Raw genomic sequence first — 57,671 nt, forward strand, 5'->3', positions numbered from 1 at the left:
CAGATGAATTGATTGAAAAAATAGAAGAATATATAGAATACTACAACACCAAACGGATTAAAGCCAAATTAAAAGGCCTGACTCCAGTTGAATATCGAAATCAGGCCTTACAAGCCGCTTAATAAAAGTGTCCAACTTTATGGGGTCACTTCAATTTAAGATTTTTAAATATAAATTAATTTTTTGAAACCAAAATAGTTTTGTCTAGAAGCGGAATAAATGTGGGCTGATCACAGTACTTACCCAGATGGATTAATCTTAAATTTATTAGTGATTCTTTTGGAAAAATGATGCAATAATACATTCAAGCGTTGTTATTATTTCATCTTTATTGATAGATTCAATTTGGGTTGAAGCTGAAGCCGAGTCATTAGAATAAAATTAAATAATTTGTTAATTCTATTATATTCCCTGACATCAGGAACTGAGCTCATTATCTAAACTTCTTGTTCATTGACAAAAAACAAGATCCATTTATGAGGAAAGTCCTTTTAGATACAAGTTGTTTTCAATTGATTGCCATGTGATAGATCTATCATTCGAAAATAGCAACAATTGGCTCTATTATCAATATAAATAAAGCCAATTAAAATCATTCATTAATCAACAATAACTCTACCATTCAATGGCTGAACAGGTCGGTTGTTGTCATGATGCATGGTTGAATGGAATTTTTGAATTTGTTCATCTGAAGCAGTTACTGCTTGTTCTAATACAATCCATCTAACACCTTCAGTACACGGTGGAGTTGTAAGTGAACCACTAAAGCGGTAATAATCTAATTTTTTAGGAAATAATGTGTTGATATCAACAGTTTTGTCTAAAATTATTTTATTATTCACTTCTGCTGGCATTTGTTGCCAAGCCTTCGCAATTTCAGGATTTGCTTCGCCGTTATTAAACATTAAGGCAACAACAGTAAGTTCTCCATCTTTATTTTTGTAAACAAAGTGGGCCTCCATTGGATAATGTTTACCTTTAATAGTATTTTCACTTGGTGTATGAAAATGAAATTGTTGTAACGTAAAAATCTGCTCATCTAATATTAACTGATTATTACCAGTAACATTAACCTGAATAGTATGTCCGTTGTTAACAATTTCTTGTTTACCTTTTTCAAAAGAAAACGTTAAATTCTCATGCTGAGTTTTTAAAACATTGTCAATGTTAATAGGTGACTGATTCTTACCGTTTTCGCATGTAGAAAATTCAGGTGATAATTTGCCCCAATTTTCTGGTTTTTCTTGACCTTCATAACCCCAATGCGAAGTATGATCTGCTGCACAAGATAGACTCGTTAACATGAGTGCTGCAATTACTATATTTCGTTTCATTTTAAATTTACATTAAAATATTAAATAAAAGAGAGTTAAATTATACGCCACAAAAAATAACCTTACCACAAACAATTAACATAATTTTTTCTTTTTTTTATTAATTATTTTATTGTTGAGCAAAGTAATTTCAAATCAATAAATCATCCAATCTAACTATTTTGTTTACAGCTATAGTTTATAATATTAATTATAAATCAATAATTTGACTTTTATAATGATGAAAAAGAGGATTATAATTCAAGGAGGAAAATTCATCTGGTATTATAAAAAATAATGATCGGTTACTAAAGATATAAATAATGAGTTTGTAGTATAATTTGCATTAAGTTTGGAAAAAACTGACAGAAAAAATAAAAAAGGGCAAAAAAGCCCTTTGTTGTTTAAATAAAATACTAGAAAGCGTAACGAATACCTGCTAATAAATCAATTGAACTTAGTTTAGCACTACCTTTTACATTAAAACCTTGAATATTTGTTTTTATAGAAGTTTTACCAGCATTAACATAACGAGCAGTAAAATCCACATCTAAATTTTCATCAATATTATAAGTCACACCAGCGGCTAAATTCCATGCAAATTTTGTTTTTGTATCTGACATGCCAACTGAACCAGATCCATCATAATAAACGCTTTCATATTGTGCTGAATATGTCTGATCCAATTTAGTGAAAGCAACACCTAATCCTGCACCAACAAAAGGAGTAACTGAACGATTAGTTTCAATATCATAGTATGCATTTACCATTAAAGTATGCATGCGAACTTTGTGACTGTCACTTGTTTTAAGATGATCGTCAGGCAAGACAACATCGCTATAGCCGTGACCATATTTCTTACTTGAATTACCGCGCATCGTATAAGATAACTCAGCACGTAGAGGAAGGTCATAATCATATTTGAAGTTATAACCAATATTTAATGCTCCTGCGATTTTGCCTTTCTTAAAAGATCCTATTTTAAAATCTTCAGAGTAATTATAATAAGATACCGTATCTTTAATACTGTTTGCTTTTAAAATACTCGCACCTAATTGACCGCCTAAATAAAGTCCTGTGGTATCAGTTTGAGCAAAAGCTGGAAAACAGGCGATAGTTGCCAAAGCAACAAGTGTTTTTTTCATATTTTATTTCCTTTCCTTTCCTTTTAAATTACTTTTATGTCATTCAATCGACTTAGCAAGTGTAAACCAGCAAATATCAGAAATCAATAAAAAAACCACTTATATCTTTTTATTAACTTATTGATATTAAGCAGATAATTATATAATAACTATTTTTAAATGAATTTTTACTCGATATCGAAAACGAAATATTTACAAAAGTCAAAGATAGCAGTTGATATTATTATATAAAGATATTCTAAAGTTAAATGATAAAAGGAAGGAATTTAGTAGAAAATTGGCTCCTCCAACAGGACTTGAACCTGTGACATACGGATTAACAGTCCGCCGTTCTACCGACTGAACTATGGAGGAACACTTGGGTTAAGATAGTAACGATCTATAACGATTATGTCAACGTGAAAAACATTAATTAAACTTAATTGCTCAGCTTGTAATCAAATTCAATCATAACATGTTAGAATAGATAAAATTATATAGTTAAGGTAAATAAAATAGTTATGAAAAAAAATATTTGTGTTTTTTGTGGAGCCAGTGAAGGTAATCGCCCAGAATATCACCTAGCTGCAGAACAATTAGGCATGTTAATTGCGAACCAAAATAGACGATTAATTTATGGTGGTGGAAATAAAGGTTTAATGGGTATTATCGCTAATTCTGTTTTAGATCATGGTGGTGAAGTTATTGGAATTATTCCTGAGCGGCTAGTCAAAGCCGAAACAGCACACCATAACATTACTCGTTTAGAAGTTGTTGAAAATATGCATCAACGTAAAGCGCGACTTTCTGAATTAGCAGATGGCTTTATTGCTATGCCAGGAGGAACAGGCACTTTAGAAGAAATCTTTGAAGTTTGGACTAGTATGCAAATTGGTTATCATGAAAAACCGGTTGCATTGTATAATCCAGCCAAATTTTGGCAACCTATGCTGGATTTTTTACAACATACTGTTGATGAAGGATTTGTTAGAGACAGTTTTTATAAAACTTTAATTGTGTCTGATGAGCCACAATCGATTCTACAAAAAATGGATGATTTTATTCCTAAAGATTTGCAACGTTGGGTAAAAAAATAATTCAAAAATAAAAAATGCCATCAATTGATGGCATTTTGCATTTAAATAAGTGATTTTAATTAGAAGCCATTTCTGCAGTTGATTCTGGCTGTTTTAGAACTGCATAACCAACACCAGCCACAAGAGAACCAATTAAAATGGATAATAAATAACCACCAACAGGTTTAACAACGCCTGGGATAGCTAAAGCGAATAATCCACCATGTGGAGTCATAAGTTGTGAACCAAATGCTAACGCTAAACCACCTGTAATTGCCCCACCAATAATACAACAAGGGATAACACGTAATGGATCTCGAGCAGCGAAAGGAATAGCCCCTTCAGAGATAAAGCATAAACCTAATACTAATGAAGCCTTACCACTTTCTTGTTCAGCTTTAGCAAATTTTTTACGAGCAATTAATGTAGCAATACCCATAGCCAAAGGAGGAACCATTCCGCCAGCCATAACCGCTGCCATCGGTGCGTATACTTGGGCCGAAATTAAGCCTGTACCAAATGCATAAGCAACTTTATTGATTGGTCCCCCCATATCAGTGCACATCATACCACCTAAAACTGCACCTAACAGAACTGCATTGGCTGTTCCCATTGATTTCAACCACTCAGTTAAAGCGCCCATTAGCCATGCGATCGGCGTACCAACAATAAACTGCATAACTAAGCCTGTAGCTAATGTCGCAAGTAATGGCACAATAAGAATTGGTTTTAATGCTTCAAGTGTTTTCGGTAATGGTAAATACTTAGCAATTAACATTGCTAAATAACCAGCAAAATAACCAATGACAATACCACCTAAGAAGCCCGCACCAGTAGAAACAGCAAGTAAACCACCTACAAGCCCTGGGGCTAAACCGGGTCTATCAGCAATAGAATAAGCAATATAACCAGCAAGTAAAGGTACCATCAGTGAGAATGCAAGCCCACCAATTTCTGCTAAATGAGATTCACCTACCAGTTTTTGTACGCCATCAACCATTTCAAATGAACCAAAAGCAAATGATAAAGCGATAATTAATCCACCTGCAACAACCATTGGTAACATGTAAGAGACACCAGTTAATAGATGCTGATAGAAACCTTTCTTCTCATTACTTGATTTTGCTGTTGAAGCAGAACTTGTTGGTTGATAGATTGTAGCTTCTTCAAAAGCTCTATCTAATTCTTGTGCAGTCTTTTTAAGAGCTGGACCGGTTTTAGTTCGGTACATCTTTTTACCTGCAAACTTACTTAAATTGACATCTATATCACATGCTACAATCACTACATCAGCAGAAGCCACCTCTTCTGGTGTTAATTCATTACCAACACCAACCGAACCACGCGTTTCAACTTTACACCACCACCCACGTTTTTTCGCTTCTTCTTCAATCGCTTCGGCTGCCATAAATGTATGAGCAACACCCGTTGGACAAGCGGTAACCGCAACAATACGTTTTACATCATTGCCTGATACAGAGCTTGTATTACTTTGTGTCGATTGTTCGAAAATAGAAGCTTTACTTTGTGCATCAATGAGTACTTGTTTAGGATCAGCAAAAATATCATTAAGATCACTAATAACATAAACCTTTTTACCGATAACTGTTTTATCACTGACATCACCTGAGCCAATAGCAACAGTTACGTCTGCAGATGCCACACTATCGACTATGTTTAAATTTAATGAATTAGCAGCTAAAACCAATTCGGCTTTAGCCAAACGTCCATTAACAGGGCCTGCATTACTACCCTCAATTATGTAAATATTCATGAATACTCCTATCCAGCAATGATTTCAATTTTATCCAACATATTGGTTACAGCCTGACGATCAGCAATACCAACTCCGGCTTGTCCAACAGATAACGCAGCAACACTTGAGGCGAAAACTAAAGTGTCTTTAATTGATTGATTGGTCATAAGTCCATACATTAATCCACCAACCATTGAATCACCTGCACCAACAGTACTTACTACCTGACATTTTGGTGGTTTTGCTAACCATGCTTCATGTTTAGTTACCCACAAAGCGCCTTTGCTACCGAGTGAAATGACAACGTTTTCTATACCTTCATTAATAAGTTCCATAGCCGCCGCTTTTATTTCAGCTAACGTTGATAATTTGCGTCCTACAAACATTTCAAGCTCTTTATCATTAGGTTTTATTAACCATGGCTTAGCTTTCAATCCTGCAACTAATGCATCGCGACTACTATCAAAGACAACTTTTGGACAAATTGTTTTAACTTGCTCCATCCACTTGGTGAATTTGTCGAGTGACACTCCTGCTGGTAAACTACCACTAATGGCGATCATATCAAAATCTTTTAACCATTCGAGAGAATCTGTAACAAAACGTTGCCAATCTTGTTCAGTAATAGTAAAACCAGAAAAATTTAGATCCGTTACTTCGCTATTTTCCTCAGTTAATTTAACATTAATGCGAGTACGACCCTCTACAGTTTGAAATTTATCTTCAACATTAAGTGAATTAAATAATAAATTAAAACCATCACGGTTTTCTTTACCTAAAAATCCTCCTAGTGTTAATTTAACATCTAAATCTGATAATACTTTGGCGACATTAATTCCTTTGCCAGCAGGTAGTAAAGCATTAGTTTGAACTAAGTTAACATCACCAAGCTCTACTTTGGGACAAAATCCTAAAAGGTCATAAGCAGGATTCAAAGTAATGGTTGCAACGCGATAATTCATTATTCAGTTCCCTCACCTAAGCCACTTTCAATCGCTTTTCCAATTGCATCTAGTGCTTGAGCAGCATCATCACCGACTGCTGTAAACTGTAATCGACTGCCTTTTTTAGCACCAAGGGCAACAATTTTCATTAAGCTTGTCGCACTAACTGGCTCTGCTTTACCATCAAGATTTGCAACAGTGACTTTACTTTTAAATTCTTTCACTAATTTAACTAATACCGATGATGGGCGAGTATGTAGACCATTTGCATTCGGAACAATAAATTCACGAGTTAATACTTGATTATTTGTATCTGAAGTTTGATTTGTAGCGGACAATTCAGTCTCAGGCTGATTTGAATCTGTAGATGGATGATTAGAAACCAATAAATCAATAATTTTATCGATATTGGCTGACAATAAAAGATCTAATTTTTTATTAAATGCTAAAGAGGCCAAATTATTTACAACGTCGGCAATAGCATCATTAATCATCGACATGGTGATAAGCAATTTAACTGGTTTACCATCTTCATTTAAATCACTTATTGTACGACTGATCGCTATCGCGTTTTTTAAATTACCTTCTTTACTATCATTAAACCAAACTCCACAACCCAAATAGTTTGGTTTATTCTCCAGCACACAAGTAATAAAATTAGTATTTACTGCATTTTGTTGTTTTAAACGTGAAGCATTTAACGCTTGTAATGTTCCTAAACTATCAGCTGGAATATCCAATAATAATGAAGATTCATTTACACTAAATTGGCTATCTTCTACGCTTGGTTTACCAGTTAAAATAGCAATTGCTTCATCTGCTGATTTAATGTTTTTAATGCGTTCTTCAACACCATCAGCGCTAAGCACATGTGTTAATTGACGAAGTAACTCCAAATGCTCATCAGAGCTAGCTGCAATACCGATGGCTAGATAAGCCTTTTCGCCATCATCACCCCATTCAACTCCGTTAGGAAAGCAAAAAACTTGCACACCTGTTTTTTTAACTAAATGACGAGTTTTAGTTGTACCATGAGGGATAGCAAGACCAATACCCAGATAAGTTGCTGCTTGATCTTCGCGTTCGAGCATTCCATCTACATATCCTTCCTCAACAAATCCTGCACTGGTTAAAGCAGCAGCTACTTTTTTTATCGCCTCAGTTTTGTTAGGGGCTTGTTCATTTAAATGGATATCTTCTTTAACTAAATGAAACATATAATAAATACCTCTGGGTTGCTATATTAAATCATCTAACATAATTCATATTATTTGCTTAAATAACGTTATTGAATCGTTTCAGCAATAATGACGAGAATTATATTAATTATCAAATAAATTATCTCTATTAATAGAAAATATGTGATCTGGATCTTCTTTTTGTATAAAAATTAACTAAATATTTTGTTAAAAAAACAATATGTTTTTTATAAAGTTCGATTCCGACTTAAACTACCACGGTAAATGAGTCGTCTTGGAATAACTGTGATTCCTGGTTGATAACTTTCATTTTGCAAACAATTTAATAACATTTTTATTGTCATTTTAGCAACTTCTTTATGATCTTGACAAAGAGATATAACTTTACAAGGTAAAAAATCCAATAATTCATTATCACCAAAAGTAGCAATAGTTAATGTTTCAGGTAAATGACCGAACTTTCTTAAGATTGCATCAATAGCCCCTTGAAGCAAAGAAAAAGACGTAGTAAAAATGCCGTCAGGCAATTCATGATTTTCTAACCATTGACTAAAAGCGATATCAGCGTCATGACGACTATAATTAGTTGCATATAAAAAATCAACTTTATTACTATTATCATGGTGATAACTATCAAATCTAATTTCGTTAAATCCATCTAGACGAAGTTGGCTAACTGATAAATTAGGTGAGGCACCAAGATAAACCATAGTACCCTGAACAACATCATTAAATGCTTGAGCCAAGGTTTTAGAATCTTGTTTATCCGCACCCACTATATTTCTAAATTTAGAAATGGGTAAAATTCTATCAAGAGCAAATAATGGAATTTTGGAGTTTTGCCAATCATCATAAAAAACATAGTCCTCGACAGAAACAAATGACGAGGAAATCACTAATGCATCAACTCGCCGTTGTTGAAGATGCTTAACGCACTCTTTTTCGATTTGGGGATCATCTTCTGAACATGAAAGTAGCACTTGATAACCTTCTTTTCTTATCAATTGCTCTAAATAATTGGCAATCCGAGTATAACTAATATTTTCTAAATCAGGAATAATAATGCCAATAGTATGGGTTTTACCCGCTCTTAATCCTGCAGCAACCGCATTGGGCTGATAATCATGCTCTTTAACAACTGACATTACTTTTTCAATTGTTTGATCACTAACGCGATATTTTTTTGCTTTTCCATTTATAACATAACTAGCCGTTGTTTTTGAAACGCCAGCTATCAGTGCGATTTCCTCTAATTTCATTATTATTATCTCGGCAAAAGTATTGTCATTTATTTAACATGAATCAGAGAAAATAGTAAACAATCGTTTCTCTATTTGATTGAACATATTTAATATTTTTATTACTCACAGTTAAATATCTATTAATAATAGATTGCAATATTTTGATCATGAACTTTTTCTATCTGAATAGGAGTATCGAAAATATCTTCTAAAATAGTAGAGTCCATTATCTGATCTGGATTTCCTTGATAAATTAATTCTCCATTTTTCATTGCTAGAATATAGTTGGAATAGACCGAAGCAAAATTAATATCGTGAATGACAATAACAATCGTTTTACCCAATTCATCAGCAGCTCGACGTAACTGTTTCATCATTGCAACAGCATGCTTCATATCAAGGTTATTTAATGGTTCATCAAGTAATACATATTCTGTGTCTTGACAAAGTACCATTGCAACATAAGCACGTTGACGTTGCCCACCAGAAAGCTCATCTAAAAATCGATCTTTATATTCAGTCAAATTCAAAAATTCAAGAGCCCGATTAATATGTACTAAATCATCTTTATTTAATCGCCCTTTGCTATAAGGATAACGGCCAAATCCAACTAACTCAAAAACAGTAAGTCTGCTGGTAAAACGATTTTCTTGCCTTAATACTGAAAGATAGGTTGCAAGTTTATCGCTTGGCGTATTAACAACATCCATATTTTGAATTTTTACTAGCCCCTCATCAGCAAGCAATAAACGACTAATAATTGATAATAGTGTTGATTTACCTGCACCATTTGGACCAATAATCGCTGTAATACCACCTTGTGATATTGTTGCACTCACATTTTTTAATACCTGTATAGTTTGATATTTTTTACTAATATTATCAATTTCTATCACATTGGAACCTTTTTCAATAATAAGAAGATAAACAATGAACCACCAATAAATTCAATTACAATAGATAATGCACCTACCATGTTTAAGACATGTTCTAAAAACATCTGTCCACCAACAAGAAAAATTACACCTAATAAAAAAGCTGTTGGTAATAAAAAACGATGCTGGCTTGAACCACTAATGCTATAAGCTAAATTGGCAATAAGCAGGCCAAGAAAAGTAAAAGGACCAACTAGTGCCGTTGATATTGCAACTAATACCGAAACAAGTAATAAAATAATGGTGACACTTTTTTGATAATCGACGCCCAAATTGATGGCATTATCACGCCCTAACGCTAATACATCGAACCTAAACCGCATCCGCCATAAAAAAAGCCCTATAACTGTGGCAATAATTAATGAAAAGATAATTAACATAGGTTCAGCTCGAGTAAATGTTGCAAAAATTCGGCTTTGCAATACAGCAAATTCAGTTGGTGTCATTAACCTCTGTAACAAATTAGAAAAACTACGAAATAGCGTGCCTAAAATGATCCCAATTAATAAAACTAAATGAAGATTCTGTTTGAGCTTGGTAAATAATCCTCGATACAAAAATAGAGAAAATAAAATTAATAACAATGATTCAAAAATAAATTTACCAATAATTCCAATATAAGGAATACCTTGAGCATCAATAAAAAAGACGACCACCGTTTGAATCAATACAAACAAAGATTCAAATCCCATTATAGAGGGTGTCAAAATTCGATTATTAGTAACAGTTTGGAAAAGCAGAGTCGAAGTTGCTGCAGAAAAAGCCACTAAAATCATGGTTAAGACAATCCAAGCCCGATGACTTAAAATATAACTAATATTACCTTTTAAATTAAATGTCATAAAAAAAACAATACAAAAAACGGCAATACCTAGTAATAATAATATTGTTTTTCGACTTGAAATAAGGCGTTTTTGATTAACTAGCATGACGTTTTTTACTCAACAACACTAAAAAAATAATAGCCCCTACCACACCAAGAATAACACTAACGGGAATTTCAAACGGATAGCGAATAACTCGCCCGATAATATCGCAAAATAAAACCAATCCACTTCCGAATAAACATATCCAAGGTATGGTTTTACGAACGTTATCACCAAATATCAAACTGACAATGTTAGGTACAATTAATCCTAAAAATGGCAATACTCCAACAACGACAACGACGATGCCACCAATAAGAGCTATAACAATAAGTCCAGTTAGCATGACTTGGTTATAATTAAGCCCGACATTGACAGAAAAATCACGCCCTAATCCCGCAACGGTAAAACGATCTGCGCTCCAACATGCAAGTAAGGTAATGCCCCCAACTAGCCACAATAGCTCGTAACGACCTTGTAAAATACCTGAAAAATCACCTGATTCCCAGCCTCCAAGTGATTGCAGTAAATCAAAATACATAGCAAAAAAAGTACAAATTGCACTAATCACTGCACCAAGCATTATCCCAACAAGAGGTACCATAAGTGCAGATTTAAAAATAATTTTGCGAGAAATAAACATGAATAATACAGTGCCGGCCATAGCAAATAAACTTGCTACCACCATTTTCATCATAACACTTGCGCCCGGAGCAAGTACCATCATCACTAATAACCCTAAACTAGCTGATTGAGTAGTACCTACTAGAGACGGTTCGACAAATCGATTTTGGGTAAGTAGTTGCATAATTAAACCGGCAACACTCATCGCGCTACCAGCTAAGAGTAAAGCCACCGTTCTAGGAACGCGGCTAACAAAAAAGATTTGTCGCATATTACCGTCAGACCAAAGATCGACTAACGTTACATGCCCTGCACCAATAAACAAACTTAATGCAGTCATTGCTAATAAAAAAACAATGCCTGCAATAAAATAAACTGTTTTAGTCATGGTTTATTTAGTTTGCTGATGTTTTTTCTAAAACATCACTTATTTGGTCCATTAAACGACTATAAGTTTGGATACCGCCAGAAATATACATTGATGTAGAATCTAAATAAACAATATGGTTTTGTTGCCATGCATCCGTTTTCTGAATTAATTCATTATCTAAAACTTGCTGGGCTGATTGAGCTTCTTTATTACCAATTGCATTGTCTCTATCTAGAACAAATAACCATTGAGGATTAACGCTTAATACAAACTCAGAAGTTACTGCATTACCATGACGTCCCGCTTCTTGGAATATTGTTGCAGGTTTAAAACCTAGTACATCGAAAATAAAACCAAAACGCGATTTTGGTCCATAAGCAGACATTTTGCCACCATTAATCATAATAACTAAAGCGGTTCCTGCTGTGCTTGCTTTTGGATTTAACTGTTCAATTTTTTGGTTAAAATCGGCAAGTAATTTTTTTGCTTCTTCTTGTTTACCAAAAATGTTACCTAACTGTTCAGTACGCTCTGTTAAGCAAGCTAAGAAATTATTAGGATCTAGATCAAGTGAGATTGTTGGTGCAATATCACTTAATTTTTTATAGACATCATTTGCACGTCCACCAGCAATAATCACATCGGGTTGAAGTGTGCTTAGTACTTCATAATTTGGCTCAAATAAAGTACCAACATTAGTATACGTTTTATCTGCATATTTTGATAAAAAATCTGGGAAATGTACATCTGATTGAGGAACTGCCGTGACAGGAATATTTAATGCATCGATAATATCTAATGTTGCGGTATTAAATACTACCACTTTTTTTGGATTTTCAGGTACCTCAGTTTTACCTTGGGAATGTTCAACAACGATTGATGTTTTATTAGCGGCTGGCGCATCTTTTTTATCGTCACAACCAACCAATGCAAATAAAGCGGCTAGTAATACTAAAAATTTAACTTTGATAGATGAATACATTGTAACTCCTAATTATTAGCTTAGTTCAAAAGCACATAAATGATAAATAAAATAAAAATAATTATCATTTGCACCAAATTGTAACTAAAAATAAATAAGTGTTCAATGAACTTTAAACAAACAGCAAAATAATACCAAAAAAATTGATAAAAACAGTAATTTTTAAAGTTGAAACAATGAGTTTTTATAAAAACCGCATATATTATTAATAATTACTTATCATCAGATAACTCTTTAAGCTTTCTCGTCAACGTATTACGTCCCCAACCTAATAAATGTGCAGCATCTTGTTTATGTCCACGAGTAAAATTCAAAGCACAATTTAATAAAATACGCTCAACATCAGTAACTGCCTCTGTTAAAATGCCAACCTTGCCAGCAAGTAAGGCTTCTTTAGCCCAATGTTCGAGCTGATATTGCCAATCAATATTTTTTTGTACTTGATTACTCTGTTGAATGCTAACTTCCTGACTTGTGACGTTTTTAGGTACAGTTAATTGCAATAACTCTGGCGGTAAATCTTGTACAAGTATTTCTTTACTTGAAGACATAACTGTAACCCAACGGCAAGTGTTCTCAAGTTGGCGAACATTACCTGGCCAATTAAACTGACATAATACATCTAAGGCTTCAACACTAAATACTTTACTTTCTACCCCTAATTCTTTTGCTGTAGTATTTAAAAAATGTGCTGCCAGTTTTGGAATATCTTGAGCCCTATCGCGTAGTGGGGGTAATAAAATACGAATTACATTTAGACGATGAAACAGATCATCTCTAAATTTTCCTTCTCTGACTCTTGCTTCTAAATCTTGGTGAGTTGCAGCGATAATACGTACATCGACTTTGACGGGTGAATATCCCCCAATACGATAAAACTGCCCATCAGCTAACACTCTTAATAATCTGGTTTGCACATCAAGAGGCATATCACCAATTTCATCTAAAAATAACGTTCCACCATTAGCTTGTTCAAATCGTCCATGACGAATTTGTGCTGCCCCAGTAAAGGCACCTTTTTCATGCCCAAATAGTTCTGATTCAATGAGGTCTTTAGGGATAGCAGCCATATTAAGTGCAATAAATGGCGATTGTGATCGAGGACTATGAGTATGCAGAGCTTTGGCGACCAGTTCTTTACCCGTTCCAGACTCTCCATTAATCAAAACACTTATTGATGATTTAGATAAACGACCAATAATACGAAACACTTCTTGCATAGAAGGCGCTTCACCAATAATACCAGTGGACGCTTTAGCGGTGGTATTACTACTGTTTTTTTTACTTTGAGTTTGTAGTATAGCTCGCTCTACGAGTTGAATAACTTCATCAACATCAAAGGGTTTAGGAATATAATCATAAGCTCCTCTTTGATATGCATTCACTGCTGCATCAAGATCTGAATGAGCTGTCATAATAATAACAGGTAAGTCAGGATATTGTTCTTTAACATGGTGAAGTAATGTAAAGCCATCCAGCCCTGGCATTTTAATATCTGAGATTAAAACTGCAGGTTTTTGTGGATTAGTAACTAAAGCATCTATCGCTTCTTGACCACTTGAAAAAGTAATACAGTTAAAATGAGCATTGGTTAATGCTTTTTCTAATACCCAACGAATAGAACTATCATCATCAACTATCCAAACATTCATTTTAATTTACCTCACTGCTTAATTGGCAGATAGACAGAAAATTCTGTATGCCCCGGCCAACTATTAAATTCAATTTTACCGTGATGTTGATCGACAATATTATGTGCAATCGAAAGTCCAATTCCAGTACCACCTTCATAACCACTTACCATTGGATAAAACAGTGTATCTTGTATATGAACAGGAACACCTGGTCCATTGTCTTCAATATCTATACGCGCGCATAGACGATAACGCTGCCCATGTAAAGTAACTTGAAACGCTGTTCTTGTTCTAATTGTTATCGTTCCGCTTTTAGTACCAATAGCTTGTAAAGCATTACGAGCAATATTTAAAATCACTTGCTCAATCTGCTCTGAATCATGAATGAATTCGGGCAAACTGGGATCATAATCACGTAAAATTACAACATTGATTGGCTTTTCCAGACAAAGCAGTGCATATATTCGTTCAATTGCTTTATGAATATTCTGTTCTTTTTGCTGCAATCGCTGTTGGGGGCCAAGTAACCTATCAACAAGATTCCTTAATCTATCTGCTTGTTCAATAATTACTTGCGTATAATCTTGCAATTCATTTTTAGGTAGTTCGCGTGATAATAACTGAGCGGCACCTCTAAGACCTCCAAGTGGATTTTTAATTTCATGAGCAAGCCCCCTAACTAATTCACGAGCTGCACTTTGTTGGGCTTGTTGTAATTGCTCTTGGCTTAACCGCTTATGATTATTTAACGGCGCCATTTCGATCAATACATGACCGTTTGTTAGTAATTGTGCCGTTAACGATAAGATATGTAATTCATTGTTAACAACTAAGTTAACTTCGTTATCCGTAAAACCTTGATTTTTTTCTAATGCACTCAGCATTAATTCAATATCTAAAGAAAAATAGCTCAATAAATCTGGGAAACAACTTTCTAATAATTTTTTGGAACTTTGCGCCAATAATTGTTGCGCAGCAGTATTAGCATAAAGAATATTGAGTTTTTTATCTAATAACAAAATACTTGTGATCATCGAATCGAGAACAAGATTAGCATCAGATTCATTATCAAATGTCATCGTTGGATTTCCGTCCCCTTTGGAAACCACCACTAACTAAATAGTGGTGATTAAGGAATAAAATGTTTACTTATAGACTATAGTACAATTCAAATTCAACTGGATGTGGCGTCATGCGAACACGATCAACATCTTGACGTTTTAAATCGATATAGGCATCAATAGTATCATTAGTAAATACGTTGCCACGAGTTAAGAATTCACGATCTGAATTTAATGCTTCTAATGCCTCTTCAAGTGAGCCTGCTACTTGTGGAATTAATTTAGATTCTTCTGGCGGTAAATCATATAAGTTCTTATCCATTGCATCACCTGGGTGAATTTTATTGATAATACCATCTAAACCAGCCATTAGCTGCGCTGCAAATGCTAAGTATGGATTCGCTGCCGGATCTGGGAAACGAACTTCAATACGACGAGCTTTAGGGCTTGTAACAACAGGAATACGAATTGATGCAGAACGGTTACGTGCTGAATAAGCAAGCATAACAGGCGCTTCATAACCTGGTACTAAACGTTTATAAGAGTTAGTGGCTGGGTTAGTAAATGCATTGATCGCTTTAGCATGTTTAATAATTCCACCAATATAAAACAGTGCCATTTCAGATAGACCCGCATATTTATCACCCGCAAAAAGATTTACGCCGTCTTTAGCAAGTGATTGGTGACAGTGCATACCTGAACCATTATCACCAAATATTGGTTTTGGCATAAACGTTGCTGTTTTACCATAGGCATGAGCAACATTTTGAACTACATATTTATAAATTTGAACTTCATCAGCTTTTTTAGTTAATGTGTTAAAACGGCAAGCAATTTCGTTCTGACCAGCTGTAGCTACTTCATGGTGATGAGCTTCAACAACTAAACCAAGTTGTTCCATAATTAAGCACATTTCAGAGCGAATATCTTGTGATGAATCAACTGGTGGAAGTGGAAAATAACCACCTTTTACACCAGGACGATGCCCTTTGTTACCTTCTTCATATTTAGTACCCGAATTCCAAGCTGCTTCAATATCATCGATATGAACAAAACTGCCTGACATCGGCGAACCAAAACGTACATCATCAAATAAAAAGAACTCTGGTTCTGGTCCAAAAATAACGGTGTCAGCAATACCAGATGATTTTAAGAAGTCTTCTGCACGTTTAGCTATTGAACGAGGATCACGATCATAGCCTTGCAATGTAGCTGGTTCTAAGACATCACAACGTATATTTAATGTCGTGTCTTCAAAAAATGGGTCAATAACAGCGCTTGATGCATCTGGCATTAATACCATATCTGATTCATTAATACCTTTCCAACCTGCAATTGATGAGCCATCAAACATCTTACCATCTTCAAAAAAATCAGTATCAATTTGACTAACAGGAATAGTAACGTGTTGTTCTTTACCTTTAGTATCAGTAAAACGTAAATCAACAAATTTCACATCATTATCTTTAATTAGCGTTAAAACTCTTTGTATAGACATGTATCTTCTCCATTGAGGACAAATAATTGTTCAGTTTAAAAGGCATTCTTGCCGAGTTGTATTCTATTATGCAAATATGATGCCATTTTTCGACCATACTATTTTAGTGGATTTATCTTCAATAATAGTAACATAAATATACAAATTGCACTAAATTAAAGCAACAAGCACCAAATCAACGCACCAAAATTAATCATCGACCTAAAATGATCGTTTTCAATGCCCTAAAATAGAAAAATTTTACTATATTAATCATTATTCAAAATTTATTTCTGATTTTTAAATTGACGTTTTTCTTGGTTTATTTAGTTTATAGCCATCTAATCACCAAACATCATGAATTATAAAAATAATACGGAAATTAGATTTTAGATCAAATTACACAAATAAAATGGCCTCATAAAAAACATAAAATTAAAATAACCTATTTAAATTATGTATCACTCTAATCGAAAAATTAAATTAACATGGTTGCATGTAAATTAAGTTTTCTCTTTTAAGCACTGTATTTCAATGCATAATACCGTTATAATCTTGTCTTATTATTAAAAAATTAGGTAATTATATAAGTATGGACTTTATAACACTCGAAATTCTACCTTTTGTAAAAAATCATCTTTTGCTTTCATTAGGTTGGATTGCGCTATTTATCACAATTATCGTATTAACGATTAAAGGTAAATTATCAAAGGTTAAAATTATTGATAATGCTCAAGCGATCCATATGATTAACAGAGAAAATGCAGTTATTATTGATATTAGAACTGCAGATAGTTTTAAAAAGGGGCATATCACTGACGCTCATAATATTTTGCCTATCGATATTAAAAATTCCAGTTCAAAATTAATTGAAAAATTTAAAGAAAACACCATAATTTTGGTTGACGAAAATGGTTTATCATCTGCTAGCATTGGTGAAACACTTATCAAACAAGGCTTTTTAAATGTGTCTGTGTTAAAAGATGGCATTGCTGGCTGGAATGGCGAAAATTTACCACTTGTAAAAAAATAATATTATTCAAAAATAAGGTTTTATCATGACAGAACAAAATAATACCCAACAACCTGAAACACAATTCGCAATTCAACGTATTTACACTAAAGATGTTTCATTTGAAACTAATAATGTACCTGAAATTTTTACTAAACAGTGGCAACCAGATATGAATTTAGAATTAAATTCATCTTCGCAAACCTTAAATGAAGGCGTTTATGAAGTTGCACTACGTGTTACTGTAACGGTAAAACAGCAAGAAGAAATTGTATATATTTGTGAAGTGACTCAAGCAGGTATTTTTTCACTTATCGGATTTGATGAAAGCCAAGTTCAACATTGTGTTGGCTCTTATTGTCCAAATATTTTGTTCCCTTACGCACGTGAAGTGATTTCAAGTTTAGTAAATAAAGGTTCATTCCCACAAGTGAATTTAGAACCCGTAAATTTTGAAGCGTTGTATATGAATTATATTCAGCAACAAGCTGAAGCTGAATCTACTGAAACATTGCAATAGTTATATTATTTGAATTAATAAAAAGTTTTGGATTATTATGAAAAAAAATGCTGCTGTGACAGTTATTGGAGCGGGTTCTTATGGAACGTCTTTGGCTATCTTACTAGCACGAAATGGTCATCCTACGTTATTGTGGGGACATAACCCAGATAAAATGACTGTTTTGCAGCATGACAGGCAAAATAAGCAGTTTTTGCCAGATATACCTTTTCCTGATCTGTTACAAATTGAAAGAAATTTAAAAACCGCCGTATTAGCTGCACCTATTTTACTAATTGTCGTACCAAGTCATGCTTTTGCCAGCATCCTAAAACAAATTAAACCTTTCTTACGTAAAGATAGCAAAATTGTTTGGGCAACAAAAGGGCTTGAAGTTGATACAGGCAGATTGTTACAAGATGTAGCTAAAGAAATTCTAGGTGATAAAATTCCATTAGCGGTTATTTCTGGACCAACGTTTGCTAAAGAGGTAGCTTCTGGTTCACCAACAGCAGTAACTGTCGCATCAACCAATGAGCAATTTTTAACCGAATTACAAAATCTATTTCACTGTAGTAAAAGTTTTCGTGTTTACAGCAGTAAAGACTTTATTGGAGTACAACTTGGCGGGGCAATAAAAAATGTTATTGCTATTGGTGCAGGTCTGTCAGACGGTTTAGGCTTTGGTGCTAATGCCAGAACAGCGTTAATCACCCGGGGTCTTGCCGAAATGATGCGTTTAGGTGCAGTATTAGGTGCTGATCCTGCAACTTTTATGGGAATGGCAGGACTTGGTGATTTAGTTTTAACTTGTACAGATAATCAATCTCGTAACCGTCGCTTTGGAATATTACTTGGTCAGAATAAATCTATTCAAGAGGCTCAAGATATTATTGCCCAAGTTGTCGAAGGTTGTAAAAATACCAAAGAAGTTTGGTCACTTGCACAAAAATACCATGTTGATATGCCTATCACTGAACAGATTTATAAAATTTTATATGAACATAAAGATCCTAAACAAGCAGCAATGGCATTGCTTGGACGTTCTCAAAAAGAAGAGTTAAAAAGTTAGTTTTTTACTTAAACGTATAGTTAACCTGAAACTTTTTTACAAATTTCAGGTTGTTACTTTATTAGATATTTATGCCAATACCTTTTTCTTTTGCTTTAAGGTAAATATCATAACCAACATAAACATCAAGTACTGCTGTTCCAACTGTTTTAAATAAAGTAATTTGCTGCTCATTTTGGCGGCAAAGCTGTGGATTTAAAACTAAATCACCTAATTCTAAAAAATCATCTTTTGATATGAGTTTTTGTTCAATAGGATCAATGATATCACCCGCTTCGGCAAATACACCGTCTTTCGTATCAAGCACTCGAATATCGGATTTTTCTACAATATTACTTGGGATCTCGTGCATCTCTGGCATATATGCCCCTACTCCATTGATATGAGTTCCAGGCTTAACTAGATCACCATTAAAAGTCACTTCTTTTGATGTAGTGACAGAGGTAATGATATCCGCTTGATGAATATCTTCATCAAAATTTTCAGAAAAATACAGATTAGCAGAAAAACGTTCAAATCGTTTCTTCATTAACTCGGTAAATTGCTTACCTTTATTAGCATCCAGCCCAAAGATTGCCACATCGGTTAATGGACGAACGGTTAACATAGCCTCTAATTGTGAAGCCGCTTGCCCACCTGTGCCTATCAACACGGCTCGCTTAGAATCTTTACGAGCTAAAAGATCAGTTGCAGCACCTTGCACTGCGCCTGTTCTAAGTTGAGTGACAAAAGTACCATCCAAAATGGCGCAAACTTCACCTGTTTGTGGGTCTATCATCATGACTTGAGCCGGTACAGATGGTTTGCCTAATTTAGGATTATCTGGAAATACCGAAACTATTTTAATTCCTACAATATCGTTACCTTTTATATGAGCAGGCATAAACAAGCATTGTCCTTTTTGCATATCGAAATTGATACGTAATGGCACATCACTATTTCCTTGAGTATAAATTTTTAAGGCTTGTTTATCTGCAGCTATTGCCTCTGGCATGGTGTAGAATTTTTCAATATCTTTAGCTGTTAAAATTAGCATTTTGATTCCTTATTGATCTTTTCTATTTATTTACCTTTTTAGTATCTATAATCTATTTTTAAAATCAAGCAACGTTATCTTAACATATAACAATTTGTTTTATTTTATTTATTTTTTAGTTTTTACATTTCTTGTATATTTTAATTATTTTCACTATTATTACATGGTGTAATTTTACACGATACTTGAGAAATCAGATGTTATTTAAAATATTAAAATTTTTTTTAAAGATGTTATTCCATGTAAAAGTTCATGGGAATCTTAACAATTTAAAACAAGACAGATTGCTTATCACACCGAATCACGTTTCTTTTCTTGATGGTATTCTAATCGGCGTTTTTTTACCAGTAAGACCTGTTTTTGCTATCTACGCAGGTTATATCAACCATTGGTTAGTATGCCTAGCCAAACATTATGTAGATTTTGTGCCAATGGATCCAATTAGTCCTATGGCCATTAAACGTTTAGTTCGTGAAATTGAAAAAGGTCGTCCAATTGTTATTTTTCCAGAAGGAAGAATTACAGTAACAGGTTCCTTAATGAAAGTTTATGATGGCGCTGCTTTTGTCGCAGCTCGATCACAAGCAACCATTGTACCTGTCTGGATTGAAGGCGCTGAGTTTACCATAACCAGTCGCTTGAAAGGATTATTTAAACGTCACTTATTCCCTAAAATAACGATTCATGTGCTTGAGCCAACATCCATTCCTATGCCGGATGCACCTAAAGCTAGTGAAAGACGCTATATTGCCGGTGAAAAACTTCACCAAATAATGATGAATGCTCGCATGGGAAGTCGTCCTAAATTAACCCTTTTTGAAGCACTGCTTGAAGCTCAAGTACGCTACGGCGTAAAATCACGGATGGTACAAGATCCCACAACTAATGAAGCAACTTATCGCAATTTAATTAAACAAATTATTGGTATTAGCTGCATTCTTTCTAAATTTACTCAGAAAAAAGAACGTGTTGGAGTTCTACTACCTAATGCAACGATTACCGTTGCTACTATTTTTGGTTTATCGGTTAAAAACCGCATTCCAGCAATGCTCAACTATACCGCAGGAACAAAAGGTTTAACCTGCGCAATTACAGCTGCTGAAATCAAAACCATTATCACTTCACGTAAATTTATTCAAAAAGGAAAACTCGACTATTTACTTGAAGAAATCAAAGATGTTAAATGGTGTTTCTTAGAAGATTTACGCAGTAGTTTAACATTTACTGACAAACTTTACATTGCCGTTCACCAGTTTATACCACGTTTAGTTAAACAAGCTCAAACCAGTGATGACGAGGCGTTGGTATTATTTACATCCGGTTCTGAAGGTAATCCTAAAGGTGTTGTGCATAGCCATGCTAGCTTACTTGCCAATGTCGAGCAAATTCGAACCGTTATTGACCCAACACCCGCTGACCGCTTTATGTCTGCATTACCGCTATTCCACGCTTTTGGTATCACCGCTGGGCTATTTTTACCAATATTTTCCGGTAGCCGTACTTTCTTATATCCAAATCCTTTACATTATCGTATGGTGCCTGAAATAATTTATGACCAAAACTGTACCGTTTTATTTGGTACACCTACTTTCTTAGCCAATTATGCTCGTTATGCCCACCCTTATGATTTCATGCGCCTACGTTATGTGGTCGCTGGTGCGGAAAAACTATCTGACGCAGTACGTGAGCAATGGAAAGATAAATATGGTATTCGTATTCTAGAGGGTTATGGTGTTACAGAATGCGGACCGGTTGTGTCACTGAATGTTCCAATGGCATTTAAAGCTGGCACGGTAGGTCGATTATTACCGGGTATGACCTCAAAATTAATTCCAATTCCAGGTATTTCTGATGGTGGAGAATTACTCGTTAAGGGACCTAATGTTATGAAAGGGTACTTACGAGTAGAAAACCCAGGTAAATTGGAAGAACCAATCGCAACCAATGAACAAGGTCAACCCGAAAAAGGTTGGTATGATACCGGCGACATTGTTTCTATTGATAAGCAAGGTTTTTTAACAATCAAAGGACGGTTAAAACGATTTGCTAAAATTGCTGGTGAAATGGTTTCATTAGAAAGTGTTGAAGCTCTTGCTAAAAAAGTCGATTCTGAAGCTATGCACGGTGCAACAGTAAAAAGTGATGCAGCAAAAGGGGAAGCAATTGTATTATTTACTACATCGTCTGAGTTAAATCGCGAACAACTTAATCAAGCAGCTCAAGAACTGGGCATTCCAGCATTAGCTATACCGCGTGATATTCGTGTTGTTAAAGAGTTACCACTTCTTGGTACAGGTAAAATTGATTTTATTACCTTGAGAAAAATGGCTGACCAATAACTTAAGGATATCATATGAAACAACTGTCACTATTAAGCAAAGGCATGGTTGCGACCATGCTAGCGCAGTTTTTTTCAGCTTTTGCTGATAATGCAATCTTCTTTGCCATATTGGCATTCATAAAAAATTTACATTATCCAGAATGGAGCCAGTCAGCATTACAGATTGGTTTTGTTGTGCCTTTTATTATACTTTCCCCTTTTGTCGGTCAATTTGCTGATAGCATGTCCAAAGGAAAAGTTATGATGATTTCAAACGGTATAAAATTATTAGGTGCCGGTTGTATCTGTTTAAACTTAAGTCCATTTGTAGGCTATTTTTTAGTTGGTATTGGTGCTGCAGCATATTCTCCAGCAAAATATGGAATTTTGGGAGAACTTACCAGTGGTGATAATTTAGTAAAAGCTAATGGATTAATTGAAGCATCAACGATTGCTGCTATTCTGCTTGGGTCATTAGCAGGCGGACATATTGCCGATCTTAATGTAACTGCGGCGTTATTTGCGTGTGTATTTATGTATGGACTTGCTGTAATTGCTAACATTTTTATTCCTAAATTACCTGCTGCAAGACAAAATATTCAATGGCAATTTTTAAGTATGGTCAAAGATTTTGCCAATACGGTTAAAATAATATTTACCAACAGGCAAGTACTGTTTACATTATTAGGCACAAGTTTATTTTGGGGCGCAGGTATTACTTTACGTTTTCTGTTGATCAGTTGGGTTCCTGTCGTTTTAGATATTCACGATAATGCCACACCAACCAACCTTAATGCTATTGTTGCTATTGGTATTGTAATTGGTGCTGGACTGGCTAGTACATTTATCTCAATAAATAACACATTACGTTGTATTCCAGCAGGAATTATGATGGGAATTATGGTAATTGCTTTTACATTACAAGGTAATATTATTTCATCTTATATTTTGTTAGTTGTCATTGGGGCTTTAGGTGGCTTCTTTTTAGTACCTTTAAATGCTTTTATTCAAAAAATAGGTAAAGATTTAGTTGGTGCGGGCAGTGTGATTTCGGTACAAAACTTAAGTGAATACACTGCTATGATGGTAATGTTAGGACTTTACACTTTAGCTGTTGCTATGGATTTACCTGTTATAGCAATCGGTGTTGGTTTTGGCAGTTTATTTGCTGTTGTAATTTTATTGTTATGGTTAGGATTAAAAAAACATGCAAAAAATTAATCTTTCAGAGATGATAACCGAAAGTCGCAATCCTAATAGCGAACATATTGATAACTGTTCAACATTAGAGATACTTAACATTATCAATAATGAAGATAAACAAGTGGCGTTAGCTGTTGAAAAGGAACTTTGTAATATAGCTCAAGCAGTTGATGCTATCAGCCAAGCTTTTTTAAAACAAGGTCGATTAATTTATCTTGGTGCCGGTACCTCTGGTCGATTGGGTATTTTAGATGCCAGTGAGTGCCCACCTACTTATGGCTCACCACCGCAGCAGGTCATCGGCTTAATAGCTGGCGGAACACCAGCTATTTTTAAAGCAGTTGAAAACGCTGAAGATAATCCTAATCAAGCTATCAATGATTTAGCCAATATTGATTTTGGCACTAACGATATTTTAGTCGGTATTGCAGCTAGTGGGCGCACACCTTATGTAATAGGTGGTATGCAATATGCTAAATCACTGGGAGCAACAGTTATTAGTTTATGTTGTAATCCTAAGGCACCAATGATTAAATTAGCAGACATCGCTATTACCCCAATTGTTGGAGCCGAAGTGATCACGGGTTCATCAAGAATGAAAGCTGGCACTGCACAAAAGTTAGTACTCAATATGCTAACTACCGCAAGCATGATCAAAATTGGCAAAGTTTACGGCAATTTAATGGTTGATGTTGAAGCAACGAATGCCAAGCTCATTGAACGACAAATATCAATCGTTATGCAAGCTACCGATTGCAGTCGTGAAACAGCAATAGCTGCATTAAATAAATGCAATAAACATTGTAAAACAGCAATATTAATGATTCTTGCGGATATTGATGAGTTACAAGCAAAAAAAATATTGTTACAAAATAATGATTCTATTCGCAAAGCAATAAATAACCACCCTGCATAAATTGCTAAATAACACAAATTGGTATACCCAATTTGTGACTCAAGTCTAATTTTTCATTCACAGCATTTGAAATAACCATTTATAAAAACAATAATTTTGCTCTAATTTCAAATGTAACTATATTCATTAATTGATGGATTTTTTGAAAAACTAATTCAAATTTTATTTAAGTTTTATTTTATAAAAGGAAAATCTATGAAAAAATCATTACTAAAACTTAATATTGCCACGGTCTTAATTAGTCTATTAACTCTATCCCTCCCAACATTTGCGAGTAATCAAAATAATTTACATAACGTTGATAATCATCAAGCCAATATCAACCAAATTGCTGATGCCACTTTGGTTCAAACCCAATATGGTATGGTAAAAGGTCAATTTGATAAAATAAATAACGTTATTGTTTGGACGGGTATACCTTATGCCAAATCACCAACTGGTCAACTCCGATGGAAAAAATCCATTGATCCTGAACCGTGGGAAGGCGTATTAGATGCAACCCAAGCCAGCAAAGTCGCATTTCAAATTAAAGAAAATAAAGTTATTGGCTCAGATGACAGTCTAAATCTCAATATATATCGACCTAATAATAAATCGAATAATTTACCAGTACTGGTTTATATTCACGGCGGAAATAATCAAAATGGTAGAGCGGAGGAAATGACAGGAAATACCATGGTAAATGACATTGACGGTATTTTTGTCTCAATTAATTATCGTTTAGGACCATTGGGATTCAATCCACTTCCAGCCTTACAAACTGGAGATAAACTTGAAGATTCTGGAAATTATGCTCTACTTGATATTGCAAAATCCTTAGATTGGATAAAAGATAATATAACTAATTTTGGTGGAGACGCTAATAATATAACCGTATCTGGTTTTTCTGCGGGTGGGCGAGATGTAATGGCAATGTTAATCTCACCTATTTTCAAAGACAAATTCCAAAAGGCAATATCTTTTAGTGGTGGCATGACTATTGCGGATAAACAAGATAGCATAAAAGTATTTGCTAAGGCTATCGCTCCTCTTGTTGTTGAAGATAAAATAAAACCAACCCAAGAAGAAGCTTATAATTGGCTATTAACTAATCACTCTGATGTAAGAAATTATCTTTATAGTTTATCTTCACAACGACTAGTATCACTTATGGGAAATGCTGGAATAAGAATGAGCGTATTTCCACATTTATACAATGATGGATATGTCATTCCTAAAGACGGTTTTAATACTCATGAATATAATTCTGTGCCATTGATCATGTTAACTGGCACCGGCGAATTTTCATTATTCGCCCAAACATCCTCTTATTTTAGTGATGCTTTCAACAATGGTTTACCAACAGGCAAGAAACTTAAAGAATTTAATTTTACCAATAAATATGGGGGGCGTTTATATGACCTATTTAATGTAGCAGATTCTGCGCAGAAAATGGCTCCCTTTTATAAAGCCAAAATTTATGGGGTAGAAATAGAATTTGGTCAAGACACCAATAGTGTTGGTTCCCAAATGGCATTATTTGGTGCTTTTCATGGAGTTTTCTTACCATTATTGGATGCTAATTCACAAAATTATGATGGTTTCATTGGTAATGCGTACAAAACTCAAGGCGCCAAACAATTAAGTATGACATTCAAAAAATACCTTAATAATTTTATTCATTCAGGTGATCCTAATGGAACTAATTTGGTTTATTGGAATAATTGGACCGCTGACCATAGTAAGGCAAATAATGCCTATTTATACATGAACGCAGATAAAGTAAAAGCCATTGCGTATATGGGAGGCAAAAAGTTTACCTACAGTGATGTACTTAATGAAATGGATGTTGATCAATCAATTAATCAAGAAACGAAAAATATCATCATTTCTGAAGTTTTAAACGGTCGCTGGTTTAGTGCTGAACTTGATCAAAGGTATAAAAATAAATCATTATGGATTAAATAAGTTAAGTAATCTTATGCACAATATATTCTGTATTATCATTTGATAACCATATATTGTGCCTAATAAAGATCATAAAAAAGTTTACAAATCGATAAAATAAAATTGAGTAACCAATAATCTAAATATTTTTTCAAAAAAATTATAGCAATTATCCAAACATCAAGAAATTCTTAATTTTAGGGAAAAAATAAATTATTTATTTTTGACTATTGTGATTTTTTTCGATTATAACGAGATGTTTTTTAATAACATAATCTATTATCTATGTCACAACTTTTAACAAATGCAATGATTTAATAATAAAATTTATAATATAATAAATATATTCTTTGATGGAATAAATATGCAGTCAGATTTACACTAAAAAACCTTTGCTTTTTTTGCGTGGTAAAAGAGTGACATTTTTTTATTGTAGCAAATAACTGAATTAGTAATAATTTTTTAGAGTAATTTTATAACACATTTATATTATTCAATAATATAAAAATCCGGAGGAAATCATATGGTAGGAATTATCCTAGCTACTCATGGGGAGTTTGCTGAAGGTATTCTACAATCAGGATCGATGATCTTTGGAGAGCAAGAAAATGTTAAAGCCATTACCTTGCATCCTAGTGACAGTCCAGAAAGTTTAAAAGAACGAATGCAGGAAGCAATCGCAACATTTGACAATCAAGATGAAGTATTATTTTTAGTAGATTTATGGGGCGGCACACCTTTTAATCAGGCTAATAATTTGTGTGGCGAACACAGTAATTGGGCGATCGTTGCAGGTTTAAATCTTCCAATGCTTATTGAAGCTTACTCTTCACGTTTTTCAATGGAGACCGCCAAAGAAATTGCTGCTGCAATTATTGAACCAGCAAGAGAAGGGGTCAAAGCAACTGTTGATGCACCAAATCAAAATGCACCTGTAACCCAAGTATCTAACACAATTCCAGAAGGAACGGTACTTGGTGATGGCAAAATGAAAATTGTATTAGCGCGAGTTGATTCACGATTATTACATGGACAAGTCGCAACTGCTTGGACTAAATCAACCAATCCTAATCGTATAATTGTGGTTTCTGATTCCGTCGCTAAAGATGAATTAAGAAAAAAACTTATTCAAGAAGCCGCACCTCCTGGAGTTAAAGCAAACGTTGTACCAATTAAAAAAATTATTGAAGTATCGCGCGACCCTCGATTTGGCAATACTAAAGCCTTGCTCTTATTTGAAAACCCTCAAGATGTTTTACGCGCGATAGAAGGTGGTGTCGATATTGATGTTCTTAATATTGGCTCAATGGCACATTCTGTTGGTAAAGTCATGGTTAACAAAGTACTTTCAATGAATGCTGATGATGTTGATGCATTTGAAAAATTGAAAGCCAAAAACGTTAAATTTGATGTTCGCAAAGTACCAAATGATTCCAATAGTAATATGGATGATTTATTGAAAAAAGCGAAAGAAGAATTAGCTGAACAAAAAAATTAGTTTTATTTAAGGGGTTATATATTATGACATTATCAATTGTTGCTATCATATTAGTGATAGCTATTGCCTTTCTAGCCGGTATGGAAGGTATTTTAGATCAATTTCAATTTCACCAGCCACTTGTTGCATGTTCATTAATTGGACTTGTGACTGGCAATTTAGACGCGGGTGTAGTATTAGGTGGATCGTTACAAATGATTGCTTTAGGTTGGGCAAATATTGGGGCAGCCGTAGCACCTGATGCCGCACTCGCCGCCGTTGCATCATCGATTATTTTAGTTTTAGGTGGTCAAGGCGTTGCAGGCGTATCAACAGCTATTGCAGTAGCTATTCCACTTGCGGTTGCTGGATTATTTTTAACTATGATTGTGCGAACTATCGCCGTTCCATTAGTTCATATGATGGATGCCGCAGCAGAAGAAGGTAATATTCGTAAAATCGAATGGTTGCAAATTTTAGGTATCTGCTTGCAAGGTCTACGTATTGCCATTCCAGCAGCTGCGTTACTTTTCATTCCTGCAGAAACGGTAAGAGAAGCCTTAAATGCAATGCCTGAATGGTTAACAACCGGTATGGCTATTGGTGGTGGTATGGTTGTTGCAGTTGGTTATGCAATGGTAATAAACATGATGGCAAACCGTGAAGTATGGCCATTTTTCATTATTGGCTTCGTGGTTGCCGCTATATCACAATTAACATTAATTGCCCTTGGTGCGTTAGGAATTGCATTAGCACTGATATATCTCAATCTTTCAGAACGCGGCAATTCATCAAATGGCGGTAGTAAAGGTGATCCGCTTGATGATATTTTGAATGATTACTAAGAACTTGGAGAAGAAAATGACAGATAGAATTCAATTAAGCAAAAAAGATCGTTTAGCTGTTGCTTGGCGTTCAACTTTCCTTCAAGGTTCTTGGAACTATGAACGTATGCAAAATGGTGGTTGGGTTTATTCTATGATCCCTGCTATCAAAAAATTATATACCACGAAAGAAGACCGCTCAGCAGCGCTAAAACGTCATTTAGAGTTTTTTAATACGCATCCATATTTAGCATCACCTGTTTTAGGTGTAACGCTTGCTTTAGAAGAAGAGCGCGCCAACGGTGCCGCTGTTGATGATGTTGCCATTCAAGGGGTAAAAGTTGGGATGATGGGACCTTTAGCTGGGGTTGGTGATCCAGTGTTTTGGTTTACGGTACGACCAATGCTTGGTGCTCTTGGTGCTTCATTAGCGCTTAGTGGTAATATTATGGGTCCTATTTTATTCTTTGTATTATGGAATATTATTCGTTGGGGCTTTATGTGGTACACCCAAGAATTTGGTTATCGTACTGGATCGAAAATTACAGATAACCTATCAGGCGGTTTACTACAAAAAATTACTAAAGGTGCATCTATACTAGGGATGTTTGTACTTGCTGCTTTAGTACAAAGGTGGGTATCAATAAAATTCCAGCCCATTGTATCAACAGTCAAACTAGACAATGGTGCATTTATTGACTGGAATTCACTACCTGCGGGGGCTCAAGGTATCCAACAAGCATTACAACAAATGCAAAGTGGATTATCTCTTACTCAAGAAAAAGTCACCACATTACAAAATAACTTAGATCAATTGATACCTGGCCTTGTTCCGTTACTCTTAACATTCTTCTGTATGTGGTTATTACGTAAAAAAGTATCACCAATCATTATCATTGTTGGATTATTTTTAGTAGGTATCGCTGGTCATTTGATTGGTCTTTTATAAACTACTATTTTTGTAAAAATGTTTCAGGAAAGCATAACGTTTCAGTATAAAATTATGCTTTCTGTTAAACAGTCATTATCCTTTTCATCACACAATGTGACGAAAACACGGTGTGTATGAAAAGGATAGTGTTATCAATTCAACCTTAGTTATGGATAGGTAATAGATGGTTCAATCATTGAACACAAAAATTGATTTGACCGTGAAAGCAACCGCTTTTACTGGTTTATCTGAATATGGCAATATAATGATTGGTGATAAAGCATTTGAATTTTATCATCGGCGCGACCCTCGTAAATATATCCAAATTCCTTGGGATGAAGTAGATTATGTTATTGCATCCGTATTATTTGGTGGCAGATGGATTCCTCGTTATTCAATCCAAACAAAAAAAGACGGTACTTTCACCTTTGCCTCTGAAGATCCCAAAAAAACATTAAAAGCAATTCGTGTTTATATTGAGGGACAAAAAATGGTAAGGTCATTAGGTTTTTTTGATGTTTTAAAACGGGCTTTTATTCGTAAAAAAAAGAAAACACAATAGACCAGAAAATAAAACATCGTCAGTATTATTTTTATCCATTTATGACTAAATAAATTCAAAGCAAGCAATATCACGCCTAGCTTCAACAAACAGACATTGCACTTTTTTCTAGAAAGAGTATAATTTCGGGGCTTTGATTTTGTCCATGTTGGGCAAAAGAAAGATTATTTTTTAATTTAAGAGGATGTTATGGTAACTATTCGTTTAGCTCGTGGTGGCTCTAAAAAGCGCCCTTTTTATCAAGTAGTTGTCACTGATAGCCGTAACCCACGTGATGGTCGTTTTATTGAGCGCGTTGGCTTTTTTAATCCAATTGCACAAGGTAAAGCAGAAGAATTACGTTTAGATCTTGATCGCGTAAATCATTGGGTAGGTTTAGGTGCAACAGTTTCTGATCGTGTGAATGCATTGATCAAACAAGCACGAAAAGCTGCTTAATTGAGTAATAAATAGTAACTGTAATGATGAATACTGAGAATCTAATCGTTGTAGGTAAACTTGGTTCTAGCTATGGCATTCGTGGTTGGCTCAGGATTTTTTCGTTTACAGAATTTTCAGATAGCATTTTCGATTACACACCTTGGTATATCCAGCGCGCTGGCAAATGGCAAGAGGTAATCGTAGAAAGCTTCAAACCCCATAATCAGGATATGATTGTAAAACTCAAAGGCGTTGATGATCGTGATCAGGCCAATGCATTAACTAATTTTGAAGTGTATGTTGATGCTGAAAAATTTCCAGAACTTAACAATGGAGATTTTTATTGGAAAGATTTGATTGGCTGTCGAGTAAAAACAGTTAACGGTTATGATTTGGGTCAGGTTACTGACTTAATGGAAACTGGCTCGAATGATGTATTGGTGGTAAAAGCAAATCTAAAAGATGCATTTGGAGCAACAGAACGTTTAATTCCGTTTGTTGATGATCAATTTATAAAACAAGTTGATTTAACAGCAAAAACAATTGTGGTCGATTGGGATCCCGCTTTTTAATTGGTAAGGTAAGAATATGTGGATTGGCGTTATTAGCCTTTTTCCCGAAATGTTCCAAGCAATTACCTGTTATGGTGTGACTGGTCGAGCCGTAAAAAACGGACTGTTAACAGTAGAATATTGGAACCCGCGCGATTTTGCGCATGATAAACATAAGACTGTCGATGATAGGCCTTATGGCGGTGGTCCCGGCATGTTAATGATGGTACAACCACTACGCGATGCAATTCATGCAGCAAAAACAGTAGCAGGTAACGATACAAAAGTAATCTATCTTTCCCCACAAGGGCGCAAATTAAACCAACAAGGTGTTTGCGAGTTATCACAATATCAAAAATTGATTTTGATTTGTGGTCGATACGAAGGTATAGATGAACGCGTTATCCAAACTGAAATTGATGAAGAATGGTCAATTGGGGATTACGTGTTGAGTGGCGGTGAATTACCGGCGATGACGATGATTGATGCATTAGCAAGGTTTATTCCTGGCGTATTAAATCATGAATCATCAGCAGAAGAAGACTCTTTTGCTAACGGGTTACTTGATTGTCCACACTATACTCGACCTGAGGTGTTAGATGGAATGGCGGTGCCTGACGTATTAATGTCTGGTCACCATGAAGCGATTCGTCGCTGGCGATTAAAACAATCCCTAGGACGAACTTGGTTGAGAAGAGAAGATCTTCTTGAAAATCTAGCTCTGACTGATGAAGAGCAATGTTTACTTACTGAATTCCAACGTGAATATCGTGATGAACAGAGCCATTAATATTTCAGTATAACTAGTAAGAGACAAAATTATGAAAAATGCAATTATTCAGCAATTAGAACAAGAACAAATGAAAAAAGACATCCCGTCTTTTCGTCCGGGTGATACGGTTGAAGTAAAAGTATGGGTTGTTGAAGGTAACAAAAAACGTCTTCAAGCTTATGAAGGTGTAGTTGTAGCAATTCGTAATCGTGGTTTACATTCTGCATTTACAGTACGTAAAATTTCGAATGGCGAAGGTGTTGAACGAGTATTCCAAACTCACTCACCAATTGTTGATTCAATTACTGTGAAACGTCGTGGTCAAGTACGTCAAGCTAAACTTTACTACTTACGCGAACTTCGTGGTAAAGCAGCGCGTATCAAAGAACGCCTTAACTAATTCAAATTGGTTAATATTTAATAAACTGATTAAATATATCCAATTAAATATGGTCACCTTTATGGTGACCGTTTTTATGTATGTAGTAAAAGTTCATTCCCGCCAACAATCGTTGACAAAATTCAAGCAATATCTAGATCAAATAAAGGTAACATTATGGATAACTATCTTGTTGCGATTCTTGCCACTACAACCAAGTTATTCGCATTAATGACACCACCAGCAGTGCTAAGTGCATTCTTAAGTGGTACTAAACAAAATGATGAACCACAGCGTCGAAAAATTGCACTTAAAACATCGTGTGCGGTGTTCATTATTGGCATTGTGTTGTTCTTTTTTGGTAATACTATGTTTAGTGTTTTCGGTTTTACCCTAGATGCATTCCGTATCGGTTCTGGCGCGTTACTGTTTATCACTGCAGTAGCACTGATGAATGACTCTCCAGATAAAAATAAAATTAGTAGTGATGAGGATATTAGTGTTGTACCGCTTGCAATTCCTCTTTGCATGGGTCCTGCTTCTATCGGTACAATTATTGTTATGGGAACAAGTTCAGTGGGTTTTGCTGCCAATATGGTTGGTGCAGTTTCATTGTTTATTGCTTCTTCGGGCATTTATGCCATGCTTTTATGTGCAAAAAGTATTGCAAAAGTATTAAAAAATACCGGTATTGCTATTTTATCAAAACTAACTGGACTACTAATATCGGCAATTGCTGCACAAGTAGTTTTCACTGGCATATCGGCTTTTCTAAAATAGCCAACCTTTATTGACAAATTTTTGTTACGTTATTATGTAAAATAGCGTAACAATTGAATTTGATACCTTATTTAAGATTAATTTATGAGTATTTATCCATTAATTGAATATAAATAATCTTAGTTATTGAGAATTAAATTGCGTTTTTTATTGTAGTAATAAGAAGCTAGAATAATGATAATTAAGACAACTTCTGACAATAAAATAAAATGACCCGACTCACCAAACCATACACCAACAATAATCACAATATTAACCATAATTGAAATCGCTGCTAACCATGGAAATAATGGTGATTTAAATTTAATCATCTCTTTAGGATACTTACCACTATTAACGCCTTTACGAAATTGATACTGACACCAAGCGATAATAATCCACGCAAAACAACCTACTTGTCCTGTACCTGCAACTAAATAGAGATAGAGCTTTTCAGCAGCAATATATTTAGAAAATAATGAAACTAAAGCAATAATTGCAATGAATAAGATGCCTTTAGTGGGGACTCCTCGTTTATTGACATCTGAAAAATATTTAGGCGCTAAATTATCCTGTGCCATTGACCATAACATACGTGAACTGGCATAAATAGCTGAGTTGGCCGCCGATATCGCAGCACAAAAAATAACAAACAACATCATGTAAGAAGCAAAAGTAATACCCGCTTTATTAAATACCCAAACAAAAGGGCTAATTTCATCATGTACGGTTCCATATGGATAAACTAATGCTAAAACCGCAATGGCTAATACATAGAACAGAATAATTCTAAATGCGACACCTGTAATAATTTTAGGTAATACTGTTTGGGGTGACTCAGCTTCACCTGCTGCACTACCAATTAATTCAACGCCTTGAAACGAATACGTCACAATGGTCATACATACAAAAATCGATAAAAAACCGTTAGGAAACCAGCCATGTTCTGTCTTAAAAGTAGGTAATATATGAGTTTGAGTATATTGCTGATACAGAAGATAAATGCCAATACCAATAAAGGCTATAATTGCCAGCACTTTAATGGTTGAAAACCAATACTCACTTTCACCAAAAGCACGCACAGAAGTTAGATGAACTGAGGTTATAACAACTAAAATCAATAAGCTAAAAAGATAAATAGGAATAGCAGGAAAAAATTGGTGGGCAATCATAGAAGCGGCTGTTAAATCTGCTGCCATAGACAGAACCCAACTAAGCCAATATAACCAACCAATGGTATAACTCCAAATCGGATTTGGAATAAACATTAATGCATAATGTTGAAAAGAGCCAGCATGTGGAAATGCACAAGAAAGCTCACCTAAACATAACATTGTTGCTAACATTATGCTACCAGCCATTAAATAAGCGATGATAGTCCCCAATGGCCCTACCGTTGTTAATGGTGCAGCGATACCAATAAATAAACCGGTACCAATCGATCCCCCTAACGAAATCATTAGCAGATGACGATTTTTAAGATTCTTTTTTAAATTACTGGGATTTTGGCTTTGTTGTGATGCTGATGTTGCCATGTATAAACCGCCTAATCATTGATAAAAACTGCTGGTTACCCAGCAGTTAACACAAATTAATAGATAAACCGTTTTTCTACACCACTAGTTTGACAAGCCATTAGCAAGGCAGTGTAATCAAGCTCAAATCCAATCATATCACCGACTTTAAGAGTTTGAGTCACATCTTCAATATCGACTAATGTATGATCACTGGTTTGACCAAGTACAGTAATGTTATCATCGATCGGCACACAGCTTTCAGCCGGTACATCTTGACGTCCAAAAGCAAGCAGCGCTCGTTTACGTACGCCATGATCGACAAACGTTTTACTATTTAGAAAAGCATCTACCCCTAACTCACCAACTGGAACGGTTGGTTTACTATTAAGCTCAATAATTTGTGCATATAATTTATACATATCACTACAAGCTTTTTCTACAGGTTTATTTGAGTGATGAAATTCATCAAGATATTTCATATCTACATACTCAATACCAAACTCATGTAAACCACCAATCCGGATGTGATTTAGTCCTTCAGGCCAGATACCCTTATCTAATAAATGATAACTAGTACAATTACCGGCTGATAAATATTGTATTTTAATATTGCAAGCTTTTTCTACTTTACGCGCAATTTCTAAAAAGTCTACTCCATTTTTAACTGTCGGTAGCACAGTACCGTAACAGTTAAAATTGGTGCCAAGCCCATAAAGCTCAACACCCGGTAAAGATAAAATGAGTTTGACCGTATCAATAATTTCATCAATATGTTCAAACCAAATACCTTCGCGTAAATCACCCATATCAACCATTAATAAAACTTGGTGAACCTTTTGTTGCTTGACGGCTTCGTCTGAAAGTGCTTGAATCACCGTTTTTTCACTGTTTAAGCTAATATCTGCATATTTAACTACTTCACTAATTTCGCTTAAACAAGGACTACGTAACAGGCAGGTTTTACACCCTAAAGCATCTTTTAATTTTTTCAAATTATAGGTTCTTGATTCAGCAATAACATCAATACCGCCATCTAGAACTGCTTTTGCAGTTTCAACACAACCATCAAACACTTTATTAACTGCCATTACTTCAATGCCGTGTTTAGCAAGTAACTCTTTTTCAACACGTGCATTGTCCTTTAATTTTCCTAAATCAATTTCCAATACAGGTTTGTACATAATTTACTCCTCTATATCTTATTGCTGTTGCAAGCGATTACGTTTTTGTGCGCGATGATATATCCATTCAGCTAACACAATTGCAAGCACTGCACCACCAACAATTTTCGCGATATACTCAACATAACCACCCATATCGATTTGTGCTGGTGGAATAAACACTAAGATCACCGCAAATAGCGTAGATAAGAAGCCTAAACCAGGTAAAACAATTGGTAATACTTTACCAGGGATCTTAAAGCTACGTGGTACATCTGGTTGAGTAATACGTAAGCGATAGTACGCAATAAACATCACTAAATAAGGAATAAAGTAACAAATGGTTGTTAATGCGGTTAACATCCAATAGGCAGCAGCAATACTTGGTGATACGAACGTTGAGAAACAAAGTACGGTCACAATGATTGCTTGGATAACTAAAGCAAATGCTGGTGTTTGATACACAGGATGTAAACGACCAATGCGTTCACCAAGCAAATTATCTTCTTTAGATGCTTCTTGTAACATATAGATAGGACCAACTAACCATGAGTTAATTTGACCTAATGCACCAAAGAATAAACAGATTGCCATTACTGGTAATAACCAAGGCATATGTAGCTCTTTAGCAGCAGCCTCCATTGCTTGCATTACACCGGCAACAATATCAGTATCGGCAGCAGGTAATAAGGTATTAATTGCCCAAGTACCAATCATATAGATACCAACGATAACAATTGCAGATACAGCCATCGCTTTAGGGAAGTCACGTTGTGGATCACGAGTACGACCAGCAATCATTGGTGCAACTTCAAGTCCAGCAAAAGCAAACATCATGCTTGATAAAAAGACAATTGTATCCCAGCTACTTAAATCTGGAATCCAATCACTAACATGACTATAGTCAGTTGCCATTGGGTGACCTGTCATCAACCAGACAATTGCTAATAATACAATGATAGCAGCAGGAATAAATACCCCTAACCATGCACTAACACTGTTTATGATTTTAGTCCATTTCATACCTTTGATATTCATTAATGTTAAAATCCAAAATACCACCATGGAACCAACACCAATAAACACCTGATTTTGGGCTAACTCGGCACTAAACATGTAACCAATTGCAGTAAATCCAAATTGTAACATTAATGGGAAGAATAGAACGCATGAGAATAAGAAACAAACGACCACTATCCAGCCAACTCGTTTACCAAACGCCTCTTTTACCCAAACAAAAATCCCCCCATCTTTTGGCCAACCAGTAGAAAGTTCACCACAAACCATCGCTAAAGGGAAAAACAAACAAAATGCAGCAAGAAGCCAAAGCACCATTGCTGACGCTCCGTAAGGAGCAACATTAGGAATTTGACGTAAACTTAGTATGGCTATGACATTCATAAATACAATGTCTTTAATACCAAGTAAACTTGAATCTTTAGAATCACTCATAATAACCTCACATTATAATATCTGGGGCGAGAAGTGCCCCAGATAACTCATGATTAATACACGTCGTATCCAACCATATCCTCGTAAGTGTCCTCACGGCGAATCAATCGATCTTTACCTTTTTTATCAATCATAACAACGGCAGTACGCGGTCGATTGTTATATACTGTTTGACTTTCGATGGTATAAGCTCCTGCATCAAGGAATGCAATGATATCCCCAACTTGAGTGTCTTTTGGTAATAAGAACTCTTCACCTTTTACACCTACATGGAAATAGTCACCACCATCACATAAAGGTCCAGCAAGTTTAATGTATTGATCATGCTCTTCGGTAATTCTTGACGCATCATACACATAGAAGAACCAATCAAAATGCTGACTATCAGATAACACGCTATAACCTGCGTCAACAAATTTCCACTCAACATGTTCTTCAATGTTACCGTCTAAATCGTAATTTGTTTTACGTTTCTCACAAGCAACTTCGGTTAATAATACAGCAGCAGATCCTGTTACTTTACGACCTGGTTCAATACAGATTTCAACATCGGTACGCCATTTATGTACTTCTCTAATCACTGCATCAGCAAAATCTTGTGCAGTAATACCAGCATACATATTATCCTGTAATGGATTACCATTTTCTTCGTCATATTTATATGGAACTGGAATACCGCCACCAACGTTAATTAAATCCAATTTAATACCAAGGACTTCTTCTAAACGGCGTGACTCATCGACTAATACTTTCGTTGCTTTAGCAAATGGTTCTGATTCTGGTACTTGATCCCCTACGTGCATATGTAAACCACGTAAATGTACATAAGGCATTTCAAGAATACGACGACAGGTTTCTTCCGCTTGTTCTAAGTCAATACCTGATTTAGCATGATATGCCGTAACAAGTTCCGCATGAGTTGCTGATGGTACATTTGGTTCAACTCGCACACAAACATTCGCTACTTTCTTCAATCGACGTGAAATTTCATCAATGATATCGAGTTCATATAAGCTATCAACATTGATAATATAAAGATCATTTTGAATAGCAAATTCTAAATCAACCGGTTTTTTAACCACGCCATTGAAAACGATTTGACTACCTGGAAAACCGATCTCTAGACATTTACGCACTTCAAACATTGAATTTGCTTCAGCATAAATACCTGCATCTTTAATTGCTTTTAGCACACCCATTACAGAACATGTTTTTGACGCATAGAAAATCTTAGTATTTGGATGAGCTTTAAACGAATCTTTGATTTCTTGAATATTACGGTCAATTTCTTTTTCAGAAAATACGTAAAAAGGTGTTGGATATTTCTTTGCTAATTCTTCTAAATTTACGCCATCAAAACATAATTTACCGTTTTGAGCACTGAAACGACGATCTTTGGTTATAAGATCTGAGCGTAATTTGTTATAATTTGACATAATTTTGTCGGACATAAGACCTCCAGTTAATTAGTACATAAAAAGTACATAAGAAAACAAGCAAAATGGCTTTTCACTTGCAATGCAATCAGCATGCCAACTTATAAATCATTAAAAATCAATTTATTATAAAAATAATTACAAAAACAATATTGGTCATATTGTTTAAAACATGTTTTTATGACAAAAATTTGTCACAAATTTATTAATGGTTGAAAGGTATTTAAATTAACGTAAGCTAAACTTAGCTAATAAGCTAAATTAAAAAGGTACTAATATCATGACAATCGATCCTGAATTATTACAATCATTAGAAATATTCAAACATTTTTTTGATTTAATCCATCAGCCAATGGCTATTATCGATAAAGAAGGTAAATACATTTATTATAATCGGGAAAGTGCAGAACTTGATGGTTATCCTATGGAACAAGCCATTGGTAAACCAATGCTTAAAGTTTATCCTAATTTAAGAAAAGAAGATAGTACCATGTTACAAGCTTTACAACAAGGTAAGGAATATCAGGATAATTATCAAAGCTACTATAATCATGTAGGTAAACTTGTTGATTATATGCATACCACCGTACCGCTTTATAATAAACATAAAGATATTATTGGTGCGATCGAAATAGGACGAAATTTATCAACTGTTAGACAATTACAAGATCAAGTATTCAAACTTAATAGTAAGTTATACCAAAACAAAGACCAACCATTACCTGAAATTGTTTTTGTATCGCAGAAAATGCAAAAGGTTATTGATCAAACAAATATTTTAGGGGCGAATGATGTTCCAGTTTTAATTGTTGGTGAAACTGGAACGGGTAAAGAGCTTTTTGCTCATTTGATACATCAAACGAGTCACCGCCGTAATCACGCGTTTATTTCGTTAAATTGTAGTGCTTTACCAACCACATTGATTGAAAGTACCTTATTTGGGACAGTCAAAGGTGCATTTACTGGTGCTGAAAATCATCCTGGCTATTTAGAACTGGCTAATGGGGGCACACTATTTCTTGACGAACTTAATGCTATGCCACTTGATATGCAAAGCAAATTACTTAGATTTTTACAAGAAAAGACTTACTGGCCATTAGGTGGCAATAAAGAGCAACATGCCGATGTAAGAATTGTTGCCGCCATGAATGAATCGCCAGCAGAGTTATTAAAAACGGGGAAAATGCGAAGTGACCTATTTTATCGATTAAATGTAGGATTAATTAAACTCCCAGCACTTCGGGAAAGGAAAGAAGATATTCCTGTATTAGCTCGATACTTTATTGATAAACATAAAACAGATGTAAATGTTGTGATAACAGGTATTAGTGAACACGCATTACAACAACTCATGTCTGCTCCTTGGCCGGGAAATGTAAGAATGCTTGAAAATGCAATCGTACGTAGTATAGTCTTACAAAATGAACCGGGAGAATTGCAACAAATTATCCTTGACGACGAACTATTTGACATTCACAGCCCTTACCCAGAAAATCAATCTGAAACTAAATTTGAAAAACCAAGTACAAGCATAGTTGCAAGCAATAACAACTTAACCGAACAAGTTGAAAATTATGAAAAACAACTTATTATTGATGCATTAAATCAAGCAAACGGTAAAATTATTGCTGCTGCAAAATTATTAAATATTTCACGGACTACATTACAATATAAGGTAAAAAAATACCATATTCAAATGGGAGTAATAGATAACTAGTCTCTGTTAATCAAAGGCTTGTGCGCAGGCAAATGCACTGCTCCAGGCCCATTGAAAATTATAACCGCCTAACCAACCAGCTACATCAACAACTTCACCAATAAAATAGAGATTCGGATGTGATTTAACCGCCATCGTTTTTGAAGATAACGCATCGGTACTGACTCCTCCTAATGTCACTTCAGCTGTTCGATATCCTTCCGTACCATTTGGCGTTATATACCATTGAGTCAATGTATTATAAAGGTCTTGTTGCTGCTTCGGGTTAAGTTGCTTAACCGTTATGTCAGTTATCAATTTCAATTGTATTAATGCCTCAATCAGCCTTTTAGGTAAAATCTGTGATAAACAATTTTTTAGGGTTTGATTGCGATTTTGTTCAAGTAATGGTTTAAATGTTGATTCAAATGACCCATCTGGCAATAAGTTAATAATGATTGGCTCCCCGGCTTGCCAATAACTAGAAATTTGTAAAATTGCGGGTCCTGATAATCCACGATGGGTGAATAATAAGTTTTCTTTAAAACGGATTCGTTCATTAGATACTTCAACCGGAACAGCAATTCCTGATAACGTGGATAATACTTCTAACAACGGTTTATGTAACGTAAATGGCACCAGTCCCGCTTTTACTGGTACAACAGGGATAGCTAATTTTTCAGCTATTTTGTATCCGATAGAGGTCATGCCAAGTGCTGGCATCGACTGTCCGCCCGTTGCCACAATTAATTGTTCAGTTTCAATACAACCTTGTGAAGTATATAACTTAAATCCTTTATCTACAGACTCAACTTCTTCTAATTGTGTTTGTAGCATAAATTTAACTTGTCCTTTTTGACACTCTTGTGCAAGCATATCGACAATATCTTGAGCTGAATTATCACAAAATAACTGACCATGATCTTTTTCATGATAAGCAATCTTATATTCATTAACTAATTGAATAAAATCCCATTGGGAGAATCGTTTTAAAGCAGATTTACAAAAATGCGGATTTTGAGAAATATAATTACTTGCTTCAACAGTGAGATTAGTAAAATTACATTTACCACCACCAGACATTAATATTTTACGGCCAATTTTTTTACCATTATCAATTATAGTGACATCATAGCCTCTTTGTCCTAATAATCCCGCACAAAACAGCCCTGCTGCTCCAGCACCTACAATTGTAATTTTCGTTTGCATATTTAATATACATTACTCAAAGAAAAAGATGACGTATTATAGCAGTATAAATCTTGCGATTCTAACTACCTCAATCTTGAAAAAATTGTGAAAACATTGTCTATTTTGATGCTCATAATTTCCTTTTTACAAACTTTTTTTGATCAAATATTAATTCTGATTATGAAAAAAACGATCGTTTACCAAGATTTTATCCTAATAAAAATTTAATTTTAATAAAAACAGATAATTAAAATCAGATATTAGCTTCATTAATAACTTTGATATAAGTTATTAGAAGATTGACTTATAAGTAATATTTATTTGACCAAAATACTATTTTTCTTTAATTTCTTAGTCATTATGGGATTAAAGCCTATTTTTTCTTAAATTATAAAAGCGATGAATTAGAGGCAATGATATGTTATATAACCAGCATCATGAAAAAGATAACTGCGGATTTGGTTTAATTGCTCATATTGAGGGGCAACCAAGTCATAAAGTGGTGCGTACTGCAATACACGGGCTTGCAAGAATGCAACACCGAGGAGCCATACTATCAGACGGTAAAACAGGTGATGGCTGTGGCCTTTTATTACAAAAACCCGACCGTTTTTTTAGACTAGTTGCACAAGAAGCTGGCTGGCGTTTAGCGACCAATTATGCTGTTGGTATGATATTTTTAAGTCAAGACGAAAAAGAAGCACAAGCTAGCCGTGATATTGTAGAAGAAGAACTTGCTAATGAAACTTTATCTATTTTAGGTTGGCGTGAAGTACCTATTGATAAAAGTGTTTTAGGCGAAATCGCCTTATCATCACTACCACAAATTGAACAAGTTTTTGTCAATGCCCCTGCTGGATGGACTAAAATTGATTTAGAGCGTCGTTTATATATGGTGCGTCGCCGTATTGAAAAACGAGTACAAGATGATACTTTTTATGTATGCAGTTTTTCAAATCAGGTTAATATCTATAAAGGCCTTTGCATGCCTAAAGATTTACCGCGATTTTATTTAGATTTAGCGGATCTGCGTATGGAAACAGCAATCTGTTTATTCCATCAACGCTTTTCAACCAATACGGTACCTCGTTGGCCGCTTGCCCAACCTTTTAGACATTTAGCCCATAATGGTGAAATTAATACTATTGAAGGTAATAGACAATGGGCAAAAGCACGTTCTTATAAATTTAAAACACCACTGATACCCGATCTACAAGATGCCGCACCTTTCGTAAATGTTACGGGTTCGGATTCAAGTTCATTAGATAATATGCTTGAACTATTTTTAGTGGGCGGTATGGATATAGTGCGTGCTATGCGCCTACTTGTGCCACCTGCATGGCAAAATAATCCTGACATGAACGAAGACCTACGTGCCTTTTTTGATTTTAATTCAATGCATATGGAACCATGGGATGGCCCAGCTGGTATTGTTATGTCTGATGGACGTTACGCAGCCTGTAATTTAGACCGTAATGGTTTGCGCCCTGCTCGTTATGTCATTACCACCGATAAACTCATTACCTGCGCATCAGAAATTGGTATTTGGGATTATCAACCTGACGAAGTTGTCGCTAAAGGACGCGTTGGTCCAGGCGAACTGATGGTAATTGATACTGAAGAAGGCCGTATTTTACAATCATCAGAAACTGATAACGATCTACAAAAACGTCATCCATATAAAGAATGGATGGCTAAAAACGTGAAACGACTTATTCCTCTTGAAGATTTACCCGATGAAAATATTGGTTCACGCACCTATGATGATGTATTACTTGCTACCTATCAAAAGCAATTTGGTTATAGTAGTGAAGAGCTAGAACAATGTATTCGAGTCTTAGGTGAAAACGGTCAAGAAGCCACCGGCTCGATGGGAGATGATACGCCATTTGCGGTACTATCAAGCAGACCACGCCTGATTTATGATTACTTCAGACAAAAATTTGCCCAAGTCACCAATCCTCCAATCGATCCATTGCGTGAAGCGCACGTAATGTCACTTTCTACCAGCATTGGACGTGAAATGAATGTTTTTGCTGAAGCAGAAGGACAAGCGCATCGTGTGGCATTTAAATATCCGGTTTTAGTTCATTCAGATCTTGAGCAGTTAATCGCCTTAGAATCTCGCTACTATAAATCTGAAAAACTTGATATGACTTATGATATTGACGGCAGTTTGCGTGATGCAATTGAACAGTTATGTGGTGATGCTGAAGCAAAAGTACGTAATGGTACAGTATTGCTAATTCTATCAGATAAAAATATCGCAGCTGATCGCTTACCTATTCCTGCACCTATGGCATTAGGTGCAGTACAGCAACGCTTAGTTGAAAAGAATTTACGTTGTGATGCAAATATTATTGTAGAAACAGGTAGTTGTCGTGACCCACATCAATTTGCCGTACTTATTGGTTTTGGTGCTACAGCCATTTATCCTTATTTAGCATACGAAACTTTAGCTAAAATGGTTGATAATGGCACTATTAATAAATCCTACCGCGAAGCTATTTTGAATTATCGTAATGGGATTAATAAAGGTTTATATAAAATCATGTCTAAAATGGGCATCTCAACCGTTGCCTCTTATCGATGTTCAAAACTATTTGAAGCAGTCGGATTACATAAAGATGTGGTTGATCTCTGCTTCCAAGGGGTCACTAGTCGTATCAGTGGCGCTAATTTTGATGATTTTGCTCAAGACCAATTTAATTTATCCAAAAGTGCTTGGTTACGTCGTAAACCATTAGATCAAGGCGGATTACTTAAATTTGTTTATGGTGGCGAATATCATGCTTATAATCCCGATGTTGTACAATCATTACAACTGGCTGTCAATAATGGCAACTATGAAGATTATAAACGTTATGCTGATATCGTTAATAATCGACCTGTTTCTACATTGCGTGATTTATTAAAACTTAATCCACCTGAAAATGGGGCTATTACACTTGATGAAGTTGAACCTGAAGAATCATTGTTTAAACGTTTCGACTCGGCAGCAATGTCAATTGGCGCACTTAGCCCAGAAGCGCATGAATCACTTGCAACAGCAATGAATACTTTAGGGGGTTATTCAAATTCTGGTGAGGGAGGTGAAGATCCTGCGCGCTATAACACCATCAAAGTTTCTCGAATTAAACAAGTTGCATCAGGTCGTTTTGGGGTAACACCGGGTTATTTAATGAGTGCAGATGTCATTCAAATTAAAGTGGCACAAGGCGCTAAACCAGGTGAAGGCGGTCAACTACCGGGCGATAAAGTCACACCTTATATTGCTAAATTACGTTTTTCAGTCCCTGGCGTAACCCTAATTTCGCCACCGCCTCATCACGACATTTACTCTATTGAAGATTTAGCTCAGCTAATTTTCGATTTAAAACAGATTAACCCAAATGCAATGATTTCAGTTAAATTGGTTTCAGAGCCAGGCGTAGGAACCATTGCGACTGGTGTGGCTAAAGCTTATGCCGATTTAATCACTATTTCAGGTTATGACGGCGGAACAGGAGCGAGTCCATTAACATCAGTTAAATATGCGGGTTCACCATGGGAGCTGGGACTTGTTGAAACCCAACAATCTTTAGTTGCAAACGGATTACGTCACAAAATACGTTTACAAGTTGATGGTGGATTAAAAACTGGTACAGATATTGTAAAAGCCGCTATTTTAGGTGCAGAAAGCTTTGGTTTTGGTACAGGACCAATGGTTGCCTTAGGTTGTAAATACTTGCGTATTTGTCATCTTAATAATTGTGCAACAGGTGTTGCTACCCAAGATGAAAAATTACGGAGTGAGCATTATCATGGTTTACCGGAAAAAGCCATGAATTATTTCCGCTTTATTGCACGTAATACCCGAGAAGTTATGGCTGAGCTCGGCGTAAGTCGTATTGTTGATTTAATCGGACGGACGGATCTTCTTTTAGAGCTGGACGGTATTACCGCTAAACAACAAAAACTGGATTTATCAAGTCTGCTCGAAACAGCGACACCACATGAAGGTAAACCTGTTTACTGCATTGAAGATAATAAACCATTTGATAAAGGTGTACTTAATAAAGAGATCATCACACAAACCCAACAGTTTGTTGATGCGCGCCAAAGTAAAAGTTTCTACTTTGATATTCAAAACACAGATCGTTCTGTGGGCACTAGTCTATCGGGCTATATTGCCAAAAAATATGGTGATCAAGGTTTAGTATCAGAACCAATCTCATTAAACTTTAATGGCACAGCCGGTCAAAGTTTTGGTGTATGGAATGCTGGTGGCGTAGATTTAACCCTAACAGGTGATGCCAACGACTATGTTGGGAAAGGCATGGCAGGCGGTCACATTGTTATTCGTCCACCTCAAGGCTCAGCGTTTTTAAGTCATGAAGCAACTATTGCCGGAAATACCTGTCTCTATGGCGCAACAGGAGGTAAATTATACGCAGCAGGTCGTGCTGGCGAACGTTTTGCTGTACGTAATTCTGGTGCCATTAGTGTGGTTGAGGGCATTGGTGATAACGGTTGTGAATATATGACTGGCGGTATTGTTTGTGTTTTAGGTAAAACCGGCGTTAACTTTGGTGCAGGAATGACGGGTGGCTTTGCTTATATCTTAGATATTGATGGTGATTTTGATAAACGCATAAATAAAGAATTAGTTGAAATGTTAAATGTTGCTGATTACCCAATTCATGAAGAACATCTTCGTGGCTTAATCATGGAACATGCTCAACTGACCAACTCATCTCGTGCGGAAGAAATCTTAGCTAATTGGCAAGAATTTGCTAAACAATTTGTATTAGTTAAACCAAAATCCAGCGATGTAAAAGCACTACTTGGGCATCGTAGTCGTTCATCAGCAGAACTACGCGTTCAGGCACAATAAGGAGAACACGAAATGAGTCAAAATGTTTATCAGTTTATCGATTTACAACGTGTTGATCCGCCTAAAAAATCGCTAAACATCCGTAAAATAGAATTTGTTGAAATTTATGAAGGCTTTTCAGCTTCGCAGTCTCAAGCGCAAGCTGATCGTTGCTTAGCATGTGGTAATCCATATTGTGAGTGGCGATGCCCTGTGCATAACTATATTCCTAATTGGCTAAAATTAGTTAACGAAGGCAAAATTTTAGAAGCGGTTGAACTATCTCACCAAACGAATAGTTTACCTGAAGTTTGTGGACGCGTTTGCCCACAAGACCGCCTTTGTGAAGGTTCTTGTACTCTTAATGCAGAATTTGGTGCAGTTACCATTGGTAATATTGAACGTTATATCACTGATGAAGCATTCAAAATGGGATGGAAACCGAATCTATCAAATGTCGAAAAAACTGGATTAAAAGTGGCGATTATTGGTGCTGGTCCAGCAGGTCTTGCTTGCGCTGATGTCTTAGTACGTAATGGGGTTACTCCGGTTGTTTTCGATCGTCATCCAGAAATTGGTGGGTTGTTAACGTTTGGTATTCCTGCTTTTAAATTAGATAAAGAAGTATTAATTAACCGCCGTCGTATTTTTACCGAAATGGGTGTTGAATTCAGATTGAACACCGAAGTTGGCAAAACGATACAACTGGCTGATTTACTCAATGAATTTGCAGCGGTCTTTATTGGCACAGGTACATATCAATCTATGCGTGCAGGGCTTGAAAATGAAGATGCAAATGGTGTCTATGATGCATTACCATTTTTGATTGCTAATACTAAGCATATTATGAAACATGAGCAAACACAAGATACACCATATGTTGACATGAAAAATAAACGTGTCGTCGTATTAGGTGGTGGTGATACCGCCATGGATTGTGTGCGAACCTCTATCCGTCAAGGTGCAACCGAAGTAACATGCGCTTATCGTCGTGATGAAGCCAATATGCCAGGCTCTAAACGTGAAGTTAAAAATGCCAAAGAAGAAGGCGTACAATTCCAATTTAATGTGCAACCGCTTAGCATTGAAATCAATAAAACAGGACAAGTGACAGGTGTAAAAATGGTAAGAACTGAGCTTGGTGAGCCCGATGCCAAAGGTCGTCGATCACCGGTGGTTATCGAAGGTTCTGAATTTGTTCTTCCTGCCGATGCTGTCGTTATGGCATTTGGATTTAAACCACATGCAATGCCGTGGCTAGCCGAGCATGGTGTTGATTTTGACGATAAAGGACGAATAATCGCACCTGAAATAAAAGGTTATCAAACAACCAATTCCAAAATCTTTGCGGGTGGCGATGCGGTTCGTGGCTCTGATTTAGTTGTAACGGCAATTAGCGAAGGCCGTAAGGCTGCAGCAGGTATCTTGGATTATTTAGAAGTATAATTGCTAGTTTTTTATCAAAAAATAAAACCCGCTTTATATAAGCGGGTTTTTAATTATAGATAAATTCATTTCAGCAATAGTCTATCCAATAATGAATAATGTAAAAAATTAAGCCAATTCTGCATCTACTATTGGTTGTTCATTTCCATATTCATCAATTAAAAAAATTGATACCCAATCAACACCATCGCAGAGTAGCTGTTACCACGTGATTTTACGCTCATCAATTAAGTTCACATTGCCATTTTCATCAAAGTCATAAAGTTCTTTCTCAGAATCATAGTCAATACTGTAGCCAAATGTTAATTTTATTTTTGACGCAGGCACATTAAGTTTTTCAAGTGTTCTATTGTTCTTCTCTTCATTAGAGTGATTATCACAAAACATTGCGTTATATCCATGCACCGTTTCATCAAATAGCAATATTTCTTCTTTACTATTAATGGATTTTGCCACAATTTTAATATTGGAAAAAGTTGGCTCTAAACCAGTAATATAGCCATTTTCTAATTCACCATAATAGTAAATTTCAAACCATTGTTCTTTATTGGATGATTGGATAAAAAAAGATGTTTCTCCGTCAAACTCATCTTCAATAATGTTTATAGCGTATTGTGTTAAATGGGATGGTATTTTCATGTTAATTCGTCTTATCTATGTAAACGATATGGTTCGTCCATCGCAACAAAAGATTGTTCTTGTAATGCATCATTTATCCAATCTTTAATGCCTTTGGTATTACAAATAGTATCAATATAGTTGTTAAGAATTGGGCTGGTTGCTATATGATAATTTTTTAATCTTAGGCATAAAGGGGCATAAAAGCCATCGGCTATACTAAAATCGCCAAACAAATAGTTACAATTTGTTTTTTTCGAGGTTAATAACGAGGATAGCAAATCATCTAAAAACATGATTTCTTTTTTTACCTCTAAATGGTCTCGTAATATTATTTGCCCTATTTGAGGAAACTCAGCTTCAATATTCATCGGCAAATAAGTTCGAATAGCTTGAAATCCAGAATGCATTTTAGCGACTAAACTTCGAGCAATTGCTCTTTTTTTGGGGTCAGCCGGCCATAAAGCTAGGTCGTGATGCTTTTCAGCCAAATATTCACAAATAGCTAAAGAGTCACTTATCACTAAATCTTCATCAATTAGGATAGGTACAGTGCCGTATTTTGAAACAGAGCACATTGTCCTTTTAAACAAAGAATCATCATTAAAACTATCAAATTTAACAAGCTTTTCGTTAAAAGGAATATCAAAATATTTCATCACAACCCAAGGACGCATAGACCATGTTGAGTAGTTTTTATTGCCAATATAAAGTGTATAATTCATATTCAACATCCCTTTTAACAAAATTAATTAAAATCGAAAAATTTGTTCGATAACCAACTTTTTTAAATAATATTTATTCCAAATGTTATTTATAAATAAACTAAATTGGTACCTTTTTCTGGTTGAAAAACAGCTTTTCCAAATTCATCCAGAAAATAAGCAATGTGATCCGATTTATCGCCTAATAAACGACCTTTAACTTTATTCCACGTTAATAATGCTATCGTTGAATCAGGTTCACAGCAAATTAACATAGGTTGTTGAAGTTCATCATTCCAATAGAACTGACCACCATATAATTTATGCGCAGTTAATAACAGATAACAGCCATATTCTTGCGATATCATATTCAGTTGTTCTTCTGGCAGACCGAAACTTTTATCAGCCATTTCGCCAATGATCATCTCAACGACGGTAATGCTTTTTTCGGAGTAATCGAGTTGATTAATACTCCAAGTTGGACTGTGTAAAATAGCATTTTGTGCCCATGCTTCGATTTCTTGATACAATTCATTTTTTTGTTCAGTCATTTTGATTCACTTTAAACGTTTATTATCTTGTTCTAACTGCTTAACACTTTGCCATGCATCTTCCATTTCTTCAAGTGTTGCATCGGGTAAAGCACGATCTTTTTGTTTGAGTATTGATTCTACTTGCTTAAAACGCCGTTCGAATTTTTTATTAGCTTGTTGTAAACAGAGTTCTGACTTTACCTTTAAATGTCTGGCTAAATTAACAGTAGCAAAAAACAGATCACCAAGCTCTTCTTCAATTTTTTGATGATCGCGTTCAGTTCGATTGAGCTCTTGCTCTACTTCGCCAATTTCTTCTTTTACTTTATCTAATACAGGTTGTAATTCATTCCAATCAAATCCAACTGATGCACAACGTTTTTGGATTTTTTCGGCTTTCATTAAAGCTGGGATAGAATTGGGTATATCATCTAATATTGAATATTGTGCTCGTTTATCACGTTCTTGTTGTTTTAATCGTTCCCAATTAGGTTTTTTTTCCGTTTTATCGGTAAAGATATGGGGATGACGACTGACTAACTTATCGGCAACCGCATTACAAATATCATCAAAATTGAACTCCCCTTGATCATTAGCTAAATCAGCGTAAAAAATGATTTGAAATAATAAGTCGCCCAATTCATTTTTTAGTTCTTGCATATTTTGATGATCAATGGCATCTAAGACTTCATAGGTTTCTTCTAAAGTATAACTTTTTAAAGATGCGAAAGTTTGTACTCTATCCCATTCACAACCATCAATAGGATCACGAAGTTGCTTAGTAATAGCTTGTAGGCGTTTTAGTCCATTCACGATACCGACACCTCTAGGATTTTAACAATGATCGCATATTGTAAAGCTTTTAAGTCAAAAGCGGTTATTATTTTACACTCGAATTAACACAAATTTTTAATATAACGAGTAAAAATTTTATCGAAAATTATAATAAAAAGTATAAATATTCTGTTATTGATAGAACTTCTAGTCGATAAAAGCGAATTAAGTATATAATAGCTTCTTATCAAATTAACCTAATGACATAATATGAATAATTTACGAGAACTTACATTAAGAGGCACTATTTTAGGTGCTTTTATAACTGTCATTTTTACTGCATCGAATGTCTATCTTGGCTTAAAAGTCGGATTAACATTCTCATCGGCTATACCTGCCGCAGTAATTTCAATGGCAATATTGAGGCTGTTTTCAGGATCGACAATCTTAGAAAATAATATGGTGCAAACCCAAGCTTCTGCTGCGGGCACATTATCTTCAATTATATTTGTTTTACCTGGCTTATTAATGATTGGGTATTGGCAAAGTTTTCCATTTTGGTTAACACTTGCAATTTGCGCCGCTGGTGGAATGCTAGGAGTGCTATTTTCAATCCCGTTGCGTCACGTTATGGTAGTCAAAAGTAATTTACCCTATCCAGAAGGTGTTGCTGCTGCCGAAATATTAAAAGCTGGCTCAAAGACTGAAGGAAATGACGCTAATGATGGACTAAAAGATATTTTATTTGGTGGTGTGGTAGCCTCCATTGTGAGTTTATTTACTAATGGTTTTAGAATTTTGTCAGACAGCACCGCTTATTGGTTTACTGCTGGTAAATCCATTTTTCAACTACCGATGGGCTTTTCGTTAGCGCTTTTGAGTGCTGGTTACTTGATAGGTATTATGTCAGGTATAGCGGTTTTAATTGGAACAATTATTGCTTGGCTATTTGGCATTCCAATTTTAAGTCTAATTAGTGATTATGATTCAAGTCAACCTTTATCACAAATTGCTATGGGATTTTGGGCTAAAGATATTCGCTTTATTGGTGCGGGTACTATTGCTATCGCAGCTATTTGGACACTACTTACTTTAATCAAACCAGTAATCGAAGGATTAAAAATTTCATTTAAAACCATGCGCTCTGATGTATCAGCGAGCGATATTGCCCCAACAGATCAAGACTTATCACCTAAAACGATATTCTTAATCATGGCAGGCATGTTGATGATTCTACTTATCACCTTTTATGCGTTTATTGCTGATAGTGGATTATCATTAGGCGTAGCATGGTCATTAGTCATATGTGCGGTTCTATTTGCATTTATTATGGGCTTTTTAGTAGCTGCTGCTTGTGGTTATATGGCAGGATTAGTTGGATCCTCCGCGAGCCCAATCTCAGGCATTGCGATTGTGGCTGCTATTGTTATTTCACTTATCTTACTTGGTTTAGGCGAAATCAATGGCATGTTGGACTCTATCGAAGGTACCAACTTTGCAACAGCTCTTGCACTATTTACCACCAGTGCTGTTTTAGCCGTGGCATGTATTTCTAATGATAACCTGCAAGATCTAAAAACCGGTTATTTAGTCCAAGCCACGCCATGGAAACAGCAAGTCGCATTATTAATCGGTTGTATTGTTGGCGCTATTGTCATTGCACCAATCTTAGAAATTTTATACAACGCTTATGGCTTCACTGGTGCGATTCCGCGTCCAGATATGGATCAATCACAAGTGTTAGCAGCGCCACAAGCAACTCTTATGACGACCATTGCTAAAGGTATTTTTTCACATAATCTTGATTGGACCATGATCTTAATCGGCTTAGTGGTTGGTGCTGTTATTATTATTATTGACTTAGTTTTAGCTGCTAATAACTCTAAATTTAGATTGCCTGCTCTTGCAGTTGGTTTAGGTATTTATCTACCGCCAAGCATTACTATGCCTATCTTCGTGGGAACAGTATTATCATGGATTATAAAACGTAACGCTTATGCAAAAGCAAGAACGCTTAAATTGAATCCAGAAGAAGAGTATAAAAAAGTCGATCGAAAAGCTGCATTAATTGCTTCAGGTCTGATTGTTGGTGAGAGCTTAGTCGGGGTAATTTTAGCTGTTGTAATTGTAATTAGCATTGCTAGTGGTGGTAGTGATGCTCCACTTGCCATACCAACTGATTTAGGGGTATTACCTCAATATCTAGGACTTTTGGTTTTCGTGACTATTTGTGTATTATTTATTCGTCGAGCATTATCAGTGCTTAAACGATAATTCTATTATGATGCCCTTTATCAGAATGAGATAAAGGGTATTATAAACTATTTAAGGGTATTTCCTAATTTAAGCGTTAAGGCGATATTCATTGATGTCTGAAAAAGATTCGCTCTTGCTGTCGTAGGCTCTAACACCTCGGATAAAGTAGCAACTTTACTTAAAATGCTAAACATTGCATTAATCCCATAAGGATAAATAGTTTCTGCTTTATCACCTAAACTCCCAACAATTGCTATAACTGGTTTTTGATATTTTTGAGCAATTCGGGCAACACCTACAGGGACCTTACCGTTGATACTTTGATAATCTAATCGTCCTTCACCCGTAATAACTAAATCGGCATTTGAAATAAGTGTATCTAAATTTAAAGTTTCAGTAATAATTTCAATTCCAGGCCTTAACTTAGCATTCATAAACGCTAATAAAGCGGCTCCCATTCCCCCAGCAGCACCTGTTCCTGGAGTAGATTCAATATCAATATTAAAACTATTTTTTATTATTTGGGCAAAATGTTTAAGATTTTTATCAAGCAAATGAACATCAGCGAGTGACGCTCCTTTTTGTGGTCCAAATATGAATGAAGCACCATTTTCACCCGTTAACGGATTAGTAACATCACAAGCGACTTCAAAATCACAATCTTTAATTCGTCGATCAATTTCACTAATATCAATTTTATCAAGTTCACTTAATGAAACACCGCCATAACCGATTTGATTACCATATTTATCTAAAAGTTTAACACCTAATGCTTGCAACATTCCGGCACCGCCATCATTTGTTGCACTACCACCTATACCAATGATAAATTTTTTACAACCTTTATCAAGAGCATCTTTGATTAATTCTCCAGTACCATATGAGGTAGTAATTTTAGCATCTCGTTTACTCACAGGTACACGCTCAAGGCCACTTGCTGAAGCCATTTCTATCACAGCTGTTTGTCCATCTCCTGAAATACCATAAAAAGCAAAACCTTTTTCGCCTAATGGATCAGTAATAGATACTGTGATTTTATTACCATTTAATGCATCAACCATTGCATCAACAGTCCCCTCACCTCCATCAGCAACTGGTATTAAAAAATATTCAGCCTGTGGGTAAACGTTTAAAAATCCTTTTTTAATTATATTAGCAACTTCAATAGCACTTAGGCTTTCTTTAAAAGAATCAGGAGCGATGACAATTTTCATATCTATCCTTATGGAATTAGTCAAAGTTATTGAGTATGTCTCCATACTCAATTTTAACCTTATTATTTAATTTCTATTTTTGCTAAACTCTCATAGTAACGTGCCAACGCACTATGATCGCATTCTCCCATACCATCAGTTTTAAGGGCTTGCATCATTTCCATTACAGCTGCAGTTAATGGTAATGACGTACCAACACCGTGAGAAGTATCTAAAGCATTTTGTAAATCTTTAATATGTAAATCAATTCTGAAACCCGGTTTAAAGTTACGATTTAAAACCATTGGCGCTTTAGCATCTAATACCGTACTTCCAGCTAATCCTCCACGAATGGCTTGATAAACTAATTCAGGGTTTACACCAGCTTTAGTAGCTAATACTAATGCCTCAGACATAGCGGCAATATTCAAAGCAACAATTACCTGATTTGCTAATTTAGTGACATTTCCAGCACCAATTTCACCTGTGTAAACAACTGAACCTGCCATAGCTTTCATTATGTCATAATGTTTATCAAAAATAGTTTTATCTCCCCCCACCATAACAGATAATGTGCCATCAATTGCTTTTGGTTCTCCACCACTAACTGGCGCATCTAACATCGCCAAACCTTTTTTAACAACTTCATCATGAATTTCACGACTAGCTAAAGGTGCAATTGAACTCATATCTATGATAGTAGTACCCAGTTTAGCACCATCAATTATACCATTTTCGCCTAAAACAACTTCTTTTACATGTGGTGAATTAGGTAACATAGTAATTATAACGTCACAGAGTTGAGCAACTTCTTTAGCATTTACAGCACGTTGTGCTCCAGCAGCAACAACTTCATCAACTGATGATTGATTTTTATCACAAACTACTAATGAATAACCCGCTTTTAACAGGTTTTTGCTCATCGGTTTACCCATAATACCTAAACCAATAAAACCAATTTTCATTTTACTCTCCTTTTTTACAATTAAACTAGTACTAGTTACTTTAAAAACTTATCGGCTAATGTTTGAGTTGAGTTTCTTAACAAACTAAGATCACTACCAACCGCTACGAATGTTGCTCCCATTGCAATATAATGATGAGCATCAGCTTCAATCGGTGCTAAAATGCCACATGCTTTACCTTGTGTTTTAGCTACCTCAAAAACATGTTTTATTGTGGCTTGCACGTCAGGATGCTTAGGATTTCCAAAATGTCCTAATGAAGCAGATAAATCACTTGGTCCAACAAAAATACCATCAACCCCCTCAACTGCAGTGATTGCTTCAACATTATCAACTGCCTGTTGAGTCTCAATTTGTACCATTACACAAATATTTTGATTAATTTTAGTGAAATAATCTGGAATTGTTCCAAAAGCATTACTACGGTGAGCGACTGAAACGCCTCGTAGACCTTCCGGTGGATAACGAGTATAAGATACAGCTTGTTTAGCTTGCTCTACCGTTTCTATATAAGGAATTAAAAAGTTATAAAATCCGATATCAAGTAATCGTTTAATTAATACTTGATCATTCGAAGCTGGACGAACGACCGGTGCACTAATACTATCTTTTAGTGCCATTAATTGTGGCACAAATGTCATAACATCATTAATGGCATGTTCACCATCGAGTAATAGCCAATCAAAACCAGCTAAACCAAGTATTTCAGTTGAAATTGGATTTCCTAAAGCAGCCCAGCAACCAATAAGTTTTTTACGTTCTAACATATCTTGTTTAAATTGATTGTGGCAGGTTATTTTTTTCATAATTTACCTTTTTGATTATCACGTTATTTTTTGATAATAATAGTTTGATTATCTAACCAAACATGGTTTTTTATTATCAAACTGCCAGCCTGAAATTAAATATTGCATAGCCATTGCATCATTACGGTTGCCAAGACCCATCGTTTTAAATAGCTCATGAGCTTTCATCACCTGATCCATATCAATTTCAATTCCTAAACCAGGTTTTTCTGGAACTTTAATTTTACCGTTGGTGATTTGTAATGGTTCTTTAGTCAAACGTTGGTTACCTTCTTGCCAAATCCAATGGGTATCAAGTGCTGTTGGATTACCGGGTGCAGCTGCGCCAACGTGTGTGAACATCGCCAACGAGATATCAAAATGATTATTAGAGTGTGACCCCCACGTTAAACCAAATTCATGACACATTTGTGCAACACGTACAGAACCATTCATAGTCCAAAAGTGAGGATCTGCTAATGGAATATCAACGGATTGTAATGATAATGTGTGTCCCATTTGACGCCAATCGGTTGCAATCATATTAGTCGCTGTCGGTAAACCAGTGGCACGACGAAATTCAGCCATGACTTCTCGCCCTGAATAACCTTGTTCAGCACCACAAGGATCTTCTGCATAAGCCAACGTATCTTTTAAATACTTACCAATACGAATTGCTTCATCTAATCGCCATCCACCATTAGGATCGAGTGTTACTCGAGCTTCTGGGAATCTCTTTTTTATTGCAATTACGGCTTCTGCTTCATCTTCTGCAGATAAAACGCCACCTTTCAATTTGAAATCACGAAAACCATATTTTTCATAGGTTGCTTGAGCTAACTGCGCAATTTTTTCAGGCGTTAATGCTTCTTCATGTCGTAGGCGATACCAATCACATTTTTCATCATCTTGACTTTGATAAGGTAAATCCGTCTTCTTACGATCGCCTATATAAAATAAGTATCCCAACATTTCGACTTCATCACGTTGTTGCCCATCACCCAGTAATGATGCAACCGTGACACCTAAATGTTTACCTAATAAATCTAACATTGCTGCTTCAATAGCAGTAACAACATGAATTGTTGAACGCTGATCAAATGTCTGATTGCCTCGCCCACCAACATCACGATCAGCAAATTGAAAACGCACACGATTCATAATATTTTTATAGTGCCCAATAGATTGACCAACGACTAATGATTTAGCATCTTCTAATGTTTTAGTAACAGTTCCTACACATGGAACTTCGCCGACACCGATGTTACCTGAGTTATCTTTTAGGATAACGATATTTCGAGTAAAATACGGCGCATGAGCTCCACTTAAATTAAGTAACATACTGTCATATCCAGCAACAGGATAAACATGCATTTCCGTTATAATTGGTGTTGATAAACTCATAAAATTAACCTCTTAAATTTTTATTTCTCTAATTCTGTGTTAACGAACCATACAAGGTCGTTTGCGATCAAACTGCCATCCAGGAATTAAATATTGCATAGCAATAGCATCATTACGTGCACCATTCGCTAATTTTTTATGTAATTCGTGGGCTTTCATGATTTGTTGCATATCTAATTCAATGCCTAGTCCAGGTTTATCATGCAATTTAATTTTGCCATTGGTGATTTGTAATGGGTTTTTAGTCAATCGTGACTGACCTTCTTGCCATATCCAATGGGTATCAAGTGCAGTTGGATTACCGGGGGCTGATGCACCAACATGACTAAACATCGCTAAAGAGATATCAAAATGATTATTGGAATGACACCCCCAAGTTAAGCCCCATTCATGGCATAGTTGAGCAACACGACTTGCGCCTGTTA

At 35.4% G+C, this 57,671-nt stretch carries 49 protein-coding genes, 1 tRNA gene and 2 pseudogenes (1 of these 52 running past the window's edge); 23 read left to right on the forward strand and 29 right to left on the reverse strand.

From position 1 onward, the window contains the following. Window positions 1–122 (forward strand): IS3 family transposase (locus H3S88_RS10185; protein WP_144092339.1); only part of this gene is annotated, 122 nt, incomplete at its 5' end. Window positions 123–599: 477 nt separating this feature from the next. Here H3S88_RS10185 and H3S88_RS10190 read toward each other — a convergent pair. The 3 genes from H3S88_RS10190 to H3S88_RS10200 form a co-directional block, all read right to left on the reverse strand. After that, window positions 600–1,334 (reverse strand): carbonic anhydrase, encoded by a 735-nt coding sequence (locus tag H3S88_RS10190; RefSeq protein WP_198228652.1) that lies wholly within the window; start codon window positions 1,332–1,334, stop codon window positions 600–602. A 395-nt stretch (window positions 1,335–1,729) separates the two neighbouring features. Beyond that, complete coding sequence (locus H3S88_RS10195) at window positions 1,730–2,458, reverse strand: outer membrane protein (RefSeq protein WP_198228653.1); 729 nt, start codon at window positions 2,456–2,458, stop codon at window positions 1,730–1,732. Between the two features lie 278 nt (window positions 2,459–2,736). Next, a tRNA-Asn gene (locus tag H3S88_RS10200) sits at window positions 2,737–2,812 on the reverse strand. A gap of 146 nt (window positions 2,813–2,958) precedes the next feature. Between H3S88_RS10200 and H3S88_RS10205 the strand changes: the two genes are divergently transcribed. Then, window positions 2,959–3,534: a TIGR00730 family Rossman fold protein gene (locus H3S88_RS10205; RefSeq protein WP_198228654.1), complete on the forward strand. Its 576-nt coding sequence runs from the start codon at window positions 2,959–2,961 to the stop codon at window positions 3,532–3,534. Between the two features lie 55 nt (window positions 3,535–3,589). Here the strand turns inward: H3S88_RS10205 and fruA are convergent, their stop codons facing one another. The 11 genes from fruA to glnA all read right to left on the reverse strand — a co-directional run bounded on the left by fruA (window position 3,590) and on the right by glnA (window position 16,623). Further along, on the reverse strand, window positions 3,590–5,287 hold the full coding sequence (gene fruA, locus H3S88_RS10210; RefSeq protein WP_198228655.1) for a PTS fructose transporter subunit IIBC: 1,698 nt from the start codon (window positions 5,285–5,287) through the stop codon (window positions 3,590–3,592). A gap of 8 nt (window positions 5,288–5,295) precedes the next feature. Further along, complete coding sequence (fruK, locus tag H3S88_RS10215) at window positions 5,296–6,231, reverse strand: 1-phosphofructokinase (protein ID WP_086327083.1); 936 nt, start codon at window positions 6,229–6,231, stop codon at window positions 5,296–5,298. After that, the gene (fruB, locus tag H3S88_RS10220) at window positions 6,231–7,430 is read right to left on the reverse strand and encodes a fused PTS fructose transporter subunit IIA/HPr protein (protein WP_198228656.1); all 1,200 of its coding nucleotides are present in this window, start codon (window positions 7,428–7,430) and stop codon (window positions 6,231–6,233) included. Before fruB ends, fruK begins: the two co-directional genes overlap by 1 nt. A gap of 209 nt (window positions 7,431–7,639) precedes the next feature. Further along, a complete protein-coding gene (gene cra / locus H3S88_RS10225; protein ID WP_198228657.1) occupies window positions 7,640–8,671 on the reverse strand; it encodes a catabolite repressor/activator in 1,032 nt (343 codons plus the stop codon). Between the two features lie 122 nt (window positions 8,672–8,793). Further along, the gene (locus H3S88_RS10230) at window positions 8,794–9,549 is read right to left on the reverse strand and encodes an ABC transporter ATP-binding protein (protein WP_198228658.1); all 756 of its coding nucleotides are present in this window, start codon (window positions 9,547–9,549) and stop codon (window positions 8,794–8,796) included. Then, on the reverse strand, window positions 9,546–10,517 hold the full coding sequence (locus tag H3S88_RS10235; protein WP_198228659.1) for an iron chelate uptake ABC transporter family permease subunit: 972 nt from the start codon (window positions 10,515–10,517) through the stop codon (window positions 9,546–9,548). Before H3S88_RS10235 ends, H3S88_RS10230 begins: the two co-directional genes overlap by 4 nt. Then, window positions 10,507–11,466 (reverse strand): ABC transporter permease, encoded by a 960-nt coding sequence (locus H3S88_RS10240; protein ID WP_198228660.1) that lies wholly within the window; start codon window positions 11,464–11,466, stop codon window positions 10,507–10,509. The genes H3S88_RS10235 and H3S88_RS10240 overlap by 11 nt, the downstream gene beginning before the upstream one ends. A 7-nt stretch (window positions 11,467–11,473) precedes the next feature. Next, on the reverse strand, window positions 11,474–12,430 hold the full coding sequence (locus tag H3S88_RS10245) for a siderophore ABC transporter substrate-binding protein (RefSeq protein WP_198228661.1): 957 nt from the start codon (window positions 12,428–12,430) through the stop codon (window positions 11,474–11,476). Window positions 12,431–12,642: 212 nt separating this feature from the next. Beyond that, window positions 12,643–14,082, reverse strand: coding sequence for a nitrogen regulation protein NR(I) (gene glnG / locus H3S88_RS10250; RefSeq protein ID WP_198228662.1), 1,440 nt, complete (start codon window positions 14,080–14,082; stop codon window positions 12,643–12,645). Between the two features lie 11 nt (window positions 14,083–14,093). Then, window positions 14,094–15,143 (reverse strand): nitrogen regulation protein NR(II), encoded by a 1,050-nt coding sequence (gene glnL, locus H3S88_RS10255; RefSeq protein WP_198228663.1) that lies wholly within the window; start codon window positions 15,141–15,143, stop codon window positions 14,094–14,096. 70 nt (window positions 15,144–15,213) lie between these two features. Then, window positions 15,214–16,623: a glutamate--ammonia ligase gene (gene glnA / locus H3S88_RS10260; RefSeq protein WP_065738486.1), complete on the reverse strand. Its 1,410-nt coding sequence runs from the start codon at window positions 16,621–16,623 to the stop codon at window positions 15,214–15,216. A gap of 571 nt (window positions 16,624–17,194) precedes the next feature. Between glnA and H3S88_RS10265 the strand changes: the two genes are divergently transcribed. From H3S88_RS10265 to gpsA, 3 genes are read left to right on the forward strand one after another with little or no spacing between them, the layout of a single operon-like run. Next, on the forward strand, window positions 17,195–17,635 hold the full coding sequence (locus H3S88_RS10265) for a rhodanese-like domain-containing protein (protein WP_039126642.1): 441 nt from the start codon (window positions 17,195–17,197) through the stop codon (window positions 17,633–17,635). A 25-nt stretch (window positions 17,636–17,660) separates the two neighbouring features. Beyond that, complete coding sequence (gene secB, locus H3S88_RS10270) at window positions 17,661–18,134, forward strand: protein-export chaperone SecB (protein ID WP_039126645.1); 474 nt, start codon at window positions 17,661–17,663, stop codon at window positions 18,132–18,134. Between the two features lie 37 nt (window positions 18,135–18,171). Continuing rightward, window positions 18,172–19,185, forward strand: coding sequence for an NAD(P)H-dependent glycerol-3-phosphate dehydrogenase (gene gpsA, locus H3S88_RS10275; RefSeq protein WP_232352550.1), 1,014 nt, complete (start codon window positions 18,172–18,174; stop codon window positions 19,183–19,185). Window positions 19,186–19,246: 61 nt separating this feature from the next. Here the strand turns inward: gpsA and H3S88_RS10280 are convergent, their stop codons facing one another. Continuing rightward, window positions 19,247–20,221 carry a hypothetical protein gene (locus H3S88_RS10280; RefSeq protein WP_198228664.1) on the reverse strand — a complete coding sequence of 325 codons (975 nt, stop codon included), beginning with the start codon at window positions 20,219–20,221 and terminating at the stop codon, window positions 19,247–19,249. 197 nt (window positions 20,222–20,418) lie between these two features. On the opposite strand from H3S88_RS10280, the gene aas reads away from it, so the two are divergent. The 14 genes and pseudogenes from aas (at window position 20,419) to H3S88_RS10345 (ending at window position 33,282) form a co-directional block, all read left to right on the forward strand. After that, the gene (gene aas / locus H3S88_RS10285) at window positions 20,419–22,560 is read left to right on the forward strand and encodes a bifunctional acyl-ACP--phospholipid O-acyltransferase/long-chain-fatty-acid--ACP ligase (protein ID WP_198228665.1); all 2,142 of its coding nucleotides are present in this window, start codon (window positions 20,419–20,421) and stop codon (window positions 22,558–22,560) included. A gap of 14 nt (window positions 22,561–22,574) precedes the next feature. Beyond that, window positions 22,575–23,762, forward strand: coding sequence for a lysophospholipid transporter LplT (gene lplT / locus H3S88_RS10290; RefSeq protein ID WP_198228666.1), 1,188 nt, complete (start codon window positions 22,575–22,577; stop codon window positions 23,760–23,762). Next, window positions 23,749–24,660, forward strand: coding sequence for an N-acetylmuramic acid 6-phosphate etherase (gene murQ, locus H3S88_RS10295; protein ID WP_232352551.1), 912 nt, complete (start codon window positions 23,749–23,751; stop codon window positions 24,658–24,660). Before lplT ends, murQ begins: the two co-directional genes overlap by 14 nt. A 195-nt stretch (window positions 24,661–24,855) precedes the next feature. After that, window positions 24,856–26,607 (forward strand): carboxylesterase family protein, encoded by a 1,752-nt coding sequence (locus H3S88_RS10300; RefSeq protein WP_198228667.1) that lies wholly within the window; start codon window positions 24,856–24,858, stop codon window positions 26,605–26,607. A 502-nt stretch (window positions 26,608–27,109) separates the two neighbouring features. Next, window positions 27,110–27,490: pseudogene (locus tag H3S88_RS13575) on the forward strand (PTS sugar transporter subunit IIA); the annotation flags it as partial. A 51-nt stretch (window positions 27,491–27,541) separates the two neighbouring features. After that, window positions 27,542–28,084, forward strand: a pseudogene (locus H3S88_RS13580) (PTS system mannose/fructose/N-acetylgalactosamine-transporter subunit IIB); the annotation flags it as partial. Window positions 28,085–28,107: 23 nt separating this feature from the next. Continuing rightward, on the forward strand, window positions 28,108–28,908 hold the full coding sequence (locus H3S88_RS10310; RefSeq protein ID WP_144091268.1) for a PTS mannose/fructose/sorbose transporter subunit IIC: 801 nt from the start codon (window positions 28,108–28,110) through the stop codon (window positions 28,906–28,908). A gap of 16 nt (window positions 28,909–28,924) precedes the next feature. Beyond that, window positions 28,925–29,836, forward strand: a complete 912-nt coding sequence (locus H3S88_RS10315) for a PTS system mannose/fructose/sorbose family transporter subunit IID (RefSeq protein WP_198228669.1) — start codon at window positions 28,925–28,927, stop codon at window positions 29,834–29,836. 166 nt (window positions 29,837–30,002) lie between these two features. Then, window positions 30,003–30,380, forward strand: a complete 378-nt coding sequence (locus H3S88_RS10320) for a DUF956 family protein (RefSeq protein ID WP_039126675.1) — start codon at window positions 30,003–30,005, stop codon at window positions 30,378–30,380. A 189-nt stretch (window positions 30,381–30,569) separates the two neighbouring features. Then, window positions 30,570–30,818 (forward strand): 30S ribosomal protein S16, encoded by a 249-nt coding sequence (gene rpsP, locus H3S88_RS10325; RefSeq protein ID WP_039126678.1) that lies wholly within the window; start codon window positions 30,570–30,572, stop codon window positions 30,816–30,818. Between the two features lie 23 nt (window positions 30,819–30,841). Beyond that, the gene (gene rimM, locus H3S88_RS10330; RefSeq protein WP_039126681.1) at window positions 30,842–31,372 is read left to right on the forward strand and encodes a ribosome maturation factor RimM; all 531 of its coding nucleotides are present in this window, start codon (window positions 30,842–30,844) and stop codon (window positions 31,370–31,372) included. 16 nt (window positions 31,373–31,388) lie between these two features. Further along, entirely contained in the window at window positions 31,389–32,141 is a 753-nt protein-coding gene (gene trmD, locus H3S88_RS10335) for a tRNA (guanosine(37)-N1)-methyltransferase TrmD (protein WP_039126684.1), read from the forward strand. A gap of 31 nt (window positions 32,142–32,172) precedes the next feature. Next, a complete protein-coding gene (gene rplS / locus H3S88_RS10340) occupies window positions 32,173–32,523 on the forward strand; it encodes a 50S ribosomal protein L19 (protein ID WP_025314641.1) in 351 nt (116 codons plus the stop codon). 156 nt (window positions 32,524–32,679) lie between these two features. After that, window positions 32,680–33,282 (forward strand): MarC family protein, encoded by a 603-nt coding sequence (locus tag H3S88_RS10345; RefSeq protein ID WP_039126690.1) that lies wholly within the window; start codon window positions 32,680–32,682, stop codon window positions 33,280–33,282. Between the two features lie 119 nt (window positions 33,283–33,401). Here H3S88_RS10345 and H3S88_RS10350 read toward each other — a convergent pair whose 3' ends face one another. From H3S88_RS10350 to lysA, 4 genes are read right to left on the reverse strand one after another with little or no spacing between them, the layout of a single operon-like run. Beyond that, the gene (locus tag H3S88_RS10350) at window positions 33,402–34,796 is read right to left on the reverse strand and encodes an amino acid permease (RefSeq protein ID WP_198228670.1); all 1,395 of its coding nucleotides are present in this window, start codon (window positions 34,794–34,796) and stop codon (window positions 33,402–33,404) included. 56 nt (window positions 34,797–34,852) lie between these two features. Further along, window positions 34,853–35,959 carry an alanine/ornithine racemase family PLP-dependent enzyme gene (locus H3S88_RS10355; RefSeq protein ID WP_039126693.1) on the reverse strand — a complete coding sequence of 369 codons (1,107 nt, stop codon included), beginning with the start codon at window positions 35,957–35,959 and terminating at the stop codon, window positions 34,853–34,855. Between the two features lie 18 nt (window positions 35,960–35,977). Next, window positions 35,978–37,390: an APC family permease gene (locus tag H3S88_RS10360; RefSeq protein WP_039126697.1), complete on the reverse strand. Its 1,413-nt coding sequence runs from the start codon at window positions 37,388–37,390 to the stop codon at window positions 35,978–35,980. Between the two features lie 53 nt (window positions 37,391–37,443). Then, on the reverse strand, window positions 37,444–38,841 hold the full coding sequence (gene lysA / locus H3S88_RS10365; RefSeq protein ID WP_086326357.1) for a diaminopimelate decarboxylase: 1,398 nt from the start codon (window positions 38,839–38,841) through the stop codon (window positions 37,444–37,446). 262 nt (window positions 38,842–39,103) lie between these two features. Here lysA and H3S88_RS10370 point away from each other — a divergent pair, with 262 nt between their 5' ends. Further along, window positions 39,104–40,543, forward strand: coding sequence for a sigma 54-interacting transcriptional regulator (locus H3S88_RS10370; protein WP_086326356.1), 1,440 nt, complete (start codon window positions 39,104–39,106; stop codon window positions 40,541–40,543). Window positions 40,544–40,549: 6 nt separating this feature from the next. Here the strand turns inward: H3S88_RS10370 and H3S88_RS10375 are convergent, their stop codons facing one another. Continuing rightward, on the reverse strand, window positions 40,550–41,731 hold the full coding sequence (locus H3S88_RS10375; RefSeq protein ID WP_198228672.1) for an NAD(P)/FAD-dependent oxidoreductase: 1,182 nt from the start codon (window positions 41,729–41,731) through the stop codon (window positions 40,550–40,552). A 400-nt stretch (window positions 41,732–42,131) separates the two neighbouring features. Here H3S88_RS10375 and gltB point away from each other — a divergent pair, with 400 nt between their 5' ends. After that, on the forward strand, window positions 42,132–46,589 hold the full coding sequence (gene gltB, locus H3S88_RS10380; protein WP_198228673.1) for a glutamate synthase large subunit: 4,458 nt from the start codon (window positions 42,132–42,134) through the stop codon (window positions 46,587–46,589). A gap of 12 nt (window positions 46,590–46,601) precedes the next feature. Beyond that, window positions 46,602–48,014: an FAD-dependent oxidoreductase gene (locus H3S88_RS10385; RefSeq protein ID WP_065738466.1), complete on the forward strand. Its 1,413-nt coding sequence runs from the start codon at window positions 46,602–46,604 to the stop codon at window positions 48,012–48,014. A gap of 201 nt (window positions 48,015–48,215) precedes the next feature. On the opposite strand, the gene H3S88_RS10390 is transcribed toward H3S88_RS10385, so the two are convergent. The 4 genes from H3S88_RS10390 to mazG all read right to left on the reverse strand — a co-directional run bounded on the left by H3S88_RS10390 (window position 48,216) and on the right by mazG (window position 50,682). Further along, complete coding sequence (locus H3S88_RS10390; protein WP_198228674.1) at window positions 48,216–48,653, reverse strand: hypothetical protein; 438 nt, start codon at window positions 48,651–48,653, stop codon at window positions 48,216–48,218. Between the two features lie 11 nt (window positions 48,654–48,664). Further along, window positions 48,665–49,357: a glutathione S-transferase gene (locus H3S88_RS10395; protein ID WP_086326257.1), complete on the reverse strand. Its 693-nt coding sequence runs from the start codon at window positions 49,355–49,357 to the stop codon at window positions 48,665–48,667. An 89-nt stretch (window positions 49,358–49,446) separates the two neighbouring features. Then, entirely contained in the window at window positions 49,447–49,887 is a 441-nt protein-coding gene (locus H3S88_RS10400) for a hypothetical protein (protein ID WP_086308743.1), read from the reverse strand. Between the two features lie 6 nt (window positions 49,888–49,893). Next, window positions 49,894–50,682 (reverse strand): nucleoside triphosphate pyrophosphohydrolase, encoded by a 789-nt coding sequence (mazG, locus tag H3S88_RS10405; protein ID WP_198228675.1) that lies wholly within the window; start codon window positions 50,680–50,682, stop codon window positions 49,894–49,896. Window positions 50,683–50,913: 231 nt separating this feature from the next. Between mazG and H3S88_RS10410 the strand changes: the two genes are divergently transcribed. Then, complete coding sequence (locus H3S88_RS10410) at window positions 50,914–52,917, forward strand: OPT family oligopeptide transporter (protein ID WP_198228676.1); 2,004 nt, start codon at window positions 50,914–50,916, stop codon at window positions 52,915–52,917. Between the two features lie 47 nt (window positions 52,918–52,964). On the opposite strand, the gene H3S88_RS10415 is transcribed toward H3S88_RS10410, so the two are convergent. The 5 genes from H3S88_RS10415 to H3S88_RS10435 all read right to left on the reverse strand — a co-directional run. Then, on the reverse strand, window positions 52,965–54,113 hold the full coding sequence (locus H3S88_RS10415) for a glycerate kinase (protein WP_198228677.1): 1,149 nt from the start codon (window positions 54,111–54,113) through the stop codon (window positions 52,965–52,967). Between the two features lie 62 nt (window positions 54,114–54,175). Continuing rightward, entirely contained in the window at window positions 54,176–55,078 is a 903-nt protein-coding gene (gene garR, locus H3S88_RS10420) for a 2-hydroxy-3-oxopropionate reductase (RefSeq protein WP_256114244.1), read from the reverse strand. Between the two features lie 14 nt (window positions 55,079–55,092). Next, window positions 55,093–55,863 carry a 2-dehydro-3-deoxyglucarate aldolase gene (gene garL, locus H3S88_RS10425; protein WP_086326262.1) on the reverse strand — a complete coding sequence of 257 codons (771 nt, stop codon included), beginning with the start codon at window positions 55,861–55,863 and terminating at the stop codon, window positions 55,093–55,095. Between the two features lie 48 nt (window positions 55,864–55,911). Continuing rightward, entirely contained in the window at window positions 55,912–57,246 is a 1,335-nt protein-coding gene (gene gudD / locus H3S88_RS10430) for a glucarate dehydratase (protein WP_198228678.1), read from the reverse strand. Between the two features lie 39 nt (window positions 57,247–57,285). Continuing rightward, window positions 57,286–57,671 carry the 3' end of an enolase C-terminal domain-like protein gene (locus H3S88_RS10435; protein WP_198228679.1) on the reverse strand. It continues 952 nt past the right edge of the window, so the window shows 386 of its 1,338 coding nt (coding positions 953–1,338); the start codon falls outside the window, past its right edge — the gene reads right to left on this strand; it ends in the stop codon at window positions 57,286–57,288.

It is taken from the genome of Gilliamella sp. B14448G11 (assembly GCF_016101765.1).
Classification (GTDB): Bacteria; Pseudomonadota; Gammaproteobacteria; order Enterobacterales; family Orbaceae; genus Gilliamella; species Gilliamella apicola_N.

Excerpts from the sequence above, each read along its gene's own strand:
- H3S88_RS10190 (WP_198228652.1), bottom strand. The coding sequence starts at position 1,334 with ATGAAACGAAATATAGTAATTGCAGCACTCATGTTAACGAGTCTATCT.
- H3S88_RS10195 (WP_198228653.1), bottom strand. The coding sequence starts at position 2,458 with ATGAAAAAAACACTTGTTGCTTTGGCAACTATCGCCTGTTTTCCAGCT.
- H3S88_RS10205 (WP_198228654.1), top strand. The coding sequence starts at position 2,959 with ATGAAAAAAAATATTTGTGTTTTTTGTGGAGCCAGTGAAGGTAATCGC.
- fruA (WP_198228655.1), bottom strand. The coding sequence starts at position 5,287 with ATGAATATTTACATAATTGAGGGTAGTAATGCAGGCCCTGTTAATGGA.
- fruK (WP_086327083.1), bottom strand. The coding sequence starts at position 6,231 with ATGAATTATCGCGTTGCAACCATTACTTTGAATCCTGCTTATGACCTT.
- fruB (WP_198228656.1), bottom strand. The coding sequence starts at position 7,430 with ATGTTTCATTTAGTTAAAGAAGATATCCATTTAAATGAACAAGCCCCT.
- cra (WP_198228657.1), bottom strand. The coding sequence starts at position 8,671 with ATGAAATTAGAGGAAATCGCACTGATAGCTGGCGTTTCAAAAACAACG.
- H3S88_RS10235 (WP_198228659.1), bottom strand. The coding sequence starts at position 10,517 with ATGCTAGTTAATCAAAAACGCCTTATTTCAAGTCGAAAAACAATATTA.
- H3S88_RS10240 (WP_198228660.1), bottom strand. The coding sequence starts at position 11,466 with ATGACTAAAACAGTTTATTTTATTGCAGGCATTGTTTTTTTATTAGCA.
- H3S88_RS10245 (WP_198228661.1), bottom strand. The coding sequence starts at position 12,430 with ATGTATTCATCTATCAAAGTTAAATTTTTAGTATTACTAGCCGCTTTA.
- glnG (WP_198228662.1), bottom strand. The coding sequence starts at position 14,082 with ATGAATGTTTGGATAGTTGATGATGATAGTTCTATTCGTTGGGTATTA.
- glnL (WP_198228663.1), bottom strand. The coding sequence starts at position 15,143 with ATGACATTTGATAATGAATCTGATGCTAATCTTGTTCTCGATTCGATG.
- glnA (WP_065738486.1), bottom strand. The coding sequence starts at position 16,623 with ATGTCTATACAAAGAGTTTTAACGCTAATTAAAGATAATGATGTGAAA.
- H3S88_RS10265 (WP_039126642.1), top strand. The coding sequence starts at position 17,195 with ATGGACTTTATAACACTCGAAATTCTACCTTTTGTAAAAAATCATCTT.
- secB (WP_039126645.1), top strand. The coding sequence starts at position 17,661 with ATGACAGAACAAAATAATACCCAACAACCTGAAACACAATTCGCAATT.
- gpsA (WP_232352550.1), top strand. The coding sequence starts at position 18,172 with ATGAAAAAAAATGCTGCTGTGACAGTTATTGGAGCGGGTTCTTATGGA.
- H3S88_RS10280 (WP_198228664.1), bottom strand. The coding sequence starts at position 20,221 with ATGCTAATTTTAACAGCTAAAGATATTGAAAAATTCTACACCATGCCA.
- aas (WP_198228665.1), top strand. The coding sequence starts at position 20,419 with ATGTTATTTAAAATATTAAAATTTTTTTTAAAGATGTTATTCCATGTA.
- lplT (WP_198228666.1), top strand. The coding sequence starts at position 22,575 with ATGAAACAACTGTCACTATTAAGCAAAGGCATGGTTGCGACCATGCTA.
- murQ (WP_232352551.1), top strand. The coding sequence starts at position 23,749 with ATGCAAAAAATTAATCTTTCAGAGATGATAACCGAAAGTCGCAATCCT.
- H3S88_RS10300 (WP_198228667.1), top strand. The coding sequence starts at position 24,856 with ATGAAAAAATCATTACTAAAACTTAATATTGCCACGGTCTTAATTAGT.
- H3S88_RS10310 (WP_144091268.1), top strand. The coding sequence starts at position 28,108 with ATGACATTATCAATTGTTGCTATCATATTAGTGATAGCTATTGCCTTT.
- H3S88_RS10315 (WP_198228669.1), top strand. The coding sequence starts at position 28,925 with ATGACAGATAGAATTCAATTAAGCAAAAAAGATCGTTTAGCTGTTGCT.
- H3S88_RS10320 (WP_039126675.1), top strand. The coding sequence starts at position 30,003 with ATGGTTCAATCATTGAACACAAAAATTGATTTGACCGTGAAAGCAACC.
- rpsP (WP_039126678.1), top strand. The coding sequence starts at position 30,570 with ATGGTAACTATTCGTTTAGCTCGTGGTGGCTCTAAAAAGCGCCCTTTT.
- rimM (WP_039126681.1), top strand. The coding sequence starts at position 30,842 with ATGATGAATACTGAGAATCTAATCGTTGTAGGTAAACTTGGTTCTAGC.
- trmD (WP_039126684.1), top strand. The coding sequence starts at position 31,389 with ATGTGGATTGGCGTTATTAGCCTTTTTCCCGAAATGTTCCAAGCAATT.
- rplS (WP_025314641.1), top strand. The coding sequence starts at position 32,173 with ATGAAAAATGCAATTATTCAGCAATTAGAACAAGAACAAATGAAAAAA.
- H3S88_RS10345 (WP_039126690.1), top strand. The coding sequence starts at position 32,680 with ATGGATAACTATCTTGTTGCGATTCTTGCCACTACAACCAAGTTATTC.
- H3S88_RS10350 (WP_198228670.1), bottom strand. The coding sequence starts at position 34,796 with ATGGCAACATCAGCATCACAACAAAGCCAAAATCCCAGTAATTTAAAA.
- H3S88_RS10355 (WP_039126693.1), bottom strand. The coding sequence starts at position 35,959 with ATGTACAAACCTGTATTGGAAATTGATTTAGGAAAATTAAAGGACAAT.
- H3S88_RS10360 (WP_039126697.1), bottom strand. The coding sequence starts at position 37,390 with ATGAGTGATTCTAAAGATTCAAGTTTACTTGGTATTAAAGACATTGTA.
- lysA (WP_086326357.1), bottom strand. The coding sequence starts at position 38,841 with ATGTCCGACAAAATTATGTCAAATTATAACAAATTACGCTCAGATCTT.
- H3S88_RS10375 (WP_198228672.1), bottom strand. The coding sequence starts at position 41,731 with ATGCAAACGAAAATTACAATTGTAGGTGCTGGAGCAGCAGGGCTGTTT.
- gltB (WP_198228673.1), top strand. The coding sequence starts at position 42,132 with ATGTTATATAACCAGCATCATGAAAAAGATAACTGCGGATTTGGTTTA.
- H3S88_RS10385 (WP_065738466.1), top strand. The coding sequence starts at position 46,602 with ATGAGTCAAAATGTTTATCAGTTTATCGATTTACAACGTGTTGATCCG.
- H3S88_RS10390 (WP_198228674.1), bottom strand. The coding sequence starts at position 48,653 with ATGAAAATACCATCCCATTTAACACAATACGCTATAAACATTATTGAA.
- H3S88_RS10395 (WP_086326257.1), bottom strand. The coding sequence starts at position 49,357 with ATGAATTATACACTTTATATTGGCAATAAAAACTACTCAACATGGTCT.
- H3S88_RS10400 (WP_086308743.1), bottom strand. The coding sequence starts at position 49,887 with ATGACTGAACAAAAAAATGAATTGTATCAAGAAATCGAAGCATGGGCA.
- H3S88_RS10410 (WP_198228676.1), top strand. The coding sequence starts at position 50,914 with ATGAATAATTTACGAGAACTTACATTAAGAGGCACTATTTTAGGTGCT.
- H3S88_RS10415 (WP_198228677.1), bottom strand. The coding sequence starts at position 54,113 with ATGAAAATTGTCATCGCTCCTGATTCTTTTAAAGAAAGCCTAAGTGCT.
- garL (WP_086326262.1), bottom strand. The coding sequence starts at position 55,863 with ATGAAAAAAATAACCTGCCACAATCAATTTAAACAAGATATGTTAGAA.
- gudD (WP_198228678.1), bottom strand. The coding sequence starts at position 57,246 with ATGAGTTTATCAACACCAATTATAACGGAAATGCATGTTTATCCTGTT.